Raw genomic sequence first — 57,671 nt, 5'->3', positions numbered from 1 at the left:
TGTTGATCAGTCCGACATAGTTATCGCGCTCTTCGGCAGCCGTCTGGGCAGCCCCACCGGCGAGGCAATCTCGGGCACCGTCGAGGAGATCGAACGTGCCGAACAGCAGGGCAAGCACGTCCACGTTTACTTCTCGAATGGCCCGCTGCCCAACGACGTGAACGTCGAACAACTGGGCGCCGTGCGTGAATTTAAGAATGCGCTGCTCAAGAAAGGGCTTCTTGGAGAATTCAGCACGCCCAACGAACTGAGCCATGAAGTCTGGAAGGCAATCGAGTTCGACTTGGCGCAACTTGACCTCGGGACGGTTAACACCCCGAAGCCGATCACGGGAGTGGACCTGCTTGTGCAACCTCGCGACGCCCGCGAAGCGAAAGGGCTGAGCCGGCAGGGCAAGCAGCAATACACCACCCGCCGATGGCTCGAGATCACAAACAGGGGCGGCAAAGACGCCGAGAATGTCCGGGTTGAGGTTGCCAACCCGGACGCGGGCCTGGTCCTGGCTCGGGGCGAAGACGGCCCAATAACCATCCACCGGGAGCAGATGCGCAAATTTCCAATAGCGATGATGTTCGGCTCCGGCCAGCCCATAGTCCGGCTGCTGTGGACCGAGGACGGCAGAGAACAGTCGAAGGAATTCCACGTCGGATAACGCCGGCGGGCCCGGACCGGCCTAGAGTTCTTCGGAGACTGGGTCCGGGCGGGCATATGGCCGCAGGCAATACTATCCCGTCCCACGGAACCCTCAGCAACACTCGGCATAGGCAGCACATCGTGGGCGTGCGGAAGATCTTCGCGCAGCGGCCCGGCAGGGCGGCAGCATCACCGGGTGCGTCGCGCGGGCCGGTCATTGCTGCCGCTCAGGTAAGCCTCCACTTCTGAGAGGCTCAATATCGGAAATTCAGCGTTTGAGAGCCGAGCTGACAACAGACGTTCATCAACGATGACCAGCGGGGCCACAGTCCAACTGCCCTTCTGCACCGTTATGCCCAGTTGGGTGAGGGTTGTCGGGATGTGCCGCCGGACCCAGTCCGCGCGCAACGCAAGCCGCTTGACCGCTGCTTTGTCGGACAGCAGTAAATTGTCGATTTCATTGGCGAGTTCGGCAGGAGTCCGTGCGACTTCGAAGTCTTTGGCCTCGACGACGTAGATTTTCCGGCGCCGCTCATGGACGCCGATAGCGTCAATGTCCCCCAGGTCGGCGCCGTCGATGTTCCTGAAGTCGTGCCGGCCAATCTTGCTCAACCGGCTCCTGACACCGCTGAGCCCGACTGCCCTGAGCCTGTCGGCGACCGTCAGCTCAAAAGAAGCACCTTTAGCGCTTCTGATCTTGTTTAGGGCCGCCTTCATGGGCTTGGTCTTGGCCTGAAGCCTGCCGGTCCTGTACTGTTCGAGCCAAAAAGATGCTGTCTGCCAGAGCCGCCGGCGCCCGGAAACCAACTCAGCCTCGCCAGATGAAACTCGACGCAGGAGTGGGCGCCTGAGATAGGAAAGGTCCCGGTTGAACCGCCAAGGAAACACGCGGGTACCGTTTTTCCAGTATTCCTCGGCAGTGGTGGCCGTATGACTCAAACTGGTGGCGGCCAGCAGGGACTCTACTTTCGTGTCGACCCAACCGAGTTCTGACTTCAGTATCTGGCGAACGTCAACCTCTCGCACCACCACCACGTCGTTGAAAGTACCGGCATCCCCCAGCGCGATGATCTGTCCACATGCCTGGGCAAGGTCGGTGTAACTGAATCCGAACTCACCTTCCGCTAAGACGTCTGCCTCTTCCAGCGGATCCGTGCTGTCATCGCCACCCTCCCGGAGACCGCCGACAGCAACCGTGAACGTATCATGGGCCCTGGTGTTTCCGTAATGAGTAAGGGCGCTGTGATACTGGTCCTCGTCCCTGGAAATTCCAAGCCGACCGGACTCCAGGACTCCGATTTCGGCGTCCGAGATGTTGTGCCGCAGGGCGTCCGAGAGCATGCCCTTGTTGATGATTTCGCTGCCCAGAGCCAACAGATTGTCGTAGGTCTCGCCGGTCAGTGGCAGGTTCCCGGAAGGCGTGAATGCTGTGACGTATTCAATAATGAACCGGCTTGCTAAGGATGAAGCCACCGCTGTGCTTTGGTGTTTCTGCACTTGGCCATCCTGGGGTTCGAAGCATGCCAAGCGGGCACGTAACTGCGCGGGCTCACGTGCCGTTTCGGAAGCCAGAGCTTCATCTAAGGTGATCAGTCGCTCCAGCAGACCCTCGGGGCTCAGATCGCCCACGGTTTCATGGAGGTTATCCATCAACCATCTGTTCACGGTGTCGTTGAGAAAGTGTGTGCGTTGATCAACGTCAACAGGACCGGGCACGAGCCCCAAAACGCCCGTCAAATAGTCGCCCAGATTGTCTAGCAGCCTGGCCACCGGCGCGGACTGCAGTCGGCGCGCCTCAGGTAAGCTGCCGGGGAGTTCCACCGCGTCCGCCCCCGCACCGTAGAGATGGATCATCTGCTTGGGCCCAGCAGGAGCAACTTCTTCCAGCAATTGCTCCCGCACAGCCCGATCTCCCGCCTGCACAGGCACCAGGGCTTCGAGCAACGACTTCACCATTTCCCGGTCGAGGTAGTTCGTGGGGGCACTCTCGCCGGCCCGTGGAGGTTCCCCGAAACTTAGCCTCAGAAGCCCTGAAGACTCCTCGACCACCGAAATCCACGGCTTCTCGGGGGCCGAGGCCTCACTGTCCGGTTCGCGCAAGCTCACTTCGATTTCGACGGCCCTGCCATCGACGAAGCGCGGTGCGAGCAACCCCGGGTTGGCCATGAGCAGTTGCCATACCCAGAACGCCACCGCCTGGCCGAGATCGTAGGTGGAGGCCGGTCCGTGGCGTTTGTTGGTCCGTGCAAGACGAACCCATACCTGGACTTCGCCCATATCGACGATCATGGAGGAGCGGTTGGATCCGACAACCAGATGTACTGGTGATGAACTGCGGCCATGGATTGCGTACGCCTCAGATAGGACCCTGGCTTGGGGGTCGATCACCCAGTGACGATTGATTCTGGTGTGATTGTCGATCCGGAGTTTCTGACCATAACCGGGATCGAAGCTGATCATTCCCGGTCTGGGACCATCGTCAATGTAGAAGCTGTCGCCATGTTCCCGGTAGAACGCGTACACGTCGACGGCTGAGAAGTGCAGCACCCGGACTTCCCTTTCTAGCCGATCCCACGAAACCGCGAAGTACCAGAGCGTCATCCGGTCAGTTCCTGGGCTCTGGAGAATCACTTCGAGATCATCAAATGGCAGGAACAACGTCGGTGCCGGGGTATCGGAATTCGGGATCGCGAACATCATGTCCCTGCCCACGCCTTGGTAGACCACGATGCGTAGGGTCTTTTCCGGGGCGGAGTCACCGGCCGCGAAGAGTTCGTGGATCCGCTGGGAAAGGGCAGGTGCCTTCCACGGTTGAAAAATGGTCAACCTGTCATATTCGGTGAGATCATCCACCAGGCAAATAAGGTCGAGTGTCTTATCTTGGTCGAAGATTCCGACGCTCCGGATGTAGCCTTGGCCCGACTCGGTCACTCCCAGGGGTTCGTCACACATGCCGGATAGCAGCGACCAGGCACCGTGCGCGGTAACCTCGCACAGGGCCGCGGCCAAGTCCTCCGAGCAGCCCCATTCATGGCTCTCACTGATGATGTGATGGTTCAGGCAGGCCATCAGATGCCCCGGTGAGGCAAGGACGAGGGTGCTTCCGGATCTGATCAGCGGCTTGAGAATAATGGCATCGTCAATCACTTCCCCCTGACGCCAGGCAGGCAAATCTGCTGCATCCTGAACGAGCATGTCGTCGAGGTACTCGCGCACATGGTCGGGCAGACTAGCCCACAGCCGGTTCGCTTCGAACCGAACGTTTTCCGACAGAACAGCAAGCCCGTCTGCGCTTGGAACGGTCACCCCGCGACCACGATCCAGTGTTATGGACCCACGCTCCAGGCCCACCGAAACGCAGAGGCTATGGCTGAGGTCAAGGACGCACCTGGCCAGAGCCTTGACGCGGACAAGATAGCCCTCTGGGAACACGCCTTGGACCGAACCGCTTAGCGCCGCAAGCAAGGCTGCCGAGATGCGTGCCCCTGCGCCCTCAGAGATCCCTTCGATGACCAGCCGAGGACCGCCGGTATAGGGGACCTCTGCAACGTAGATGCCCTCATATGGGTCTTCCTGGGAAAGCACGCTAGAACCGGACACGAAAGGGTCCGCCAGCAACTTTTTGATCAGTGACGACGAGAGCCGTCGAGCCCTCGGATTTTCCGGAAGGCGGGCCGCGGCCGCAGCCAGTCGTTGCAGGCGGGTCAAAAAATGGGCATTGGAGGGAATCAGCTGGAGAGTGCTGGCCGCTGCCAAGAGCGAGGGACCGTCCACGTCTGCCCAGGCCCCGCCTTGAGGTGGAGTCGTTGAGACCGGCGCCTGCACCATTTGTTGCAGCAACTCGGCAGCCTCGGCCTGTGTGAAAGCATTGTCCTGCATGATTGAACTCCCCTTCGACGAAGCTAGCTTTTCACATGGCCATACTGCTCGCCATTCAACGCGGCCAGTGCAACAACTCTCCCTATAAGCCACCTCCCAGAATCCATACGCGTTTCACGTACTGCTGGTTGTCTCTATCAGCAGCGAAGCCAGGCGAGAGCCTCGGCTGACGCTCCAAAGCTACTTTTGTTCGACCTGCTCGAGGCGAGAAGTGTAAGGCCTGGCATCGGACAAGCTGCGCGATGTCACCCAACGTTTGCATGCTCATCATGTCCTTCCGCGCATGGATGGAAATGAACTCCCGGTGCACAAGACGAGATCGGAGCGACATGGACTTGGAGTTCTTCGAACCAGCTGAAGCTGCGGCTCTCATGCGTTGCAGCGAAGGATGGCTGCGTGATGGCGCGGCGGCAGGCCGTTTCCCGCACGCTTGCTGGGGCAAAGGCAAGATAGTGTTCACCTCGGAACACATCGCAGAAATAGCCAGGCTCAGCGAGATCCTGCCTAATTCCCATCCGTCACCTTCGGCGCACACTGCCAGTACGAGCAGCACCCGCCTCATCGGCACACGAGCTCGCAACCGTCTCGTCTCCTGAGCGATCAGGGCGGCTTCAGCGCATAAACGCCGCAACCTGCCGTTCCGTCGCGTCGGCACCAACCTGCAGCGCCTCCGGCATGAGATGCCCGTAGACCTGCTCCGTAGTCTTGATGGAAGCGTGCCCCAGCCGTCGTGAAATCGTAAAAATGGGTACCCCGTCTTGGATCAACCACGACGCATGCGTATGCCGCAGGTCGTGAATGCGAGGTTCCTTCCGGAGCCCGCGAAGCTGAGCAGCCTTCACCGCAGGTACCCAGTAGTGGTGCCAATACAGCTTGTGCACGATTCGCTCCCCCTTGGGAGTGGCGAAAAGCAGGTCCTTGCTCGGACGCCCTGCCACCAAAGGAATCAGCAGGTCCACCAGCGCGGGGTTCAGGCCGATCGTTCGTTTGCCGGCACCTGTCTTCGTTGGCCCGATATAGAACTGGTTCCGCCCGTCACGTTTCCAGGCCTTGTTGATTCGCGCCGTCGCCGGTTTACCGAGAAGGTCAATATCAGCGACAGTCAACGCCGTGGCTTCCCCGAACCGTGTTCCTGTCATCACGAGGAAGTTCGTGAAATCGCGATACCGCTCCCCCATGCCCTCCATGATCAAACCGAACTCCGCATGGGTGAGGAACATCATCTCGTCCTCGGCCTTCTCCACGCTCGGCAACTGGACTCCCCTGCACGGATTCCGGTTGATGTAGCCGAGCATCTCCGCCGTGTTCATCGACGCAGAAATCAGGCCATGCACGTTCTTGATCGTCTTCGGCGAGCGTCCCTTGGCAACCATCGACTTCACCCAGTAGGCGATCATCCTGTAGTCGAGCTTGTCGACGGGGACGTGGCCGATGACGAGTTTCACATGGAGATCCAGCATGGTCTGATACGTCTTCACAGTGCCGCTGGACGGTCGAACCAGAAGGTCGATGTGCTCCTGAATGACGTCAGCCACGGTCGGGATGCGCTTCGAATTGTCGAGGAGTGCCTGCTGCGCAATTTCGAAGGATTGACCGTTCGCATCGAGCAACCGCTTCAGAGTTTCGGCCTCGTGCTCGGAGTCGACAGTGATGCCCTGTTGCTTCCGGATTTTGGGGTCACGCCAGACCACCATGAACGACGATGAGCCGTCTTTTTTGACGCGTTTCCGGATACTAGCCACACAAAAATGCTAGTTCCGTGTCAACAGATTTGGGGGTTTTGTCAACAGTCAGGGGCCATATAGGCCCCTGACCTGCGACAACATCGTGCCCGAGGTGGGACTCGAACCCACACACCTTTCGATACCGCATTTTGAGTGCGGCGCGTCTGCCAATTCCGCCACTCGGGCGCGGATTACCGGGAAGTTAATTCTCGCTGACTGCCCTCATTTCTGTGAGCAACGCGATCCGTTCCCAGCACGCGAAACTACTCTACATGCAGATAGGCTAAATCAAAGAACCGGGCGCGCGAGTGCAACAAAATCATGTGCCGCAGCGGTCCACACTAAGATGGACATGAACCCGCCGAACCTTTTCAAGGAGATCCCGTGACCGAACAGACGGAGTCCACACCCGCAGCCCAGCCGGCCCGACGCGTTGTCGTAGCCGAGGATGAGACCCTCATCCGCTTGGACATCATCGAGATCCTGAAGGGCGAAGGGTACGACGTCGTCGGCGAGGCAGATAACGGCGAGAAGGCCGTACAGCTGGCCGAAGAGCTGAAGCCGGACCTCGTCCTCATGGATGTGAAGATGCCCGTTATGGACGGCATCTCAGCGGCAGAGAAGATCGTCAAGGCCCGCATCGCCCCCGTTGTCCTGTTGACTGCTTTCAGCCAGAAGGAACTCGTGGAGCGTGCCCGCGACGCCGGTGCCATGGCCTACGTTGTGAAGCCGTTTACGCCGGCTGACCTCATCCCGGCCATTGAGATCGCTCTGTCCCGCCACGAGGAGATCAAGGCGCTCGAAAACGAGGTTTCAGACCTTCAGGAGCAGTTCGCCACGCGCAAGCTCGTAGAACGCGCCAAGAGCCTCCTGACCACCAAGATGGGCCTGACTGAGCCGGAAGCTTTCCGCTGGATCCAGAAGACGTCCATGGACCGTCGCCTGAGCATGCGTGAAGTTGCCGAAACGATCATCAACCAGGTCAACTAGCACCAAGCAATAAACGACGGCGGCCGGTCACCCAAGCGCGAAGGGTGACCGGCCGCCGTCGTGCCCGTCCAAGTGACGAAACAACCCAAAACAAAGCGGGCCCCGCCAAACGGCGGGGCCCGCTTTCAAACCGAGGAACTTAGTCCCTGGTCTTGCTCTTCTTTTCGGGCCACGGACCCACAGGTTCCTTGCGCGAAGCATCAACCTTGGACGTATCGGCGAGGTCGCCCACCTTATGGACCTTCAGCGAGTTCGTGGAACCGGCCTGTCCTGGAGGGGAACCGGCAGCGATGACAACGAGGTCGCCTTCATCGACGATCTTCATGTCCAGGAGGCTGCGGTCCACCTGTGCGGTCATTTCGTCGGTGTGGCCCACGGAGGGAACCAGCACCGGCTGGATACCCCAGGTGAGGGCCAACTGGTTCCATACGTGCTCAACGGGCGTGAACGCGAAGACCGGCTTGACCGGACGCAGGCGCGACAAACGGCGTGCCGAGTCACCGGACTGGGTGAAGGTACAGATGTACTTTGCGTCCAGCTGGTCGGCGATTTCGACGGCGGCACGGGTGATGGCGCCACCACGGGTCTTGGGCTTGGTGCCCAGCGGGGGGACGCGCTCGAGGCCGTGTTCTTCGGTGGACTCGATGATCCGGGCCATGACCTTGACGGTTTCGATGGGGTACTGGCCAACGGAGGTTTCGCCGGACAGCATGACTGCGTCGGCACCGTCGAGAACTGCGTTTGCGCAGTCAGAAGCCTCGGCACGCGTCGGACGCGGGTTGTCGATCATGGATTCCAGGACCTGCGTTGCCACGATGACCGGCTTGGCCCAGCGGCGTGCCAGTTCAATGGCGCGCTTCTGGACGATCGGCACCTCTTCGAGCGGGAGCTCAACACCGAGGTCGCCACGGGCAACCATGATGGCGTCGAACGCGTCGATGATTTCGTGAAGCTGGTCCACGGCCTGGGGCTTTTCGATCTTGGCGATCACCGGAACGCGGCGGCCTTCTTCGTCCATGATCTCGTGGACGCGCTTGATGTCCGAGGCGTCACGGACGAAGGACAAGGCAACCAGGTCCGCGCCACGCTTGAGGGCCCAACGGAGGTCATCCTCGTCCTTTTCGCTCAGAGCGGGGACGTTGACGGCGACACCGGGCAGGTTGATGCCCTTGTTGTTGGACACCTTGCCGCCGACGGTAACGGTGGCGACAACCTTGACGTCGTCTACCTCAATGGCGCGAAGTGCAACCTTGCCGTCGTCGATCAGGAGGGCGTCGCCCACGTTGACGTCTTCGGTGAGGCTCTTCAGGGTGGTGGAGCAGATGTCCTTGGTGCCGGGGACATCTTCGGTGGTGATGGTGAATGTGTCGCCGACAGCCAGCTCATGCGGGCCGTCGACAAAACGGCCAAGGCGGATCTTGGGACCCTGGAGGTCAGCCATGATGGCCACGGGCTTGTGCAGCTGCGCCGCAGCCTTGCGGACATTCTCGTAGGTGTTGTCGTGCACGGAGTAGTCGCCGTGGCTCATGTTCATGCGGGCAACGTCAACGCCGGCTTCCAACACTGCGAGAGTGTTGTCGTAGCTGGAGATTGCCGGGCCGAAAGTTGCCACAATTTTCGCGCGTCTCATATACCTACCCTAAGTAGTGTGCTGCTGATTGAGTTAAAGATCATTCCTACCGGCGCTATAAGACCGCGATTGCCCGATCGGTGGGGGCGACCGGTGCCGGAAGGATTGTGCTTCCCATAAGGAACTTGTCCACTGCCGCCGCGCACGCACGGCCTTCGGCAATGGCCCACACAATCAGGGACTGGCCACGTCCGGCGTCACCGGCAACAAACACACCCTCGGTGTTCGTCATGTAGTAGCCGTCGCGGGCTACGTTGCCCCGACCGTCGAATTCTGCACTGACCTGCTCGGTGATACCGGCCGGTTCAGCACCGGTGAAGCCCAGGCTCAGGAAGACGAGGTCGGCGGGAATGATCCGCTCGGTGCCGGCCTTCGGGAGGCGCTTGCCATCCACGAATTCCGTCTCGGCAACCTTGACTCCGGTGAGCTTGCCATTCTCGCCAACAAATTCCACGGTGGACGCCAGGTACGTGCGTTCGCCACCTTCTTCGTGGGCGCTGGCGACCTCGAAGAGTGTGGGGAACGTCGGCCAGGGCTGGTGGCCTGCGCGCTCGAGAGGCGGCTGCTTGCCGATCGCGAGCGTCGTGACCGAGGCGGCCTGGTGACGGTGCGCTGTACCGATGCAGTCTGCACCGGTATCGCCGCCACCGAGAATGACCACGTGCTTGCCCCGGGCGTCGATGTGATTTTCGGGGCTCTCCCCCGCCACGACGCGGTTGGAAGGAACGAGGTAGTCCATGGCGAAATGAACGCCTTCGAGGTCACGGCCCGGAATGGGCAGATCGCGCGGAACTGTGGCCCCGGTAGCAATCACCACGGCGTCGTAACGGCGGCGCAGCTGTTCCCAAGTAACGTCCGTACCGACTGCGACGCCGGTGCGGAAGCGGGTACCTTCGGCCTTCATCTGCTCCAGGCGGCGGTCAACCTGGTCCTTCTCCATCTTGAAGTCGGGAATGCCGTAGCGGAGCAGGCCGCCGATCTTGTCGTCGCGTTCGTACACGGCAACTGTGTGACCAACGCGCGTCAGCTGCTGGGCAACTGCGAGACCTGCAGGACCGGAGCCCACCACGGCGACCGTCTTGCCTGTGAGGCGCGTCGGCGGAAGGGGGTGGACCCAGTCGTTGTCGAAGGCTTCATCGATGATGGAAACCTCAACCTGCTTGATGGTCACAGCAGGCTGGTTGATGCCAAGCACGCAGGACGCTTCGCAGGGTGCCGGGCACAGACGGCCGGTGAACTCCGGGAAGTTGTTCGTGGCGTGGAGGCGCTCAATCGCTTCCTCGCCCTTGTCCCGCCACACGAGGTCGTTCCATTCAGGAATGAGGTTGCCCAGCGGGCAGCCCTGGTGGCAGAACGGCACGCCACAGTCCATGCAGCGGCCGGCCTGGCTCTTCAGGACGCCCTTTTCCTGGGCTTCGTACACTTCCTTCCAGTCCATGATGCGGACCGGAACGGGACGGCGTGGCTGCGTCTCGCGCTGCCGGACTTTCAGAAATCCGCGTGGATCAGCCACCGGTTACCTCCAGGATTCGAGACCATACTTCTTCGCCGTCGGGGTCAAGGCCCTCTTCGATGGCGTCGAGACGGGTTTGCAGGACTGCAGCGTAGTCGCGTGGCAGTACTTTGGTGATGCGGGCGGCGGTGTCGTCGAAGTTCTCGAGCAAACGGCCGGCCAGGACGGATTCGGTTTCTTCGGCGTGCTTGGTGAGCAGGCCATGGACGATGTCGCGGTCCTCGGCGTCCAGCTCCAGGAGCTGAAGTTCGCCGGAGTCCAGCGCATCCTTGTTGACGCGCTCATGCTGCAGGTCCAGCACGTAAGCGGTGCCTCCGGACATGCCGGCACCGAAGTTGCGTCCGGTACGGCCAATGATCAGGGTTTGGCCACCGGTCATGTACTCGCATCCGTGATCGCCGATACCTTCGACGACGGCGGTCGCACCCGAGTTACGCACCAGGAAGCGTTCACCAACCTGGCCACGGAGGAACATCTCGCCGCTCGTTGCACCGTAACCGATGACGTTACCGGCAATGACGTTGCGCTCGGCCTGGAACACATTGGTACGGTCCGGGCGGACAATGATGCGTCCGCCAGAGAGGCCCTTGCCAACGTAGTCGTTGGAGTCTCCGTACATGCGCAGCGTGATGCCGGCAGGCAGGAAGGCACCAAGTGACTGGCCGGCGGTGCCGTTGAGCGTGATGTCGATCGTGTCCGTCGCGAGCACGTCGGTGCCGAACGTCTTGGTCACCACATGGCCGAGCATCGTGCCCACGGAACGGTCCGTGTTGATGACGTCCAGCGTGATCTTGACGGGCATGCGGTCGCTGAGCGCTTCGGCGGCCATGGTGATGAGCCGCTGGTCGAAGTGCTTGTCCAGCTCGTGGTTCTGGGTGGTCATGTTGCGCAGCGGCACGTCGTCGTCAAACTCAAGGCCATGCAGGATCGGATCCAGGTCCAGGCCCTCGGCCTTCCAATGGTCGATCGCTTCGCGGGTGTCCAGTACCTCGGCGTGGCCGATCGCCTCTTCGAGGCTGCGGAACCCGAGCTCTGCCAGGATTTCACGGACTTCTTCTGCGAGGAACTCGAAGAAGTTGACCACGAACTCCGGTTTGCCGTTGAACCGCGAACGCAGTTCCGGGTTCTGGGTGGCAACACCAACGGGGCAGGTGTCCAGGTGGCAAACGCGCATCATGATGCAGCCGGAGACAACCAGCGGAGCCGTTGCGAAACCGTACTCTTCGCCACCCAGCAGGGCGGCAATGACCACGTCACGGCCGGTCTTGAGCTGGCCGTCCACCTGAACCACCACGCGGTCGCGGAGTCCGTTGAGCATGAGCGTTTGCTGGGTCTCGGCCAGGCCAAGTTCCCACGGCACGCCTGCGTGCTTCAGCGAGTTCAGCGGCGAGGCGCCGGTACCGCCGTCGTGACCTGAAACAAGCACGACGTCGGCCTTCGCCTTGGTCACGCCGGAGGCCACGGTGCCGATCCCGACTTCCGAAACCAGCTTCACATGTACCCGGGCCGAAGGGTTGGCACGCTTGGCATCGTAGATGAGCTGCGCGAGGTCTTCGATCGAGTAGATGTCATGGTGCGGGGGCGGGGAAATGAGTCCGACGCCGGGCGTGGAGTGGCGGGTCCGGGCTACCCATGGGTAGACCTTCTGGGCCATCAGCTGGCCACCCTCGCCGGGCTTGGCGCCCTGGGCCATCTTGATCTGGATGTCGTCAGCGTTGGTCAGGTAGAGGCTGGTGACACCGAAGCGGCCGGAAGCGATCTGCTTGATGGCAGAGCGGCGCTCCGGATCCAGCAGGCGGTCAACGTCTTCGCCACCTTCACCCGTATTGGACTTTGCGCCCAAACGGTTCATGGCGATGGCAAGTGTCTCGTGGGCTTCCTTGGAGATGGAGCCGTAGCTCATGGCGCCAGTGGAGAAACGCTTGACGATGCTGGAGACGGGCTCCACTTCCTCGAGCGGCACGGCCGGACGGACGTCGCTCTTGAACTTCAGCAACCCACGCAGGGTCATCAAATTCTCGGACTGGTCGTCAACGCCCTTGGTGTAGGCCTTGAAGATGTCATAGCGACGCTCACGGGTAGCGTGCTGCAGGCGGAACACAGTCTCCGGGTTGAAGAGGTGCGGTTCACCGTTACGGCGCCACTGGTATTCGCCGCCACCCAGGAGCGGGCGGTGCGGGTGCTCGATGCCGCCCTCGGGGTACGCCATCTGGTGCCGTGCCGAAACTTCCGCCGCAATAACGTCCAGGCCCACGCCACCCAGTTGGGAGTGCGTACCCGAGAAGAATTCGTCAACGAGTTCCTGCGAAAGGCCCAGTGCCTCGAAAGTCTGGGCGCCGGTGTAGGAAGCAACAGTGGAGATGCCCATCTTGGACATGATCTTCAGGACACCCTTACCGAGGCCCTTGATGAGGTTATAAACGCCGTCTTCCGGAGTCACGCCCTCAACGTCGCCGTTGGAGATCAGCTGTTCCACCGATTCCATGGCGAGGTAGGGGTTCACTGCGGATGCGCCATAGCCAATGAGCACGGCAACATGGTGAGTCTCGCGGACGTCGCCGGCCTCAACCACGAGTGCCGTCTTGGTGCGGTTGGCACTGCGGAGCAAGTGGTGGTGGACGGCGCTGACCAGCAGGAGCGACGGAATGGGTGCCCATTGCGCGTTCGAGTCACGGTCGGACAACACAACGTACTGCACGCCACGGTTGATCGCGCCGGAAACCTGCTCGCAGATCTCTGTCAGGCGGGCACGCAGTGCCGCTTCCCCACCCTCCGGGCGGTAAAGGCCGCGTACCTTCATGGCGATGCGGTCGCCGTCGGCGTTTTCGATGTTCGAGATCTTGGCGAGTTGATCGTTGTTGATCACGGGGAACGGCAGGGAGATCTGCGGCTGGCGGACCTGCTTGCCATCCAAGAGGTTGCCGTTGGGTCCGATGGCGCACTTCAGCGACGTCACCAGCTCTTCGCGGATTGCGTCCAGCGGCGGGTTGGTGACCTGGGCGAAGGACTGCACGAAGTAGTCGAACAGCAGGCGCGGACGCTTGGACAGCACCGCAACCGGGGTATCGGAACCCATGGCACCCAAGGGCTCGGCGCCCGTACGGGCCATGGGGCCGAGCAGGATCTTCAGTTCTTCGGTGGTGTAGCCGAAGGTCCGCTGGCGGATGTTCACCGATGCAGCGGTGTGGCGTACGTGCTCACGCTCGGGGAGCTCGTTGATGTCGATCAGGTTGTCCTTGAGCCATTCGGCCCACGGGTTGGCTGCTGCGACCTCGGCCTTGACCTCGGCGTCGTCGATGATGCGTCCGGCTTCGGTGTCCACCAGGAACATCTTGCCCGGGGCGACGCGACCCTTCTTGACCACGTTGGAAGGCTCCACCTCGATGACGCCCACTTCCGAGGCAAAGACGATCAGGCCGTCTTCGGTGATCCAGTAGCGTCCCGGGCGCAGGCCATTGCGGTCCAGCGTTGCGCCAACGAGGTTGCCGTCAGTGAAGGAGACGGCGGCGGGACCATCCCACGGCTCCATGAGCAGCGAGTGGTACTCGTAGAAGGCGCGGCGTGCAGGATCCATGGTGGCGTGGTTCTCCCACGCCTCAGGGATCATCATCATGATCGAGTGCGTGATCGGCCGGCCGGAGAGCCAAAGGAGCTCGGCTACTTCATCGAAGGAGGCGGAGTCCGAGGCACCCGGGGTGCAGATCGGGTACAGCTCTTCAGGGGTGTCGCCGAGCAGCGGGCTGGCCAACTGCGACTGACGTGCACGCATCCAGTTGCGGTTGCCCTTGACTGTGTTGATTTCACCGTTGTGGGCGATGGTGCGGAACGGCTGCGCCAAGGGCCACGAGGGGAACGTGTTCGTGGAAAAGCGTGAGTGGACAATGGCCAGCTTCGTCTTGAAGCGCTTGTCCGAAAGGTCCGGGTAGAACGGCTCCAACTGGGCCGTCGTCAGCATGCCCTTGTACACAATGGTGCGCGAGGAGAGCGACGGGAAGTACACGCCGTACTTGTTCTGGGCGCGCTTGCGGATTCGCCAGGCGCGGGAGTCAAGTTCATTGCGCTCAAGCTGCTCGCCGGTAGCGGATGCAAAGAAGGGCTGCGAGAAGTACGGCATGCATGCCCGTGCCATGGCACCCACGAGGTCTGCGACCACGGGCACTTCGCGCCAGCCAAGGACCGTGAGGCCCTCGTCCGCTGCCAGTGCCTCGATCCCGGCCTTGGCCGTCGCTGCTTCGCGCGATTCAGCAGGAAGGAAGGCGGTGCCCACCACGTACTGTCCCGGGGCGGGCAATTCGAATTCGGTGACGGCCCGGAAGAACTCGTCCGGAACCTGCATCAGCAAGCCCGCACCGTCGCCAGTACCTTCATCGGCGCCCACGGCGCCGCGGTGTTCGAGATTGCGGAGGGCAGTCAGAGCCGCTTCCACGATGTCGTATCCCGGTTCCCCGCGGAGCGTGGCAATAATTGCCAGGCCGCAGGCGTCCTTCTCCTTGTCCGGGTTGTAAAGACCCCGGGCCTCCGGAAGCGCAGCAAAGCGCTTGAATGGAGACATGGCACCCTGCGGTTCGATATTTTCGGACCAACCGGGGTTATGAAGATGGGTCATGGGAGACGTCCTTCCTCGTGATCGTGCGTATGGAAGGGACAACGTTGGCCCCACCTTGCATGCCCTTGTGATGGGCACAACAAAGCGCTAGTTATTGGAATTGTAGGCCAGCCAATCAAGCGCAACTAACAGTTACGCAGACCGCTGGCCCCGGCTTGACCAGTGAACATCGGTATGCTGCGATCCGGTTTCCGGGGTGCCACGACGCTGTGGACTGGGCCCTACGAGCGGTGACTCTGTTGCCCCTTTGCCGAAAGCGACTACTTGGTGTCGTCAGCTTCCAGCGAGGATCCGGGGGCCTTCCTTGCGGCAGTCGCAGCAGATTCCGATTCCGCCTTGGACGGCGTGTCCTTTGCGGAATCTCCTGCTGCATCCTGCGGCTCGTCAACGTGGCCCGGATCGCTTTGGTTATCTGGGAGATTACCACGGGAACCACTATCTGAGACAGATGGGTCCACATCATGACTGGTGACGCTCGTCACGGATGCCTCATCTTTGGCGGGCGTCGCGTCAGGTTCCCGGCCCGGCAAATAAGGGGTGTCCGGCTGTGGACGCCCTCCCCTGCCGAGAACAACGAAGATGACCAGCGCCGCAACAAAGACGAAGATGCTGGTCCATACATTCAGCCTGGTGGTGATCCCGAAGAGGCCTATTTGCTCGGCATCGTCGATCCTGAGGGCTTCGATCCACACGCGGCCAAGCGTGTAATACATCGCGTAGAGCCAGAACAGGCGCCCGCGGCGGAAGCGGAACTTCCGGTCCAGCAGAAGAAGTATGGCAACGCCCAGGATGTTCCACAGGAATTCATAAAGGAACGTCGGATGGAAGAGAGTGTCAGCGGGCATGCCCGCTGGGAAGTTGGCGTTGGCAGGGTCAATCTGGAGTCCCCACGGCAACGTGGTGGGGGCGCCGAACAGTTCCTGGTTGAACCAGTTGCCCCAACGGCCGATCGCCTGGGCAAGCAGCAGACCGGGAGCCGCGGCATCCAGGAAGGCCGTGAGCTTGACGCCTGCCCGTCGGCACCCGATCCAGGCGCCCACAGCACCCAGCAGCACGGCACCCCAAATACCTAGGCCGCCTCGCTGTATCTGGGGAATCAGGGAGAGGTCACCCGTGCCGTCGAACCCAGGGCCAAAGTACGCATCCGGGGACGAAAACACGTGGTAGAGGCGGCCCCCGATGATGCCGAAAGGAATCGCCCAAATGGCGATGTCCCACAGGCTACCCTCGGGGGCTCCACGGCGCTTCCATCGGGCAGACGTCAGCCACAGGCCGATGATGATGCCCGCCAGGATGCAGAGGGCGTAAGCGTGGATACGCAGCGTCCCCCACGGCAGTGGAATGTCGAAACCGGACCACGATGGGCTCGGGATGCTCAGTGGAACCATTGCCGCTGCGTGGAGGACGGTCTGCATTGGGCTTCGCTGTTTCCTTTTTCCTAGGCGTCTGCAGCTGCGCGGCCCAAGCCGGCGCTGAGGTTCTTGGTGAGTTGGCCGACGGCGTCAACGCCGCCGTCGCGGAGGGCCGCCACGAGAGCGGTGCCGACGATCACGCCGTCCGCATACTCAGCTATCTCGCGGACATGATCCGGATTGGAAACACCAAGGCCGACGCAAACCCGTTCAGCACCTGCAGCGTGGGCACGTGCCACGACGTCTTCGGCGGTGCTGCTGACGGACTGGCGTGTGCCGGTCACGCCCATGATGGAGACGGCATATACGAAGCCCCGGCTGGCCTTGACAGTCATATCCAGGCGTTCGGGCGTGGATGACGGGGCCACCAGGAAGACCCTGTCCAGTCCGTACTTGTCCGAAGCCTCGAACCACTCACTGGCTTCATCCGGAATGAGGTCCGGGGTAATAAGGCCTGCTCCCCCGGATTCAGCGAGGCGGCGGGAGAACTCATCCACGCCCATGCGCATGACGGGGTTCCAGTAAGTCATGACCAACACGGCGGCGTCAGTAGCGGCAGTGATCCCTGCAACGACGTCGAAGACATTGGCCACCCGGAAACCGTTGTTGATTGCTTCCGTAGTGGCAGCCTGGATGACAGGTCCGTCCATCACGGGATCGGAGTAGGGAATACCGATCTCGATGAGGTCCGCACCGTTCCGTGCCAGGGCAATGCCTGCATCGATGCTGTCCTGGACCGTGGGGTAGCCCGCCGGAAGGTATCCGACAAGGGCTGCCCGGCCCTCGGCCTTGGCACGGTCGATGGCGGCAGCGGATTTGCTGGCGAATTGTTCAGTCATCAGTTCTGGTCCTCGGTTACGTCCACGGCTGCTTCGGAGGTGCGCTCTGCAGGACCTTTGGGCTTACGGGTGGACAGCGTGGTGCCCTTGACGTGACCTTCTTCGTCCAACATGTTGAACCAGGCGGCTGCCGTTTCCACGTCCTTGTCCCCGCGACCAGACAGGTTCACGATCACGGAGATCTCCGAGGGATCCTCTTTGCCCTCGGTGAGGCGCTTGCCCACCTTGATGGCACCGGCAAGCGCGTGCGCGGACTCGATAGCGGGGATGATGCCCTCGGTCCGGCACAGGAGGCTGAAGGCGTCCATCGCTTCAGTGTCAGTGATGGGCTCGTACGTCACGCGTCCGATGTCCGCCAGGTACGAGTGCTCCGGTCCCACACTGGGGTAGTCCAGTCCCGCGGAGATCGAGTGGGATTCGATGGTCTGGCCGTCTTCATCCTGCATCAGGTAGGAACGGGCACCATGCAGCACACCGGGACGTCCCAGGGAGATTGCTGCGGCGTGACGCCCGGTCTCAACGCCGTCGCCGCCGGCTTCAAAGCCGTAGATCTTCACGGAAGCGTCGTCCAGGAAGCTGTGGAACAGGCCGATGGCATTGGATCCACCACCAATGCATGCACAGATGGCGTCGGGCAGCTTCCCGGTCTGGTCCAGGATCTGGGCGCGGGCTTCCTCGCCAATCACTTCGTGGAAGAAGCGGACCATGGCAGGGAACGGGTGTGCTCCGGCAGCCGTACCCAGCAGGTAGTGGGTGGTCTCCACGTTGGAAACCCAATCCCGGAGGGCGTCGTTGATGGCGTCCTTGAGTGTCTGCGAACCGTTGGTGACGGGAACAACAGTAGCCCCGAGCAGTTGCATGCGGGCAACGTTCAAAGCCTGGCGGCGACAGTCCTCGGCACCCATATAGACAACACAATCGAGGCCCAGAAGCGCTGCTGCGGTGGCACTGGCAACGCCGTGCTGGCCTGCGCCGGTTTCCGCAATAACCCGCGTCTTGCCCATGCGCTTGGCCAGGAGCGCTTGCCCCAGGACGTTGTTGATCTTGTGGGAACCGGTGTGGTTGAGGTCTTCACGCTTGAGGAATATCCTCGCGCCGCCAGCATGCTTGGAGAAGCGCTTGGCCTCTGTCAGCAGCGACGGACGTCCGGAGTAGTTCTTGTTGAGGTCCTTCAACTCCGCGAGGAAATCGGGATCGGCCTTGGCTTTCTCGAACGTGTCCTGGACTTCGTCGAGTGCGGCGATAAGTGACTCGGGCATCCAACGGCCACCGTAATTACCGAAGTACGGCCCGCTTGCGTTGCGCAGCGAATGGCCACCTTGCAGGAATGCGTCGGCCGCATTCTCTTCCGAGCTGGCTGTTGGCGCGTCCACCATCAGTCTCACCGTCCTGTTCCAGTTAGTTCATCGGGTAGTTCCACGTGCCACAAGGCAGCCGCAGGCAAATGCCAGGGCTGCCTCATGGCTGTCGCCTTGCTTCAGGTACTGCCTCAGTTCCTGACGGCGATGGCGGCAGCTCCAGCTGCCTTGAATTCGGTGATGCGTTCGCGCGGGGTTGAGTCGCTGACCAGCGCCTCCCCCACCAAAATGGCGTTGGCGCCGCTCGCGGCATAGTGCGTGACGTCCTCAGCCGTCCGCACGCCCGACTCCGCAACAATCACTGCCTCAGCCGGAATCAAACCGGCCAGTGAACCGAAAACTGAGCGGTCGACGTCGAGCGTCTTCAGGTTACGGACGTTGACGCCGATGATCTTGGCTTGCGCTGCAACGGCGCGCTCAATCTCCTCTTCGGTGTGCGTCTCCACCAGCACGTTCATGCCAAGCTCATGGCTGAGGGCGCTGAAGTCAGCCAGTTCCGAATCAGACAAGGCAGCAACGATCAGCAGAATGAGATCCGCACCATGGGCGCGGGCTTCCCAGATCTGGTACTCGTCCACCGTGAAGTCCTTGCGCAGCAAGGGAATATCGACGGCGGCACGTACGGCATCGAGATCTGCCAGCGATCCGCCGAAACGTCGTTTTTCGGTAAGGACGCTGATGACCGAAGCTCCGCCATCTGCGTACTGCACCGCGAGGGACGCGGGATCGTCGATTGGTGCGAGGTCGCCCTTGGAGGGGCTACGACGCTTGATTTCAGCGATGACCTTGAGATCGTCACGATTCGAGGAGGGACCACCCAAGGCGGCCCAAGCGTCGCGCGCGGGCGCTGCGCCTGCAACGCGGTCCTTCAGCTCAACGAAGGACACAAGCCGACGGCGGGCCTCCATGTCCTCCTTGACACCGACGATGATGTCGTCAAGAACGGTCACGATTAGTGGCCGTTGTTCTGCAGCTTGCTGCCACCCACTCCGTAGCCGGCCTTACGCATGGCCCAACCTACGATGAGGCCGGCCACCATGACCACAACGCCACCGATGAAGATGGGGGTGCTGGCGATGACGAAAGCAATGGAGGAAATCAGGGCGCCGACCAGCATCACAATCACGCAGGTCCAGGCAGCCGGGCTGTTACCGTGGCCGATGGCATCAGCGTGGCTGGCCATGGTGGAGGTAGCTTGGTTTGCGGACACTGTGGTTTTGCTCATGTGGAATCTCCTCAGGATGAATACTGCTTACATTCTGCCATTTATTGACGGCGGCCGGGACATCGTCCGACGTCAGGACCGGCGCCGGCGCTCATATTGCGCCAGACCGGCCCGAAAGATTGCTGGACGGCCTAGGTTGGGTCTTCACCCCGGGAAAGACTGTCCCAACTGTCGATCTCGTCCACTGGTCCGCTACCGCGTTCCTTGACGGCAGCGGCGTCGTACTTGGTCCGGGTTTTCCAATGCCGTCCCGCCAGCGGCAAGACCACCGCACAGACGGCGAGCAAGGCACCGGCCACGATTGCCAGGACTGGGAAGACCGTTGTGGCCACGCTCGCCTGACCTCCCGAGATGCCGGTTGCCGCAGCGATGGAACCCTGGGCTGCGCCGAGGGGATCGGACAGGACCGTGGCGGCTGCCAGGATTATCCCGGCAGCGGACAGGCCAAGGAGGCCCCCGATGATCCAGCGGGCGATCCGTCCTGCGATGGAAGCCGCCAACCCACCGGCAAGCGCTACAAGTGCCAGTGCAGTAACGGCCGTGGCTGCCTTGCTGCCCTGAACGTGGAGGTCGCTGTTGGAGGCAGCCGTGGGATCAAGACGTACCTCGATCCAGGTCTGGGTGGTGGTTCCAAAGACGGCGAGTGCCAGGAGCGCCGTGGCCAGAACAAGCGTTGACTTCCGTGCCCAGCGCGGCGGTGTGGTTGCTTTGGGTCCCGGTGCTTCAGCGGTCATGAGGCGGGGGTCCCGCCGTCGAGGATTCCTGCATCCGGCACCGTCTCGGCGGAAATGTTCTGCAGTGAACCGGCCGTGTGCACGGCCCGAAGCGGCGCGGCGGCTTTGTTCACGGTTTCAAGTGCTTCCGACGGCTTGTGTGAGTCAGCAACAATCCCGCCTCCGGCCTGCACGTAGGCACGGCCTTCCCGCAGCAACGCAGAACGGATGGCAATCGCCATGTCCATGTCACCGGCAAAGTCCAAGTAGCCCACGACGCCACCGTAGATACCACGGCGGTGGGGTTCGAGTTCGTCCAGGAGACGCAAGGCCCGAGGTTTCGGGGCACCGGAAAGGGTACCCGCGGGGAACGTTGCCTTCAGGACGTCGTAGGCTTTGGCATCCGGAGCCAACTCTCCCACCACGGTGGACACCAAGTGCATGATGTGGCTGAACCGCTCCACCTCCATGAACTGGGTGACGTCAACCGTTCCGGCCACGCACACCTTGGAGAGGTCGTTGCGTGAAAGGTCAACCAGCATGAGGTGCTCGGCCCGTTCCTTCTGGTCGGCCAACAGTTCCGTGGCCAGGGCTTTGTCAGCTTCAACAGTCTTGCCACGGGGACGCGATCCCGCGATGGGGTGCGTAATGACTTCCCCACCCGTTACCGTCACCAGCGCTTCCGGCGAGGAACCCACGATCGAGTACTCGCGGCCGTCCGCATCTTCGAGGCTGAAGATGTACATGTACGGGCTCGGGTTGGTGTTGCGCAGCACGCGGTAAACGTCCAGGGGGTCTGCCTTGCACTCCATTTCGAAGCGGCGCGAAATAACTACCTGGAAGACCTCGCCATCGACTATCGCCTCCTTGCCGCGATCGATGGCTTCCAGGTACTTGGCCTCATCCCAGCGTTCCTGCACGCTCGACGCAAAATCCAGTGCGGCCGGCTCCAGCACCGAGACCGGCTGGGCAACAGGTGTACTGACCTGGTCCAGCAGCGCTTTAACCCGCGCCACGGCGTCGTGCCAGGCGTCATCCACACGCTCGGAACTGTTGTCGAAGTTGATCGCGTTGGCAATCAGGAGGACAGTACCGTCCACATTGTCGTGCACTGCCATGTCGGTGACAAGGTTCAGGGCCATCTCAGGCAGTTGGAGGTCGTCTTCCGGCGGTGCCGTCAGCTTCTCCCAATGGCGCACGGCTTCCCAGCCCAGGAAACCGACGAGGCCGGAAGTAAAGGGCGGCAGCCCTTCAAAACGATCTGTTTGCAGGGCGGCGATGGTGTCACGGACTGCTTCCACCGGATTGCCAGCCACGGGCACGCCGACTGGTGGCTCACCGATCCAGTGTGTCTGGCCATCCTTGGTGGTCAGCGTGGCGCGGGACTTCGCACCAATGAAGGAATAGCGCGACCAGGCCCCGCCTACGGCTGCCGACTCAAGGAGGAACGTTCCGGGCTGGCCCTTGGCGAGCTTACGGTACAGGCCGATGGGGGTCTCGGCGTCGGCCAGGACTTTGAGTCGGACAGGGATGACACGGCTGTGGACGGCGAGTTCGCGGAACTCTTCCAGGCCCGGGCTGATGATTCCAAGGTCCTGCATGGCTATTGTTCTCCGCCTTTGGTCTTAGGTGGTGCGTCAGGGAAACTAGGGGATGCCTTAATCGCGGTGGCCCGTTACGACCGAAAGGTCGCGCCCGTCGAAGCAGGTCCGGGTACCGGTGTGGCAGGCTGCGCCGATCTGGTCCACACGGACCAGGAGGGCATCGCCGTCGCAGTCAAGGGCGACTGACTTCACGAACTGTACGTGCCCGGAAGTGTCGCCCTTACGCCAGTATTCCTGGCGGGAACGCGAGTAGAAGGTCACTCGTCCCGTGGTCATGGTGCGGCGGAGTGCCTCGTCATCCATCCAGCCCAGCATGAGGACCTCGTGGGTATCGTGCTGCTGGATGATGGCGGCTACAAGGCCTGCGGAGTCGCGTTTAAGGGCACTGGCGATCTCCTGCGGCAGGGTGTCCGCGGGGTCGCTGGAGAGCTCCACGGCGGGAGATGGACTGGGGGCGGACTGCTCTGACATCAGATCAAGTCTAGTGCCTTTGATGGGAGCCGTATTCTGCGGCGGTTCCACTGCGCAACCTTGCCCTGATCGTGCTAGTTTCACAAGTGATGCATTTCGTCGATCCTTCCCGAGAAGTACTGGCCGAAACCCTGCTGGCGGCCGGACCTGACTCCCCCACGCTCTGCCAAGGGTGGCTCACCCGGGATCTTGCGGCGCACCTTTACCTGCGCGAGCGCAAAGCGGCCGTGGGCATTGGCCTCCTGATCCCCAGCCTCGGCAAGGCTTCGGACAAAGCGACGGCCAAACTTGCCGCCAAGCTCAAGACCACTGACGACTACGCGGAACTCGTCAAAACGTTCCGCGCAGGTCCCCCAGCCCTTTCCCCTTTGAAGATCAAGGCGCTGGACGAAACGTCGAATCTCATTGAATATTTTGTCCACACCGAGGACATCCGCCGCGCAGGCGACCGTTGGGCGCCCCGGGCCCTTGACGAAGCGTACTCGGATGCATTGTGGGATGAACTGATCAAGCGGGCGGCTTTTCTTTACCGCGGCGTGGACCTCGGCATCGTTCTGGTACGGCCTTCGGGTCCCCGGCACGTGGCCAAACGCGCTCCAGTGTCGGTAGCGATTGTCGGCGAGCCCGGCGAGCTGCTGATGCATGCCCACGGGCGCACAAGCCAAGCCCTCGTCACCTTCGAAGGCCAGCCGGACGCCGTCGCGCTTCTGCAAACCGCAGACATCGGCCTTTAAACCACCCAACGCGGGGATCCTTCTATGGTTGTCAAGGGTGGCGTGGGTCCGTGTTTGTGGCGTTAAGGGTTCGGTAGGTCCGTCGGGCGAGATAGCGTTTCACGCACCGGCGGATCTCCTTTTTGGTTCGTCCTTCGGCTTGTCGTTTGTGGACGTATCCGATGGTGGCCGGGTCGAAGGTCATTCTGCTCAGGGCGACCATGTGCAGGGCTTTGTTCAGGGTTCTGTCGCCGCCGCGGTTGAGTCTGTGCCGGACGGTGTTGCCGGAGGACGCCGGAATCGGGTTGACCCCGGCTAGGGACGCGAAGGCTGCTTCTGAGCGGATCCGTCCGTGGTGGGACCAGGCGGTAAGGCAGATGGCGGCAGTGACGGGACCGAAGCCTGGTTCCTGCAGGAGCGGGGCGGCTTCGCTTATTTGGACCAGTTCTGTGATTTGGCGGTTGTTGGTTTTGATGTCCGCGTCGAGCTCGCTGATGCGTTTGGCTAGCCGGACCCCTTCGGACCGGGCGACGGTCAGTGCCAGTGGTTCCTCCCGGGAACGCCACCGGGACGCCTCGGCGATCTGTGCTCCGGTCAGGGGTTTGCGGGCATCCAGGCCGAGGTCGTTTACGCGCAGGAGGGCGGTCAAGGCGTTGACCGCCCGGGTACGGTCGGTGGTCATGGCTTCCCGTGCGCAGACCAGGACCCGCAAGGCGGCGCGGACCCCTTCGTTCAGCCGTGGCTGGCGCAGCTGCTGCTCATCCAAGGGCAGAACGGCTGCGGCGATCCGGTGCGCGTCGAGCGGATCGGATTTACCGGTTCCCTGACGTGCATCCATGCGCGCGGCTTCGGCGACCTCGTAGCCGGCGGCGCCGACCGCGCCGGCCAACAGGGCGCCGTAGGACGCGGCTCCTTCAACGACCCATAAGGCAGCCAGGTCAGCGCCGGTGTGGCGCGCGACCCAGGCGATGGCACGGTTGATGCCTGCCCCGGTGGTCGGGAAGGCCCGGGTGGCAATCAATTCACCGGTGCCTGCGGTGATGATGGCGTAGACATGGTTTTTGGCGTGCGTGTCGACGCCGACGACAAAAGGACGGGAATGCGCGACGATAGTCATGGCGGTTCTGGCGTCTTCCTCTATTCGCGGATGTGGTCAGGGCCGTAAAACGGCCGGTACCGGTCCCGGGTAGAGGTCACTTCGGAACAACACTGTGACGAGTCACGCCTGAGGGCGGACAACCTTCTGATCAAGTTACCGAGGTGGGCCGGGCGGTACCGGCCGCTCCACCCCGCGGACGGACAGATCCCACTCAAAGGCACCCTCTACAGGGCCAGTCACTTACAGAGTCACACCCGCGAGGCAGAACGACTACTACCACTCTGCCAGCCAGTCCCAGACCAGCCACCCCAATCCTCACAGTCACTTACGGCCCATCATCCGTGCGGTGATGGGCCCTAAGTGACCCCGCGTTGCTTTTGGCGGAGCTACCGGACTTCGAAGCCAGCCTCGCGAATAGCCGCTTTGACTTGGGCGATCATGTCATCCGGACCGAAGTGGAACACCGAAGCTGCCAGCACGGCATCGGCTCCGGCTTCCACGGCTGGAGGGAAATGCTCAGGCTTACCGGCACCACCGGAGGCGATGATGGGAATGTTGACGGCCCCGCGGACAAGGCGGATCAGTTCAAGGTCGAATCCGTCCTTGGTACCGTCCGCGTCGATCGAGTTCAGCAGGATTTCTCCCACACCCCGGTCCGCGGCTTCCTTGGCCCAGGCGATGGCGTCGATTCCCGTCCCGGTCCTGCCACCGTGGGTGGTGACTTCAAAACCGGACGACGTCGGGGCGTCGCCTTCGCGGGTTCGGCGTGCATCCACGGAGAGCACCAGGACCTGGGAGCCGAAGTGGCGCGTGATTTCATCGATGACCTCAGGCCGGGCCACAGCGGCGGTGTTGATCGATGCCTTGTCAGCGCCGAAGCGCAGGAGCTTATCGACCTCCGCCACGCCCCGGACGCCGCCACCCACGGTCAGAGGGATAAAGACTTCCTCGGCCGTGCGGCGAACAACATCGAACGTGGTTTCACGGTTGCCCGATGATGCTGTGACATCCAGGAACGTCAGTTCATCCGCACCGCCATTGTCGTAGCGGTGGGCAAGTTCCACTGGGTCTCCGGCGTCCCTCAGGCCCTCGAAGTTGACGCCTTTGACCACGCGGCCGGCATCGACGTCCAGGCAAGGAATGACGCGTACGGCTACAGCCATGTGCTGCTCCTTAATTCTGCTGTGCGCTGCTCAGGAATTCTGCGGTTCGCTGCTCAGGCGATCCGGTCAGATACGGCAGGCGTGGATGCTGCTGACCAGGATGGCGCGGGCGCCAAGATCGTACAGCTCATCCATGATGCGGTTGGTTTCCTTCTTGGGGACCATGGAACGCACGGCCACCCATTCCGAATCCCGCAGCGGGGAGACGGTGGGCGATTCAAGGCCGGGGGTGAGCGCAGCAGCGTCCTCCACCAGGTCCTTGCGGATGTCGTAATCCATCAGCACGTACTGCCGCGCCACAAGGACGCCCTGCAGGCGACGGATGAGGACGTCGATTTCCTTGGCCGTGCCATTCGCGGCACCACCGGGACCTGTGCGCTTGATCAGCACGGCCTCGGACTTAAGAATGGGATCGCCGAAGATTTCCATTCCGGCTGCCTTGAGGGTGTTGCCCGTCTCCACGACATCGGCGATGGCGTCCGCGACGCCGAGTCGCACTGATGACTCGACGGCGCCGTCCAGCCGGACCACCTTGGCGTTCACGCCCCGATCCGCGAGGTAATCGCGCAGGAGCCCGTCGTAGCTGGTGGCGAGGCGCTTGCCTTCGAGCTGTTCGACGCCGGTGAAGTCACCTACGGGGCCGGCGAAACGGAAGGTAGAAGGGGCAAAGCCCAAGGGAAGCAGTTCTTCGGCTTCCACCTTTGCGTCCAGCAGGAGGTCGCGTCCGGTGATTCCGACGTCCAGGGTTCCCTGGCCCACATACACCGCGATGTCGCGGGGGCGCAGGAAGAAGAACTCAATGTCATTGTCGGGATCGACCATGACCAGTTCGCGGGTGTCGCGGCGCTGGCGGTAGCCGGCCTCGGACAACATTGCAGAGGCGGCTTCTGACAGGGATCCCTTGTTGGGGACTGCTACACGGAGCATGGGGAGACTTTCTGTTTGGAATGGAGGTTTTCAGGCACTTCGGCCACGCAGCTGGCTCCGCTTATTGAAGACGGAGTGGCGTGGCTAGAGATGCTTGTAAACGTCTTCCAGGCTGAGGCCCTTGGCGAGCATGAGGACCTGCAGGTGGTACAGCAACTGGGAGATTTCCTCGGCAGCGGCGTCATCGGATTCGTACTCGGCGGCCATCCAGACTTCGGCGGCCTCTTCGACCACTTTCTTACCGATGCCATGGATTCCGGAGTCCAGTTCGGCAACCGTACGCGAGCCTGCCGGGCGGGTCGCTGCTTTCTCACTCAGTTCTGCGAACAGCGTCTCGAAATTCTTCACGCCCTACAGACTACTTGCTTAGGGGCTGGCACCGCTTGTTGGGGCGTTGCATGACGAAGGGGATGTGAGTGAAGACACACCCACATCCCCTTCAACGCCTGCTGACCCAGTGTCAGCTGTACCGCTTCAGTGTCAGCTGTACTGCTTCAGCGTCACTGCCGTGGCAAGGGCCGCGGTGACTGCCTCGTGCCCCTTGTCTTCGTTGGAACCCGGGAGGCCTGCGCGGTCCAAGCCCTGTTGCTCCGTATCGCAGGTCAGGACGCCGAACCCGACCGGAACGCCGGTGCGGACGCTGACATCGGTGAGTCCCGACGTCGCGGCCTGGCATACGTACTCGAAGTGCGGCGTTCCGCCGCGGATAACAACACCGAGGGCCACGACGGCGTCGAAGTGCGGTGCGAGCCGGGCCGCGGCAACCGGGAGTTCGAAGCTGCCAGGGACGCGCAGCAGGGTGGGCTCGGCGATGCCGGCTTCCTTGGCCGCGCGAAGTGCACCATCAACCAGTCCATCCATGATCTGGGTATGCCAGCTCGCTGCCACAATGGCGAGCTTGAGCTGCGAGGTTTCCTCGGGCTTAAGGGTGGTGAGGTCGATAGTGGGTGCGCCGTGTCCGCTCATTGTTTGCTGGGATTCCGTTCAGTCTTGTTCGTTGTCAAAGGGGCTTCGGGATGGGGTCTTTCCGTTGCCGACAGACTCGGTTTCGAGCGTCAGACGGTGATCCATCCGGTCTTTCTTGGTCTGCAGGTAGCGAAGATTCTGTTCACGCGAAGGAACCTCGGTGGGAACCATTTCCACCACTGAGACGCCGGCCTGGGCCAGGCGGTTCTGCTTGTCCGGATTGTTGCTGAGCAGCCGAACCTCATGCAGGCCCATCTCGGCCAGGATCTGACCCGCGGCGCTGTAAGAGCGCGCGTCTACCGGCAAGCCAAGCTGTTCGTTGGCCTCAACCGTGTCGAAACCGGCTTCCTGCAGCGCGTAGGCCTTGATTTTGTTGGCCAAACCAATGCCGCGCCCTTCCTGGCCCCGCAAGTACAGGAGCGTCCCACCTTCAGCGTGGATGAGCTCCAAGGCAAAGGCCAATTGCTCGCCGCAATCGCAACGATAGGATCCGAAGACGTCGCCGGTGAGGCATTCGGAATGCAGGCGAACCAGTGGTGCCTGGCCATCCTTGGGCGGGTTGGGGGAACTGACGGCAAGATGTTCCACGCCCGTGACGTGATCCGTCCAAGCCTGGGCTACAAAGTCCCCAAAGGCGGTGGGCAGCTGGACAATCGGGCCGCCGCTCACCGGGTGGGGTGTGGGCTCGGTGTCGTCGCTGCTGCGCGTTGTCGATGCGGTCATCGCTTCTCCTCGTCTGCCACTGAAACGTGTGCCGTCTGGGACTCTACCGCGTCAACGTATGCCACCAGATCCTCAATGGAGATAAGGGGGCATCCGTGTTCCGCGGCGAAATCGCGCAGGCTGTCCAAGCGCATCATTTCACCATCGTCATGTACCAACTCAGCGATCACACCCACCGGAGCAAGTCCGGCAAGCCGACACAGATCCACGGCTGCTTCCGTGTGTCCCGGGCGTTCACGCACTCCTCCCTTAACCGCCCGCAGCGGGAAAATATGCCCGGGGCGGGTGATCGAGGACGGAGTGCTCTGCGGATCGGCGAGGATCCGGGCCGTCAATGCGCGGTCCGTGGCCGAAATACCGGTGCTCACTCCGATGGCGGCATCGCAGGAAACAGTGTAGGCAGTGCCTTTGGCGTCCTCATTGACTGCCACCATGGGCGGCAGCGCCAGGGCATCCGCACGTTCCGCTTCAAGCGGAACGCATATGACGCCCGATGAATACCGGATGGTCCACCCCATAAGGGCGGGAGTGGCATGTTCGGCAGCGAAAATGATGTCGCCTTCGTTCTCGCGGTCTTCATTGTCCACAACGATGACCGCGTGGCCGGCAGCCATCGCCGCGATTGCAGCTTCCACGGGATCCAGGCCTGTACGACCCGTCGCTGTCGAGATCGTCTTGGTCGGGGTGCTCATCGCGCAGCCTCCTGGTTTCCGGACGTTTCCGCGCTGGCCGCTTCCACGTTGGCCGTTTCCTCGCTGGCGCGGTGCGCCGGGGAGCCCTGCGGAGCGAAGGACAGGAGCCTCTCGGTGTACTTGGCAAGTACATCCACTTCCAGGTTCACCCGTGCACCAACAGGCTTCGCCCCCAGGCCTGTCTCCTCAAGAGTCGTAGGGATGAGGCCTACTTCGAACCAAGGCGACGCTTCAGCTGCGGCGCTCACGGCCGTCACGGTCAGTGAAACACCGTCGACGGCGATCGACCCCTTCTCGGCGATGTACCGTGCCAGCGGCCCCGGAACGGCAAACCGCAAACGGTCCCAGTTGCCCAGCGGTTCACGTTCCAGCAGCTCACCCACGCCGTCAACGTGGCCTTGGACCACGTGGCCGTCGAGGCGCCCACCAGCAGGGACGCACCGCTCAAGGTTTACGGTATCGCCCGCGGCCAATTCGCCGATGGTGGTTCGGACCAGGGTCTCCCCCATGACGTCGACGCTGAAATCCTGGCCGTCAATCCGGGTTGCGGTGAGGCAGACTCCATTGACTGCGATGGAGCCTCCCAAGGCTAGGCCCTCGGTGCTGGTCGGGGCTTTCAGCCGCAACGTCGCGCTGGCATCGCCGTCGCGGTCAATACCCAGGACGGTGCCCTGTTCGGCAACGATTCCGGTAAACATCAGTGTCCTCCTGTGACGTATTCCGCAGCTTCACTGCGCGGAATGGAATTCTTGGTTGTGCTGGCCGCTGGTGTAGTGGCCGCTGATCTCATTGACCGCAAGTGCAGCCGAAGGTCGTTGCCGAGGTTCTGTACAGCCCCGCCACCGGCATCGTCCCAGGCCCAGTGTTGGGCATCGGCCAACGTGGTAATGCCGAGGTCGTTCAGCGCAGGCGTTCCGGATCCTAAAAGGGTCGGAGCTAGATAGACGATCAGTTCGTCCACCAATCCAGCAGCAAGGAACGTACTGAGGATGCTGGAGCCGCCCTCCACCATGACGTGCCGGACGCCTTGGTGGAACAGTTGGCTGAGCGCTTCCGCCGGATCCCTGGTTTTGAGGTGAACAAAAAGGCCGTCGGTTCCGCGTACCGCCGCATCTTCGGGAACATCCCTCAAACCCATGACGGCGCGGAGTGGCTGGCGCTCAGCCAGGCTGCCGTCGGATGCCCGGGCCGTCAGACGGGGGTCGTCGATAAGTACCGTGCCAGTGCCCACCAGGATGGCATCGATGAGGCCACGCAATCCGTGATTGTCCGCGAGGGACTCGGGACTGGAGATCCACTGGCTGGTACCGTCCACTGCGGCGATGCGGCTGTCCAGCGTCTGGGCAATGTGCAACGTGACGAACGGACGTTTGGTTGCGACGGCGTCAAACCATTCTCTGTTGAGATTAAGCGCTTGGTCGGCGGCGAGCCCGGATTCGACGTCGACTCCCGCTGCTTGCAGGGTACGGGCGCCGCCCGCTGCGGGATCGTGGGGATCATCGACGGCGTAAATCACCTTGGAGATCCCAGCCTCAATGATGGCCTGTGCGCAGGGACCGGTGCGGCCCACGTGGTTGCAGGGCTCCAGGGTGACCACCATGGTGGTTCCTGCGAGATCCACGCCCTGACGGCGTGCCTCAAGAATGGCATCTGCCTCGGCGTGGGCTGTGCCGGCTCCCCGATGGTAGCCAACGGCGAGCTGTTCTCCACCGGGACTGAGTACAACGGCGCCCACCAACGGGTTGGCTCCACGCGGCCCGCCCAAGGCCGCTGCCAGGGCCACATCCATGGCCGCAGTCTCGGCGGTATTGAAAAATTCTGGATTCAGAGTCACGGAGCGACTCCTACAACAGCAGGAGCGGTGGCGGTCGTGGCACGTTCGCGCTTCTCTGCCCGCCACCACACGAAGAAACCGGTCAGCGTAAAGAATCCATAGAAGAGATACATGACGGCACTGGCGTAGTACCCGGCGCTGAAGAGCAAGGGAACGCCGACTATGTCAACGGCTACCCAGATGAGCCAGAACTCCGTCCATCCCCGGGCCATACCGTAGGTGGCCAGCAGGGACCCTGTGAATGTCCAAGCATCAGCCCATACGGGCGGGTAGGAACCCAGCGCATCGAAGAGGGGTGTCAGGGCGGCCGTTCCAGCCACCATTGCCGCAAGGAGGGCGATGCGGACTTTGTTACTGGCCCAGCCCGGGACGATTGCGCGTCCCTGGGTGCTGCCTTGGCGGCCTTGCTGCCAGCGGTACCAGCCGTAGACGGCGACGGCTATGAACATGATCTGCCGTGCGGCCTGTCCCCATAGGGTTGCGGGGGCGGCTGCACCGAAAACGTTGCCAAGGAAGACCGTGAGCAGGAGGATATTCCCCACGATGCCGACAGGCCACGCCCAGACTTTGCGGCGCATTCCGCCGAGGGCGCTGGCGAGCCCAAAGATGTTGCCAAGCACTTCGCGTAAAACAAGCGCAGATCCTCCAACGGGAATCTGTGCTTCGAAGAGCCATCGCAGAAAGTCCATGCCGTTCCTTCCCAGTAAGCCGCGATGGCTCCGGGGGTGTACGACAGCGCACTGCGCGGCGTCCCTCAGGACGCACACAGCATGACTGTACGTGCTTCTCCCATCCAGACTTTAACTGTCGGTACCGGAATTCCACCGGTTCAACCGTTTGCCGGCGGTCTCCAATTACTTGGATCCCAAGGCGCGCGGGTCGCGGACTATAACCGCCGGTTCGGACTTACACCGACCCCGGAGCACGTATGTGTGTTGCTATTCTGCCACAACTGCGGAGATGCCTGAGCTATTCCCCGCAATCTTCGTAACATCTGATGACGGTCGTCACGGGTTCGCCGAGCCGCCCGCCATTGCGGCCTTGGACCCGGCCGCACGGAGCCGATCGATTGCCGCGGCAGGGTCTTCATCCCCGTACACAGCTGAGCCTGCCACGAAGACGTTTGCGCCCGCTTCAGCTGCGCGAAGGATGGTTTCCTCAGTAATCCCGCCATCCACCTGAATGGCCACGCCGATTCCGGATCCGTCAATGGCTGCGCGGGCGCGGCGGATCTTGGGCAAGGTGATGTCCAGGAAGGACTGGCCGCCAAAGCCCGGCTCAACGGTCATGATCAGGAGCATGTCCAGTTCGCTGAGCATGTCCAAATACGGCTCAACCGGAGTGGCGGGCCGCAATGCCATACCCGCTTTTGAGCCTCGCGCCCTCAGCTCACGGGCAAGCTTGACGGGCGCCATGGCAGCCTCGGCATGAAACGTCACCGAGGCAAGGCCAGCGTCCGCATAGGCAGGTGCCCACCTGTCAGCATCTGAAATCATCAGGTGTGCGTCCAAGGGCACCGGGCTGACGGCTTGGATCCGCTGTACCACCGGCAGGCCAAGCGTCAGGTTGGGAACGAAGTGGTTGTCCATGACATCCACGTGCACGGCATCGGCATTGCCGATGCGCCGCAGCTCCGCCTCAAGATTGACGAAATCTGCGGACAGGATGCTCGGGTTGATACAGCACTGAGACAAGGCAGCCCCTTTGGGTCAGTTGTTTTATCGATTGTGGTCAAACGAGGGTCGGCTAGGTCTTTTTGGGAGCTGGGACTTTTGCTGAGCTAGGGCTTTTTGCGGATGAGCGCCATGAACATGGCATCCGTGTGGTGCACGTGCGGCCAAAGCTGGGCCGTTAGCTCGTGCCCGGCCCCCAGGCCTCCGGTGAGGCTGACAGCGTCCAGCGCCTGACCGGCGTCGAGCATCTCAAGGTCATCACGCTTTCCCACGACGTCACCCACAACGGCCGTGGTTTCCGCCGGGTGCGGTGAGCACGTCACGTATGCCACCACCCCACCGGGCTTGACGGCATCGATGGCTGACGTCAGCAGTTCACGCTGCAGCGGACCGAGGTCCGCGATGTCCTTGGGTGCCCGGCGCCACCGCGATTCGGGACGCCTGCGCAAGGCACCAAGACCACTGCAGGGGACGTCCACCAATACACGGTCAAAGGATTCGGGCTGTTCGCCGCCAAGCTCCCGTCCATCACCGGTCCGCACCGTCCAGGATTCGCCAGGCACCGCAGACAGCGCCTGCTGGACCAGCTTGGCGCGGTGCGGGGCGGGCTCGTTGGCCACCAAGGTGGCACCATCGCGGTGAGCCAACGCGGCAAGCAACGCAGCTTTACCTCCCGGACCTGCGCACAAGTCCAGCCAGCGCTCTCCGTCCCGGGCAGGGGCACCGAGATCGACGCTTGCAACGGCGCGGGCTACGAGTTGTGAGCCAACATCCTGAACGCGGGTTGTGCCCTTCCGGACGGACTCGAGCCGGCCAAGGTCGCCACCGGCCGACAACGCGGAGTCCTCTACCAGCTCTCCGGCTGTAGCCCCATTCTCGAAAGCTTCATCAAGGTTCCCCAGCCCTGGCAGAGCCACCAGGTTAACCACAGGCGCGGCGTTGTCTGCCTCCAGCAGGGCGTCAATCTCGGTTTTGGATCTCCCATGGTTCACCAGCGACTGGCGCAGTGCGCGGACGATCCATTCCGGGTGGGCGTGACGCAGCGCAGCAATCCTGGTCTCGTCAGTCTCCTGCTCCAGCAGGATGTCCAGCCACTCAACCAGGGTGTGCGCGGTGACCTTTCGCAGGACGGCGTTGATGAGCGCCGACGGCCCGGCGCCGATGACTGCGCGGGCCAGGCCCACGGTTTGATCCAGCGCAGCATGGGCGGGAACGCGCATGGAAAGCAGCTGATGTGCGCCGATGCGTAGGGCATCCAGAATCGCCGGATCGAGTTGCTCGAGGGGCCGGTCCACGCAGCGGGCCAGTATGGCATCGTAGGTGCCCTGTCCGCGCAAGGCACCGTAGCTCAGCTCGGTTGCAAAACCGGCGTCGCGGCGGTCCAGCCGGTGTTCCCGGATTCTGGCGGGAAGGACAAGATTCGCGTACGCGTCTTCCGAAGCGACGGCACGGAGGACTTCGTAAGCTACCAAGCGCGCAGGATCAGCACGCCGCGTGCGTTGGGATGGAGCGTTATTGGAGTAGCCCCTCTGGGGGCCCCTGTTTCGTTCCCTGCCCTGGGCATTGCGCTTGCTCTCGCTGCGGCCTCCACGATTGGCGTGCCCGCCACCGTCCCGGCTCCCGCTGTTGTTGGGGCCTCGCCGGCCGGACTCGCTCATTGAAATACCACTTTCTCAGGTGCAGCCAAGCCGCGGGCCCAGTCGGCCGGCGACATCATCTTTTTGCCGGCGGGTTGAATCCGCCCCAATTCCACTGCATGGGAACCGGTGCCTACCAGCACTGATTTTCCATCCACGCGGATGGCTCCGGGAGCAATGTCCTTGACGTCGGGCCGGAGCCCCACGGGTTCAAGCTTGATCCGTTGACCCCCCAGCGTTGTCCAGGCGCCGGGCTCGGGCGTAACGCCACGCGCCCTTCGATTCAGGGCAAGGGCCGGCTGCTGCCAGTCCAGCCGTCCGTCCTCGAGCGACAGTTTGGGGGCCAGGGAAACCTCGCCGGTCTGCGGCTGCGGTGCCGCCTGACCGGCGTCAATGGCGGACAGCGTCTGGCTGAGCAGGACGGCCCCACTCAGTGAGAGACGCTCCAGAAGATCGCCAGCAGTGTCATCCGGCCGCAGGGTTTCGGTTAGCGTGCCAAAAACGGGCCCGGTATCCAGCCCTTCTTCCAGTTGGAAGGTAGCCGCCCCAGTGACGTCGTCCCCTGCGATGATGGAGCGCTGCACGGGAGCGGCGCCACGCCACGCGGGCAGAAGCGAGAAGTGGAGATTGACCCAGCCATGCCGCGGAACGCCCAGGGCAGCCCGAGGCACGATCCCTCCATAAGCAACGATGGCGGCTACATCTGGAGCAATTTCAGCAATTCGAGCCGTAGTGTCAGCATCCACCTTGGCAGCGCGAATGACCTCGATACCAAGTTCTTCTGCTCGGGCGGCAACCGGTGAGGGTGTGAGGACACGTTTGCGTCCCAACGGTGCGTCCGGGCGGGTCAGGACTGCAACGACGTCGAACCCGGCCTTCACCAAGGCGTCCAAGGATGGGACGGCGACTGCCGGAGTTCCTGCAAAGAGGACCCTCACTCGGGAGCCCCGAAACTGCCGCCACCAAAGCTGGAACCAACAGAGCTTGCCCGCTTGGATGTGGTCTGCTCAGTCACAGCGTGGTAGTTGGCGTTTCGGATGGCGCGCAGCGCGGCTTTTCGGTCTTCGCCCTCAAGCCTGTCTGTATAGAGGACGCCGTCCAGGTGATCATTCTCGTGCTGGAAGCAACGTGCCAACATACCTTCGGCCTCAACCTGGACAGGATTGCCATTGAGATCCACACCCGTGGCGCGCGTTGCGCGGCGACGGCGCACGGGGAAACCAAGGCCTGGTATGGAGAGGCAGCCCTCAACTTCGTCCGGTTGGAAGTCTTCACTGTTTTCCAGGACGGGGTTAATGATGTGTCCCTCTTCACCACCAATGCGATAGGTGAAGACGCGCTTACTGACGCCCACCTGGGGAGCGGCAAGGCCAGCTCCTTCCACGTCCTCCATGGTTTCCATCATGTCTGCTACCAGCTTGGCGAGCTCCGGACCGAATTCAGTGACGGGATCGGCTACGGTGCGCAACACCGGATCCCCAATGATTCGGATACTCAAAATTGCCATCTGCTGTCAGTCCTCACGATCGTCACACTCTGGTCCGGCTGTTGCGGAGCCTAAGCCAGTTTAGTTGAGTGCAGGCTGCTGCCGCTGTCCCTGGCCCCAGCGCCTGCCGGCACCAGCGACGCGGACTCCACTGACGGTGACACGAACGACGGCGGCGGGACGGGCATGAGTGCCTGCCCAGCCGCAGTTACATCGGCTGACATCTCCCAGACGCGCCTCAATGCACAGAACTTCCACCAATGATGCTTAAGGACGTCCGGGTTGGCTCGTTGAGGCCTAACTTCCGTTTCTCCGATGGCGACGGCAAGCAGCATGGGATTCTGACCAAACTTCCACGGCTCCCACTCCCCCGCTACCGGGTCCACGAGGCTTTCTTCTGCCTTCATCCCGGCCACGAGCTGCATCACGACTTTGTCATCGAGGGCCTTGACCGTGCCATCGCGGGTGGTGCCCTTGGTCTTGTAATCGATCAGGCAGATGCGCCCGTTAATCCGCGCAACGAGGTCCAGCGTGCCGGCATAGCCAACCGTCTTGTTCCAGACAGTGATTTCCGGAGCCAGCGGCTCCACCCTGTACAGCTCCCACCATTCGTCAAAGCGGGCTGCAAAGGCCTGCTCACCGTGGGAGGCAAGCTCATCGCGGCATTCCTGCATCCGATGCGGACGCCCCAGCGCGCGCAAGGCTACCTGCTCGCAGTAATTGTGGACGCGATCGCCTCTTGCCGCAGCCTGGTCCCTGTAGGCCTCAGCTGCTTTGGAGGCCTTGTTGACCGCCTGCCGGATCTTTGCAGGGCTGCCAAGCAAGGCTGGAAGTTCGGGATCTGCGGCCAAGCTGCTTGCTCCCATATAACTGAACCAACCGTCCAGAGAGTGCGCCTGCTGCCCTATCACCGTGGTGATGGAGGGGACAGAGAATTGCTCTGTTGTGGAGCGGGCGTACATACGTCCGTAGTCGGTAGCGTGGGCAAGAAGCGGAGCTGTCATATAAAGACTCTGACACAGAGCACCGACAGAATTCCCCTCAGCTGCCAGGCGTGCCTGTCCTGGCAGCGCCAATCCAACCTTCGGTGGGCCGTTCCCCAAAAATCATGGCCGCTTGTTCAGCCGGCAGGCGGGCGAGCTTTGCCGCAAGGATGGGTGACGTTGTGGCCAGCTCTTCGAAATCGGGTTTGACGTCTTCGGCGTCCTTTGATTCCTCCATGCTGTTGCTGTGCAAAGGAAGACAGGTTCGTGACGCCGCTCTGGGCTCTGACAGTCCCACGGCAGGGCAGCAGTTGACCATCACCCAAGCTGCGGCAGTTATGCACGGCGTGCAGGGGAATGCAAGTGGGGAAGAGCGCGTGGTTGGCGTTCTTCCCCACTTGGGGTTGCTGCGGGGGCCGCGGGTAGTGGCGCCCGTAGTGTTGTGTACCGGTTGGTGGTGTTTACCGGTGGTGGTGCTGGTTGGTGTTGGTGTTAGTTGTTGCTGGTGCGGCGGTTGCGGAGGAACATCAGGGCTGCGCCGGCGACGAGGAGGGCACCGGCTGCGTAGAGGATGCCGGTTCCGACGCCACCGGTCAGGGGCAGTTCGAAGCCGCTGTTGGAGGGGATGTTCTTTACTTCCAGGTCGATCCCGACCGTGGTGGTGGTGCTGTTGATCAGGAAGGACACCGGCTCGGCGAGCAGTTCATAGCCTGTCGGGGCGGTGGTTTCCACGAGGTAGTACGTGCGGTAGTCGGGGCTTCCGGGTGCCACGGCGGCGCCGTTGGCCCAGTCGGAGTACCGCAGTCCCGAGATCGTGAGGGTGCCGTCAGCGGCGACGGTGAAGACCGTCTGGCCGTTGAGGTCTACAGGGTTCGTTCCAGCCTGTGCGTCGGCTTCGTTGGTGTAGACGGAGAACGCGGCACCGGCCAGGGCTGCACCGTTTTCGTTGACTTTCTGCAGGGTCATTTCGCCCCACTTGGTCACGACCGGGGGCGTGACCGTCGGGCCGCCGGGCTCGCGCGGTGCGATGGTGAAGCTGGCAGCGTTCGGGTAGACGAGGGCTTCGTTTTCGATTTCACCGATGGTGTTGACCGTGGTGTTCACGATGACCTGCACGCGGGTGTCGGTGTGTGCTGCCAGTTTGGCAAGACCGGCGTCGGTGAAGATGACCGAGACGGTGTTGGTGGCGGCGTCGAAGGTCACGGTGTAGTCCGTGCCCTCGGTGAGGGGGGTGCCGTCAACGAGGGTCGCGGACGCGCCGATGTAGGTCAGTTTCTGGTCCAGGACGTCCACGATCTTGTAACCATCGATGGCGGTTTCGTTGGGGATGTCACCGGTGATGGTGAAGTCGATCTGGTCCCCGAGCTTGACGTCCGGGGCGTCCGTGACGGTCTTTTCAGCACCCGTGATGGAGTTCTTCGGGTAGACGTGGACGTCGTAGATCCAGTTGTCTTTGTTATCCGGGTCCGTCAACGGCACGGAGACCAGGAACGGGGCCGAGGGTGTCACACCGGCGGGGTAGTTCGTTTCCGTCACCAGGTACAGGCCCACCGGCAGTCCGGTGAAACCGGCGGTCCCGGCAGTATCGGTGGTCTTCGCCTGGGCGGTGCCCAGGGTGTACCCGGCGCCGATGATCGAGGCTTCGGCGTTGGCCGGGTCGAAGATGCTGGAGAGGTTGTGCGCCGCGTCCCAGCCTGCGTTGGTGGACAGGTCAATGGTGTTGACCTGCTCGATGGTGAACTCGATCCCGGCCAACGGTGTCAGGTCGGTGGTGTCCACGGACGTGCCGTTGTTCGGCAGGCCCGTGGGGGTGGCGGGGCGTTCGAACTTGTGGACCGTGATGGAACCGGTCGTGTCCCCGTCAACCAGGGGCGCGGCCGAAGCCGGGGCCACGGAGAAGGACATTGCCAACACCGCCCCGGCGATCGTGGCGGCGGCGGTCTTCCAAAGCCGCCCGGAATTGTGATGACTCACTGTGTTTTCCTCTTTCATAGTGATGGTGCTGATGCTCGGAAATGAACATGTGGTACCGCGGCCGCGCAGGATTGCTGTGACCGCGGAGATCTGGATGGACTGCCCTAGATGGACTGTTGCCTCCGGCGGCCCTGTATTGCCACGGCCAGGGCGCCCAGCAGCAGGGCTGATCCTGCGGTGGTGAACGGCCACCAGCCGATGCCGCCGGACTCCGGAAGCTTCAGGGCCGGCACGTCCCGGACCGTGAGGAGGTAGATCCCGTCACCGTCTGCATCCGTGGAGCTCACTACCCCGCCACCGGAGCCCTGCCCCGCGGAGCCCTGCCCCAGTGAGCCCTGTCCCAGGGTCACGGCGCCGTTGGTGGCGATGGTGAACTGGACCGGTTCGGCAAGGAGGCTGAAGCCAGCCGGGGCAGCGGTTTCTTCGAGCCAGTACGTTCCGGGCTGGATTCCTTCAATCTGGAACCGGCCGGTTTGTCCCGTCACGGCGGTGACGGCCGGGCTGGCCAGGACAGCTCCCGGCGCGCCGCCGCTATCGGCGTGTACCGCCCAGGCGGAGCCGGCCATCGGGACCCACGTACCGCCGGAGGACTCCCCGGTCTTCTCGATCAGTACTTTCGCGGGCGTCCGGTGGGTGGTGGTGCAATCAGGACCCGGCGCCCCGCCGGAGCTTGGTGCACAGGTCAGCGGTGGGGTCGTGGTGGAAGTGCCCGTCACCACGTTCACCAGCTGCGCGTTCCACGCACCGGCGTTGACCACCACGCTGTACGTCAACGTGGCCGTCTGCCCGGCCGGCAAGGTAAACGCCTGCGTGCTCAACAGGGTGGACGGCGCCACCGGATTCGCCACAACAACCGGTGATCCCGTTCCAATTGTCAGGGTCGCGGAACCAGGCACGAACGTCGCATCATCGAGCACGTTGCCCAGGTCATCCTTCAAAACAACTCCCGCGATGGATCCGCTGGTGCTGGTTGCGGTGACGGTGTACACGATGGTTTGGCCCGGGCTGACGGACTGGTTGGCGGGAACTGTCCCGTTGACGGTCGCCGTCTTCTTGACGGTCCAGGCAGGCGGCGCTGTTACTTGGGCATCGTCTGTTGCGGTGACCGGAGTGCCCAGTGGTGGGTTGCCCGTGACTTTTGCCGTATTTGTCAGCAGGCCGGTAGTGACGTCGGTTTGGGTGACCACATACGTGGCAGTGGCTGTCACGGACTGGCCCGGCAAAAGGATGCCCGGAAGGCCGGGCCAGCTATACGAGAGCGCCGACATCGTGCCGCTGCCGGAGAACTGCGTCTCGGTGATGACCACGCCGGACAAGGTCACGTTTCCCGTGTTCTTCGCCACGAACGTATACGTGGCCGTTTCACCGGCCACCAAGGTGGTCTTGTTCACCGTCTTGACCAAGGTGATGGCCGGAGCGGCGGCAGGAGCAACGGTGAAGATGTAGTCTTCCACTTCCCCGGAACTGGATGCACCGATCGGGACCAGGACCTGGGCGGTGGTGTAACCGATCCGGAACCGCGCATACGTCGTCCCTGCCATCACCCCGGTAGGGACAACCCAGGTCAGCGTGGCGGTCGTGGCGCCGGCGGCGAACGCGGCACAGGCCCGCTCAGCAGTGTTGTCGAACAACCCGTTCTTGTTCAGATCAATCCACCCGCAGGTGGTACCGGGCTTGCTGGCGCCACTGATGGCCACGGTCGTGGAGTAGCTGGTAGCACCCAGTGACATCGGTGCCAGGACCACGCCGTCGTCCATCTGGTCCAGCAACGCCGTGGCACCCGCGTTCGGCGATGCCGTGCCGTTGGCCACCGTCGCGTTGTCCTCGGTGACATTCGCGCCCAATGTCACATCCGAAAGATCCGCCCGCGCCGCGTTGCCCTGATCGTAGGAAGCAGGCGCGTCACCGAAATCCTGCGGGACCGTCATCGCCATGACGAAGTTGTCCGCGTTATGGTTTGGATCTTCGGGGTCGTTGATCGTGTATGGCGGAAGTGCGCTGGTGGTCTGGACGAAGATCGCGCTGATATCGAACGTCAACGAGGTCACAATGCCATTGATACGGACCGATCCACAGGCCGCAGTCGCTTGGGCATTCACGGGCTGAGGATTGTCCGTTTGGGTGGTCGTCTCGCACCGAGTGCCCGCGTTGTCGTTAGTGGCCGTAATGGCATTTCCCGACACGCTAAGGTTCCCGCCCGAGAGCTTAGTCATGGTCAAACCCGTGGTTGCGAGATTCAACACGGCGTGGAGCTGGGACTGGCGGTCGACAGGTCCTTTCTTGTTTTCGTACCAAGTCACGTTTCCACCGATGCCAGTGATGTTGAGCACAGGATTCCTCACGGGCTGGCTAAACGCGATCGTGACCGTCCCCAAGCCGCTGCAGGGACCGGTTGCCGCGCAGTTATTGACCGCGTTCGTTGCGAATTCAACAGCCGGGGCCCCGGTCCCTATGTTTTGTGAGAAATCAGAGGCCACAAATCCACGGCTGCCCATCGTTGACTGCCCCACGAGGTCAGTCAGTCCGGATTGATCGTAGGTGGCCGTAAGACCGGATCCTGGCATCGTCAAAATAGCCGCTCCGCCGGTAACGTCTGCCTGGTTGGTTGCTACTTCGTAGGCGTGAGCTGATGGACTTAGGCGGAGCACCCCCATTGAAAGTGCGCCACAAACGACCACTAATACGGCGACGAAGGCTGTTATTTTCCCAAGCAGATACTTCAAGGGATTCTCTCCAATGAACAGTGACCGACAGACCCCACAGCCGACGGCCAAACATATGTTGCGGAGACTGACCGGTTGCGTCCGGCAAGGTCGGTCTCCAGTCAAAGGAGTGCGGGAATGGAAAAGTTCATGTCGCAGAAATCGAAAAACTCTTTGCGGGAAAGCTCTCGGGGCTCCTACAGGGAAGGAGGCGGGCCGGAGCTAGGACCTTGGATTCAGCAAGGGGAAGGATCCGCTCTGGCTGACCTTCATTGGCCCCTTCGTCGCGAGTTCTCAACCGACTGGGCGTGACAACTTCATCAATTGCGCGCAGGCTGGTCCGATGGGGGAAATGGAGCATGGTCAAGCCGATGGGCAGCGGGGCGAGGCACGGTCGGCGTCGGTCGCCGTTGCGGTCCTCTATGTAGCCAGGGTCGTTACTTGTCTCATGATCATCGGCGGGCTCGGCCTGGCTATCTGGATGTACGTGTGGCTCCGGGAAGTGATCGCGACGTACCCAGCCCAGCCTGACAATGACGTAACACGCGGGTTCTTCATCGGCATGGCCGGCGGCCTTGGAATAGCGGGACTCTCCGTCCTGGCTCTTGTGGGATTGAGCCGCGGAAGGCGCTGGGGCGGCATTGTTGATGTGCTCCAGTGGGTTGTCATTTGGCTCCCCTTCTGGTTTGGCCTTCAACAGTTCTCAGCTGATGCCTTCGCAATCTCCACGGCCGTATCCGTGGTGGGTTCGCTGGTCGGCGTGCTGGCATTCGTTGTACGCGGAGACCATGGTGATTCAACCCCGGCAGAACTGGCAGCGATGCCGCGTTGCAGTCCTACGTGACTGGCGGCTCCCAGTTCGGCCCTACCTGAGATTGCGCCTGTCACCATCGTGTTCATCTAGGTAACAGGCCGGAATCCCATGTTCTCGCTGATTTTCAGGCCTGCCCACTTCAGCTCCTCAATCAGCTCGGGAAGTTCGTCGGGTTTGAACCTGAAGGACGGGCCCGAAATACTTACGGCCCCGATGACAGTTCCGTGGTGGCCTCGGACGGGAACGGCAATGCCATTAAGGCCGTCCTCGAGTTCACCATGCACCGTCGCATAGCCAGCTTTCGCCACCAGGTCAAGTTGCTTCTCCAGCTCAGGCCGAGAAGTTATTGTCTGCTTTGTCACCGCAGGCATACCCACTTCATGGAGCGTGCGGTCGCGCTCTTCCATGGACAGTGAGGCCAGAAAGACCTTCCCACTGGAAGTGGCGTGAATCGGCGTCAGTAGGCCCATCCAGTTCTTGGCGCCCAACGTGGATGGCCCGAACGCCTCGTCGATGTTAACCACATGGCTGGAGCTCAAAACCGCCAGGTTTACGGTTTCCCCGAATTTAGCGGCGAGGGCTTCCAGGATGGGCCGCGCCTCCCTGGCCAGGTCAAGCCGCATAGGGATCGAATTGGCCAGGTGCAGAATGCCAAGCCCGAGCTGGTATTTCCCCCTCCCGCTGCTCTGTGCCATTCCTTGTACTTCCAAGGCACGGAGAAGCCGGGAAATAGTTGATTTGTGGACTCCCATTTCTTCGGCGACTTCCGTGACGCCGGCGCTACCGTTGCGCGCCAGAATTTTGAGAACCGTGATCGCGCGCTCAACTGATTGAAGACTTCCCCCGTGAAGATCCCCCTGGGCATTTGTGTCTGCGTCACCGTCACGTACTGGAATTGCCATGACTTCATGGTCTCACCGCGTTCAAGATCCGCGGCGCATTAAGTGACCTTCTGGTACCTGCCTGAGGCGGCAGGAGTCGTTTTTGTTGCTGGCCGCGGACTAACCGCGAGTCTCGTGTCGCTCTAAAAGAAACACTCCCCTCACTTCCTCGAAAACCTTGACCTACGCCGTGATCGGCGCCACACTGATTTTAGAAGTTGCGGAGAGCGCAACTTCGTACATATAGCGAACAGGCGGTCGATCGACCTATCGGTCGCTGCAACCGCCGAATTGTTACCGGAGCGCCGGCCGAAGACCAAAGATGCCTACCGGCGTCGGGTCCTGCCGGAACTCCCTGTCACACCGGTCCATGATTGCCAGTTACGGCGACCTTGCGCTGTCCGAGCGAACTATGGACTGGCCACCTGCTCCGCGATGAAGCGAACGAAAGGTTGCCGCCGTCCGCCATGTTCTTGGACCTCGCGCCCTCTTTACCTGGCGAACGAGGACCGGCGATGAAAGGCCTGATCGAAAGAACGTTCCTGAACGCCCTTGCCCGTTGAGGCACAGCGATGCAAGGGGCGCCCCCAACACCAACTTTGAGGATCATTTTCATGAGTTTTGCTGCTGTTGATGATGCACCTGTCCGCAGGTTCCACCGCAAACTTACTGCTGCCTGTTCCGGCGGCCCCTTACTCGACGGTTATCTCCTGGCCATCATCGGGATAGCGCTGCCCGGAATCACCGGACACATGCGGCTGGATACGGGCGTCGAAGCAACTATTGGCGTTGCCTCCCTGATCGGCATGTTTTTCGGTGGCCTCATATGCGGCCCGCTCACCGACCGCATCGGCCGCAAACCCATGTACACCCTGGACCTGCTTGTGCTCGTCGTCGCCTCTGCCCTGTCGGTAGTCGCCAGCGAAGCCTGGCAACTGATCGCACTGCGATTCATCATCGGCGCCGCCATCGCCGCCGACTACCCCATCGCTACGGCACTTCTTTCTGAATGGCTGCCGCGGAAACGGCGCGCCGGAATGTTCAGCGCTGTGATCATCATTTGGTACATCGGCGCTTCGTTGGCCTACTTGGTGGGTTACCTGATCAACGAATCCATGGGTAGCGACGGCTGGCGCTGGATGCTGGGCAGCGGCGCGATCCTGGCCCTGATCGTTTTCCTGCTGCGCATTGGCACCCCGGAATCACCCCGCTGGCTGGTAGGCGCGGGACGTGTGGAGGAGGCACGCCGGGTCATCGAAAACTCCCTACATGTCCGCGTAACCACCGAAGAACTGACAGGCAACCTACCCCGGACCGTGGAAGCCAGGGGCAACATCGCGGACCTTTTCCGCGGAGTCTACCTGCGCCGCATGCTGTTCATCATCATCTTCTTCACCTGCGCCATCATTCCCCTGTTCGCACTGCTCACTTTCGGCCCACAACTTCTGGGTTCCCTGGGAATGGGGGCCGGGAACCTCACCAACCTCGGGACTGCGGTCATCAACCTCGTATTCGCGCTCGGGTGCTTGCCAGCGATGAAGCTCCTGGAAACCATCGGCCGGCGAAAGACCATCATCTGGTCCTTCGGGCTCATGGTGCTCCCGCTGATCGCGCTCGGCCTATGGACCGACGCACCGGGTCCCCTCATTGTTGCCTTCTTCTGCCTGTACGCTCTCTTCTCCGGTGGACCCAGCATCCTGGAATGGGCCTACCCCAACGAGCTGTTCCCCACCAGGATCCGTGCCGCCGCTGTCGGAGTCGCGGTCGCCCTGACACGATTCGGCGCGGCAGTGGGAACCTTCCTCGTCCCGGTATCACTGGTCACCCTCGGGACTTCGGCAACCATGTTCATCGGCGCCGGCATCACGTTCGTCGGTCTCCTTGCCTGCCTGGCATGGGCCGAAGAAACCCGCAGCCGCTCCCTGGAAGAGACCGGCGCCATCCAGCTTGTGCCCTCCCCACCAAGCACGGCGTCCAAGGTTGACTCCCAAATCTGACCAGCCGGCACCACCGACCAACACACACTGCAGACCTACGACAGGAGCAAAATCCCATGACTGAAATCCGCGAAATACTTCCCATTCCAGCGCAGAGACGCCAGCCAGTCACTGCAGCGATGGGTATCCACCAGCAGGAGGCAACTTTCACCCCCGTGGCCCCCCTGCGAGCGCCGGATGGCGCCCCGAACGTGGTCCTCGTCCTCATTGATGACATGGGCTTCGGCGCCTCAAGCGCCTTCGGCGGTCCCTGCGACATGCCAACAGCGGAGAAACTGTCCCATGAAGGGCTGCGCTACAACCGATTCCACGTCACAGCACTGTGCTCGCCAACCCGACAGGCCCTCATGACTGGAAGGAACCATCATTCAGTAGGAATGGGCGTGACGACCGAAATGAGCACCTCCGCTCCGGGTTACACCGGTTTCCGTCCGGCCAGTGCCGCCACCATCGCTCAGACGCTGGGCCTGAACGGCTACAGCACAGCGGCATTCGGAAAGTGGCACCAGACCCCTCCCCGTGAGGTCAGCCCTTCGGGGCCTTTCGACCGCTGGCCGGTCGGAGAAGGATTCGATAAGTTCTATGGCTTTATGGGTGCCGAAATGAACCACTGGTACCCGCAGCTCTTCGACGGAACAACCCCAGTTGAACCGGCCCGCCGTCCCGAGGATGGTTACCACCTGTCCGAAGACCTCGTTGACCAAGCCATCAACTGGGTCCAGACACACAAGACACTCACCCCTGAGAAACCGTTCTTCAGCTACATCGCCTTCGGCGCCACCCACGGGCCTTTCCATGTGGCACCCGAATGGAAGGACAAATACCGCGGCAGGTTCAACGACGGCTGGGACGCACAGCGTGAGGCAACCCTAGCCAGGCAGAAGGAACTGGGTATCGTTCCCGAGTCTGCCGAACTCAGCCCATGGGCTGAAGTCGTGCCGCATTGGGACGAATTGGGCCATACAGAGCACCAAGTGGCCGCTGCCTTCATGGAGACCTACGCCGGATTCGCCGAGCACACCGATGCCCAAGTAGGGCGCTTCGTTGACGCCTTGGAGGAGACAGGGGAACTCGACAACACCCTCTTCATCTACATCCTTGGGGATAACGGCGCTTCCGGAGAGGGTGGCATCGAGGGCACCATGCGCGAGCACCTCGTCGGTCACGGCTTCAAGGACGACACGGCGACCATGGCCCAGGAGCTGGATGCGCTCGGTGACGCGACCACCTACGCCATCTACCCCGTCGGGTGGGCCCTGGCGATGAACACCCCTTACCAGTGGACAAAGCAGGTCGCTTCCCACCTCGGCGGAACCCGTGACGGCATGATCATGCGGTGGGGTAACGGCATCAGGCAGGGCGGCGGCGTGCGGCACCAGTACCACCACGTCATCGACATCGCCCCTACCATCTTCGAAGCGGCCGGGATCCCCCACCCTGTCACTGTCAACGGTGTGACTCAGCAACCCATCGAAGGCACAAGCATGGTCTACACCTTCAACGACCCTGAAGCCGAAGACCGCAGACGCACGCAGTACTTCGAGATGTGTGGTAACCGCAGCATCTACCATGAGGGCTGGACCGCCGTCACCCGCCACGGAACACCATGGGAAATGGTTCCCGAAGGGCTCCCCTCCTTCGATGAGGATGTCTGGGAGCTCTACGACATCAGCAACGACTGGAGCCAAGCCCACAACCTTGCCGACAAGTACCCGGAAAAACTCCGGGAGCTGCAACAGCTGTTCCTGATCGAAGCCAGCCAGTACAACGTGTTTCCCCTTGATGACCGTGTCACGGAGCGGGAAAACCCTGAGGTTGCAGGACGGATTGACCTGCTCGCTGGCCGAACGACGGTGACCTACCGCGACGGCATGGGGCGCTTCACCGAAGAAACCACGCTGAACGTGAAGAACCGGTCCCACAGCGTCATCGCCCGGGTGGATGTTCCCGAGGGAGGAGCGGAAGGTGTTCTGATTGCCCAGGGCGGGCGCTTCGGCGGCTGGTCCCTCTATGTAGCGGAGGGGCGTCTGAGCTACGCCCACAACTGCTACGGCCGGAACCTTTACATCGTCCGCTCCGACGACCCCCTCGCCCCTGGCCCTCAGGAACTCACTATGGAATTCCATTACGACGGCGGCGGGATCGGCCGAGGCGCCGAAATACGTCTTGCAGCCGACGGCAAGGTCATCGGCAAGGGCCGAGTCGACCAAACCACCGCCTACTACTTCTCCTTCGACGAGACGCTGAATGTCGGCATCGACCGCGGCACCCCGGTCACCGACGACTACCTTCCAGTGGACAACGGGTTCACAGGCACTCTGCATACAGTGCGCATCGACCTCAACGAAGACGAGGACCACCACGAACACCTAACAGTGGCCGACCGTCAACGCATGGCATTGGCCCACCAGTAAAGAAAGACAGGACAAACCAGGCTATTTCCACGCGAAGAGCGGACAATGCCCGCTCTTCGCGTGGTAATGACCTTTGGACAAGGTAGGACACCATGTCTGAAACGCACCTTGGCGAACAGTCAGCCGTCCGCGGTGCACCTCCCCTATTGACCTCATATGCATGAGTTGCGCCAAAGGAGCGTCAGGGGAATATTGGCTTGTCTTCTGGAATCGCCAATCGAACCTTTTATCCCTGGGCGACTTGAAGTGCACGAACTTCAGTTGTGACCGGCGCACCATCGCAATCAAGTCCTGCGTCGATCAATATTCTGTAATGCTCAATTTTGCTGTCCAAGGCTGCCTCCGCCTGGTCGAGCTTGCGGCGCCGTTCCTCCAGCAGCTCACGGGCGTGTGCCAGGAGACTTACTCTGCGCCCGTGGCTCGCCGCACCTTCCATAACCAATTGGACGAAGTCCTTCATCATGGCTGTCGGCATTCCCGTAGCACGCAGTGATGTCAGCAGCAGTACGAGATCGCGCTCCTGCGGACTGTAGCGCCGCCGGCCGGAGGCGCCACGGCTCACTGTGGGAAGGATGCCTTCGCGTTCATACCAGCGAAGTGTGTCCGTGCTGAGCCCCGTCAATTCCGCCACCTCGGCAATACCAAGCTCTGTATCGACACTCATGATCGTGAGTGTAGCTCTTGGAGTGCACTCCAGGAGCACCCCCTCAGAGTCCAGCGTCCTGGAGCTTGCGCTGGAGTGCACTCCAACTTCTAGAGTCAGGAACTCCCCCACACTCGACACTAATAGGAGAACAATGCGTGCGCTCGTCGTCACACATCACGACCGTTTTGATGGTCTCAGCCACACCGAAGTCCCCGCGCCACGACCGGGACACGGCCAGATCAGCATAGATGTCGAATATGCCGGCATCGGCCTCATCGATGCCCTCTGGGTCACCGGAGCCATGCCCTCCGGTGTCGGGTTCGTGCCCGGCCTCGAAGTCTCCGGAACTGTGCGCGGGCTCGGTGAAGACGTCAGCACCTTCAGCGTCGGCCAACAGGTCGCTGCAATACTCCCCGCAGCGGGCGGATTCGCCGAAGTCGCGTGCACCCCGGCATCACTCGTCTCGGCTATCCCACCGGGGCTCAGTCAAGACCTCGCTTCAGTCGTGCCCATCAACACTGTCACTGCACACCTGGCTCTGACCACTGTGGCAAGATTCACTGCAGGAGAGAGCCTGCTCGTCCATGCCGGGGTCGGCGGCTTGGGATCTCAATTCGCCCAGGTTGCCCGCGCACTGGGCGCGGGCCGTATCGATGCCGTTGTTGGCACTCCGGCCAAACAAGACACCGCCCGGGAGTTCGGCTTCGACCAGACCTATGTGCGCAGAGAACTGAATTCCATACCAGCCGATACCTACGACGTAGTCATTGATCCAGTCGGTGGCGCCGCCACTGAGGATGGATTCAGGGTTTTGCGCGGCGGTGGACGCCTGCTACGCGTAGGCAATGCGTCGCAGTCCCCCGACGTGGCGCTGAGTTCCATGGCCCACTGGCTCGAGAACAAGTCCACAGTCGGCTTCAACGTCGGGGCATGGCTGGCCCAGCACCGCGAGCAAGGCGCGTCCTCACTGCAATGGGCCCTCGAAGCCGTGGCACGGGGCAAGGTTCGAGTCGATCTAACGAGAGTCGGAAATGTAGATCAGATTTCAGATCTCCTGGCCACCCTGGAACGGGGTGACACCACCGGCAAACTCGCCGTCCGCATGGGATGAGCGCACCCGCGAACTGACAGCCGCTACTATGTCACTCACTACGTGGGAATGGTGCCCCTGGTGTTGATAAGCCAGGGGCACCGTCCGCATCAGGGCTGGTTCGGTTCAGTGGGCCGCTCTACTCTGTCGATGCGAGCAATCCCTGGGGCGCGATCCCTTCAGCTTTTGAATCCCTATGATGTTTTCGATGGAATTCCGGGCAAGCGGAGGAACACGGCTTTTAGAGCTCCGCCGACGAAACAGATGGCGGCGTTGATGCCGATTGACATCTGGATGCCCTAGTCGTCCGTCGTCAGTTCAAGGAGGGGTTGGCGGGGACTTCCGGCAGGCAACTACGTTGAGCTCTATCTGGACGGGCAACATCGTCGTTATGGATGGGGATGGTCTCCTCGGTCACGTCGATTAACGGCATCGATCATTCGCGAGAAACTTTAGCGCGTTACCGTTCAACTAGACGTCTTGGTGGTCCGAACCGAAGAGGTATTCGCCGAATAACCGCGAATACTGACCAGCGAGGGAGCCTTGCGAGGCGGTCAGGGCAGCGACCAATCGACCGTCACTGGTGGGCAGCTCGGCGATCGAGTTCAACCCCTTGCGGTGTCTCGTACCTTGCCGTGAGACCCCTGGGGAGAAAGCTGAAGGAAACGCGGGCACCGTCCTCAACGTTCCATTGCGCCGTTGTGGTGTCCTTGAAGTACGCCAGCTTTGGCTCCCCCCACCTCGCTACACCCTCACGAACCATGAGCGTATGGACATCGCTGAGGAAGTCGGTGGACTCCGGAGTCACATCGCGGATTGTGTCCGACGTGTCGAAGCTCAAATCCATCATCACGTTTTTGTAGTCAATGGTCATGACATCAGCGGTGGTGAAGTTGGACACCGTGTTCATAAGGTAATGCGTGTCGTTCTCGACTTCGATGGTCCAACCGAACCGGTCCGCAGCACGTTTTTGGGCCTCATCCTGGGACATCGGCCACGGTGCAGTTATCCAGAAGTCGATGATGTCGCAGAGCTCAGCGGGAGGCATTGACTTCCATGTCACGCGTTTGGGCCTCTTTCCAGGTTTTCGCTTTTTGCTCTTTCCAACCAGTCCCTCCAAGCGGAATAGCTGAAAAGATTGATGTTGTATCCGGCCGCGACGGCAGCGCCCTCCAACGTCTCACCTGCCCGGAAAAGAGGCCGCCCATCCGCGGTCTCGATTGACTTCACGATCTCGGCGTCCGTGGCATTAAGCAAGTGAATCAGGGAGTAGGCTGCGCGGAAGGTCTCTGGGCCTCCGATGAAATGCACCCAATGACGGCGTCCCCAACGAATCTCCGTGCCGTTGGCCCCGACTGTGACATTAACGCCGGGTGCATCTTCAAACGTCGCAATCTGCTTACCCGGCCACAGCATCTCCCTCACCATTTCAAGGACGAAGGGGTGCACAGTGTCAGCCCGGGCAACTACCGTGGTGTGGTTGGGGCCGGCCATCCAATGGCGCAATTCCAGAGTGCCGTCGTCGTTCAGCGCAATGACCTTCGACATCACTCTCCGGCCCCTGACTTCAAGAACTCCGTCAGGGTGCGTGAGCAGGCCAAGCTTCACGCAAGGATTGATTGCCGCCATTGTGGGCGTGCTAAGAATTTCCTCTACCAGAGGGTGGTCGAGCGAGCTGACCCACACGCTGGGACGTGGCTCTGCAGTCGCATCGCCCTTTGACCTGACGTGATTGGACTCAAGCCCAAGCCTCGGAAATTCCAGTGAATCAGCCCCAAGATCCATACGCGCCACGCGTTCTGCGGACCACGTCTGGCCCAGTGGAATCTGCTCGGCCTCGCGCCAAGCCCGATAACCCATTTCATCAGGAAACGCTATGCCGTAGGAGTTCCGCAATGCGGCGACGCACCGCTCGGCCAGCTCGCGGTATTCCGAGGTCAGTGCTGGAAGTGGGAGTGACGAGGACCAGTTCGGCTGCGTGGCACCCGGTGCCTGCCAAGCCGCGACGCGCAGCACGGATTCGTCTGCACCACCCACTACATCCGTCCCGGGAGCCTCGGCATCAAGACGGTCGGCCTGGCCCGAAAATTGCACATATCGGGTTGGGTATAAGTGTGAGGTGATGATCAGGTTGGTCCGATCCGATACACGGCGCAGCGTCGCCGCGAGCCGGTCGCGGAAGTCGTTCCAATCGAAGTCCGCCTGGTCGCGTGGCTTCCGCTGCATCCAAGGCATTGGAAGTCGTGTCCTCACGGTGCTGAAGTGCAGATCCGGGTCGTCTTGAGGAATTGTCTTCAGCCGGTAGGGGTCCCGGGGATCAGATCCTTCGAACCCTTCTTCCCCCGCCGACGGTTCCCGCGTAGCAACCAGGAGTCCCTGGGAATTTCTGAAAAAGATTTCGACTATCAGGCCTCGATAAGTGCCGCGATGTTTGATGTCGTGGCACTCCAGTTGCTCCTCCGGGCCGATCTCCCGAATGAATTCCCGACGGCCCAGCGGCGTGAACCCAGCGGTTGGTTGATCCGTCCACAGCGCCCAACCGTCTCCCCGGGGCCGCAGCCGATACTCGACGCCACCAAGAACGGCGTAACTCCCGGGTTTGATGAAATCATCTCTCATGTGGCCTTCTTCACCTTTCCTGACGTCAGTCGTAGCTCACCTAGCAATGACCCGGGAGACGTCCATGTCCCCGTTGTAGAACACCCACACAAGCCAGGCGGACGGCTCCATCTGCCGTGTCTGGGCGATGGTGGCGGGTGTGATCCCTCTGCGTTCCAACTGCTCGAGTCGGCTACTCCAGTCTTGGAGGACCGCGTTGCTGGCAGCCGGGCCTTGGCGTGCCGAAGCAGTACCGGCAAGGCGTTCCGCCTTCGCTGGCAGGTGGCGCCTTTGCTCCGTGCGAGCACGTGGACCTAGGACCCGACTATGTCCCACCGCCCGTCGGCGAATTATATTGAGCCGCCACGCAACGAGTGCCAGAAGTGCAAGCATCACCGCGATCGCAGGCAACCATAAAGAAACCTGCCCAGACGTAAACCCACGTTCATCGCCTGCGCCCGACACCAAGCGGAAGCAAAGAGACCCGCGACCGTCAATCCGACGAGCATCGTGCACACGCTTCCATAACGTGCGGCAGGCCTTGCGGCCACCGGAAGAAGGAGCACCACGGCAATCAGAGGAACCCGATATGAGCGGCAGGTACGGCCACCGAGGCTGCATGTACCGCGGAGATGGAGGCATTCTTCCGCCCTCCCGCACCGAACATCACAGCTGCGGTCAGTGCAGCCAACAACCCTGTGCTGAGAAGGACTCCCCACACGCTCTGCCACAGAATAGTTCCACCTGTAGTGGCATGCTTGGGCCGCTCCGCACCGTTCGCACCCACCTCCGGGAGCATCAGGTCTAGCAAGGAAGCCGCGTTCGCCCCGGACAACAACTAGAGCGTGCCGGGGCAAACGCGGCATGCTACTTGACCGTAACGGTAGTCTCGGCAGTTTCCTTCTTGGCGTGATCCAGCTTCCCGTCCGCGCCCTGGGGATTCATGGTCGCCTCGATCTTCGCTTCCTTACCTGCAGCGTATGCGAAGTTCTCAGCAACGTTGAATGACTCCCCCGGCTTCAGCACAAACGGGTCCTTCTCCTTCAGCTTGATGCCGGAGCTGGTGAGGCCGTGCTTCTCGAAACCATCGCTACTGGAGTCCGAGGGCATGCCGCCCATGTACTTCCAGTCCGTGTACTTGGCGGACGGAGTGATGAGCGAGTGGCTCAACGGAATGTCCGCCGACGAAGTGTTGGTGACCACGTAGTTCAAGTAGACAATCGGGGCACCCTTCTTCAGAAGGTTTTCCTTTGTGTCCGGATCCACGAACATGCCGTCCTTGGACGCGACGTCAGTGGCTGTCTGGTAGATGTCCACGCTGAAGCTGTCGCCCTTGAAGCTGCCCAGCTTATCGCCCGTGTTGGTGACCGGCAGAGCCCAAGAGGCCACCTTGTAGGCACCTGGGGTGGTCGCTTCAGATGACGAAGAAGATGCGGATGCGGAGGACGATGTTGAGGCGGACGCCGCTGTTTCACTGGCCGAGGGTGATGACGAGTTCGAAGACTCTGCGCTTCCCCCGCATGCGGTGAGCGACACCGCTATCAAGGCCGTGGCTCCCATTCCTAGAAGTGTCTTCTTGTTCATTGATTCCCCTAAGTAAGGTCCTGTGTTCATTCGGAGAACGGGAACGCCGTTTTTTGGCTGGTTGAGGCCCCGCCTGCGATGACCATGCGCCCGTCCTAAACAAGAAGTGGCTCCCGGTCAGGTTCTATGACGCGTTTATCGACACCAAGTAGTTGTGACAGCTACGGAAGATGATGCGAAAACTGGAATCTGTCACCGCGGAAGGGGCACGTACTCCAAGACCTGCCCTGGCAGTGCCTGCCATCCAAGACCGGTGCGCAAGCGTCATATAGTGGGCCGCCCACAGTGTGGCTACTTGATGAGTGCGGCGAGTTGATCCAGCAGAGAACCCGCGGGTGCCCCGGACAGCGGCTATGGGCTGCGTGGTATCAGCCTGGTACCTAGCGCCCTGCGAAGTGACCTTTGATCTGGGCACATATGTCGTTAGGGAACTCATTCGCGAGTCCCACGCAGGTACCACGGAGCCGTCGAGAAAGCCCCAGAAACGCAAAAGACCCCCGGAGATCCGGGGGCCTTTCTTGGTGGGCGATACTGGGTTCGAACCAGTGACCTCTTCGGTGTGAACGAAGCGCGCTACCACTGCGCCAATCGCCCGTGTGCAACCCGCATCAAGTGGCCGGTGCATACAGAAGACTAGCCCACCGTGGCTGGAATGCAAAACGCAACCGGACCGCCCTCCCGCAGACGAATCACAGGCTTGGAATTACAGCCATGAAACTCCCGAAGAGCCCCGTAAATTCAAGGATCCGAGCCCCTTAAGAAGCAAAACCAACCAGCCGATTTGGAGTTTCAAGCAACCTCCTATAGAGTTTTTACTCGTCGGAAAGCGACGGAATGCCTACTGGGCAGGCCGGCGCAACGGCACTGCGGACGTAGCTCAGCTGGTAGAGCACCACCTTGCCAAGGTGGATGTCGCGAGTTCGAATCTCGTCGTCCGCTCGCAAGGCACTGTCAAGGCAAGAATTCCTCGGAATCTGCTTACACGGTGGGTTGGCCGAGAGGCGAGGCAGCGGCCTGCAAAGCCGTATACACGGGTTCGAATCCCGTACCCACCTCGGTGAAAACCATGTCTTCCAGCCACGGCTGGATGCATGGGCGATTGGCGCAGCGGTAGCGCGCTTCCCTGACACGGAAGAGGTCACTGGTTCGATCCCAGTATCGCCCACCAGAACAAGGCAACTTGTTTGTTGTTGAAGGCCAGGCTCTTGCAGGGCAGACAACATGTGCGGACGTAGCTCAGCTGGTAGAGCACCACCTTGCCAAGGTGGATGTCGCGAGTTCGAATCTCGTCGTCCGCTCTCCTTTCATAAGGACCCGGAAACGGGCGATTGGCGCAGCGGTAGCGCGCTTCCCTGACACGGAAGAGGTCACTGGTTCGATCCCAGTATCGCCCACCAGAACAAGGCAACTTGTTTGTTGTTGACGGCCAGGCATTTGCTTGGCAGACAACATGTGCGGACGTAGCTCAGCTGGTAGAGCACCACCTTGCCAAGGTGGATGTCGCGAGTTCGAATCTCGTCGTCCGCTCCAACGAAAAAGGCAGCTCCTCGGAGCTGCTTTTTTTATGCCCACGCGGAGCCAAATGCCATTCATCATTTGAAGTAACTGATACACCTAAGAAAAAGTCGCTTTATCTAATGTGATTCGTCTCGCACAATGTAATGCGAGCTCATCACCGTTCCACGCCAACTGGCAGGAGTACCCCATGAATCAACAGACGGCTTCCCAATCCGTCATGAGGCGCAAGCCCATCGACGACATCGAGGAAGAAAGCAAGCACAGTGGACTCTTCAAGAGTCTTGGCCTCTGGCAACTGACGGCCATCGGCGTCGGCGGCATCATCGGCGTCGGCATTTTCTCGCTGGCCGGCCTGGTAGCCCACGGCGACGCAAACAATCCGGGCGTGGGCCCCGCAGTGCTCGTATCGTTCCTGATCGCCGGACTCGCTTCCGGCGCCGCCGCTTTGTCCTATGCGGAATTTGCCGGCATGATCCCCCGGGCAGGTTCGGCCTACACCTATGGTTATGTAGCTTTGGGCGAGATCATTGGCTGGTTCATTGGCTGGGATCTCCTGCTTGAATACATCGCCATTGTCGCCGTGGTGGCAATCGGCATCTCCGGCTACTTCGATGCCTTCTTGTCCGGCATCGGGATACACATGCCCACCTGGATGACGTCCACAGTGGATGAAGGCAAGGGCGGCATTATCAACCTTCCGGCGATCCTGGTTTGCCTCCTGGTGACCTGGATCCTCAGCAGGGGAACCAAGGCTTTCGGCCGCTTCGAATTGGTGGCTGTTGCCATCAAGGTGGTGTTGATCCTCTTCATCATCGGGTTGGGCATTTTCTACATCAACACTGAGAACTTCAATCCGTTCATGCCCAGTGGTTTCGGCCCGGTCTTTGCCGGTGCAGCCACGGTATTCTTCGCTGTCTTTGGTTACGACGCCATGAGTACAGCCGCGGAAGAAGCCAAGGACGGCAAGAAGCACATGCCCAAGGCGATCGTCCTGTCCCTGATCATCGCCATGCTGCTCTACGTGGCAGCTACGCTCGTCCTCACCGGCATGCAGAACTACAAGGACATCGATCCCAAGGCTGGTTTCGCATCGGCCTTCACGGGGGTTGGTCTGCCTATCATCGCCACCATCATTTCGGTTTTCGCTGTCCTGTCCATCCTGACCGTGATGCTGACCTTCCTTCTGGGCGTTACCCGCGTTTGGTTCTCCATGAGCCGCGACGGCCTGCTGCCGGGATGGTTCGCCCGTACCGACCGTCACGGCACACCCCAGCGGGTCACCTGGATCGCGGGCATCGCCTCAGCGTTCCTGGCCGGCGTTTTCCCGATCAAGGAAGTTGCAGACCTCACCAACATCGGCATCCTGGCAGCATTCGTTGTGGTCTGCATTTCCGTCATCGTCTTCCGCTACAAGAAGCCCGACGCTCCCCGCACATTCCGTTTGCCGTTGATGCCGGTAGTTCCCGCCTTCGGCGTGCTGGCCTCCGCGTTCCTGATGTCCCAGCTGCATTGGGAAACCTGGCTACGTTTTGCCGTCTGGCTCATTGTTGGCTTGATCATCTACTTCTCCTACGGCCGTAAGCACTCACTCATGAATCCGGACAGCCCACGCCACTTTGAGCTCAGTAAGCCCTTGGCGTAGCGCGCCTGGAATCCTTGGCACACCCTGAATCCAGTGTTAGGGTCGGACGCGGAGGAGCGAACTGGCTCCGCGAAGGAAGGGAGGTGCCCGTGGGTTTAATTGACGACCTGAAGGGTAAGGCTCAGGGTCTCATTCAGGGCAACGAAGAAGCCATTCAGAATGGCATCGAAAAGGCCGGAGACTTCGTCGACCAGAAGACAGGCGGCAAGTTCGCAAGTCAGGTTGACGCGGTTCAGAATGCCGCTTCCGACTTCGTGGCTACAACAGACGGTGACGCCGCACAGGCTCCCGTCGCGGATGAGCCTAAGCAGCTGTAGCTGCCTGAGCCCGCCGTACCAGATACGTCAAGGGGGCACCGGTCCCGCCGAGAGGCGCCACCGGTGCCCTTGGCGTTTAACCGGTAACCGGGTTTCCGTCCGGTATTTTGGTCCTTATGCCATCAGCCTCTTCCACAGTCCAGCGCCCCTCCCGCCAGGACACGTTAGGGCCGCCCATCACCGCTGGCATCGTCACCGCCCTCGTCGGTTTCACGTCCTCCTTCGCTGTGGTCCTTGCTGGACTGCGGGCTGTGGGAGCCAACCAAGCGCAGGCCTCCAGCGGCCTCCTGGCCCTTACACTGACGTTCGGACTGGGCATCTTATGGCTTGCATGGAGATCCAAAATGCCAGTAACCCTGGCGTGGTCCACCCCGGGGGCGGCGCTCCTCGCCTCGGCAGGAATGGTCGACGGCGGCTGGCCGGCAGCGGTGGGTGCGTTCGTCGTCGTCGGGGTGCTGATCGTCCTGACGGGGTTACTGCCCAGCCTTGGCCGGCTGATGACGAAGATACCCACACCGCTTGCGCAGGCGATGCTCGCGGGCGTGCTCCTCCCCCTGTGCCTGGCACCTTTTAAATCCCTGGGAGAAGTGCCCTTGCTGGTTGGCCCGGTGGCCCTTTGCTGGTTGGTGATGATGAAGTTCGCGTCGCGCTGGGCGGTCCCGGCCTCACTGGTGGTGGCCCTCGCCGTCATCGGCATCCACATCGTGGCGAACGGAGTTCAGATTCCCGGAGATGCCCTCTTGCCGCAGCTCGAATGGACTACTCCAGCGTTCACCCTGGAGGCAGCGGTGGGGCTGGCCCTGCCCCTGTTCATTGTCACGATGGCATCGCAGAATATTCCCGGCGTCGCCGTGCTTAAATCCTTTGGCTTCACAACGCCCTGGCGGGCATCGATGGTGGTCACTGGAGCCGGAACCATTGCGGGCGCTCCGTTCGGAGGCCACGCCATTAACCTTGCTGCTTTGAGTGCAGCGTTGGCGGCCGGAGAGGAAGCAGGGAAA

General features: G+C 61.6%; 49 protein-coding genes, 8 tRNA genes and 1 riboswitch (2 of these 58 only partly in view). Of the genes, 18 read left to right on the top strand and 39 right to left on the bottom strand.

Annotated features, from left to right (window positions below):
- On the top strand, nt 1-652 hold the 3' portion of the coding sequence (locus LDN90_RS08940; RefSeq protein ID WP_223948708.1) for a DUF4062 domain-containing protein. 206 nt of this gene lie to the left of the window's left edge; 652 of the gene's 858 nt are visible here — the last part of the coding sequence; its start codon lies off the left edge, out of view; its stop codon occupies nt 650-652.
- Nucleotides 653-822: 170 nt separating this feature from the next.
- Here LDN90_RS08940 and LDN90_RS08935 read toward each other — a convergent pair whose 3' ends face one another.
- Entirely contained in the window at nt 823-4,512 is a 3,690-nt protein-coding gene (locus LDN90_RS08935) for a hypothetical protein (RefSeq protein WP_223948707.1), read from the bottom strand.
- Nucleotides 4,513-4,841: 329 nt separating this feature from the next.
- Here LDN90_RS08935 and LDN90_RS08930 point away from each other — a divergent pair, with 329 nt between their 5' ends.
- Nucleotides 4,842-5,108, top strand: coding sequence for a hypothetical protein (locus tag LDN90_RS08930; RefSeq protein WP_223948706.1), 267 nt, complete (start codon nt 4,842-4,844; stop codon nt 5,106-5,108).
- A 15-nt stretch (nt 5,109-5,123) separates the two neighbouring features.
- Here LDN90_RS08930 and LDN90_RS08925 read toward each other — a convergent pair whose 3' ends face one another.
- Nucleotides 5,124-6,254 (bottom strand): site-specific integrase, encoded by a 1,131-nt coding sequence (locus LDN90_RS08925; RefSeq protein ID WP_223948705.1) that lies wholly within the window; start codon nt 6,252-6,254, stop codon nt 5,124-5,126.
- 86 nt (nt 6,255-6,340) lie between these two features.
- Nucleotides 6,341-6,422: transfer RNA gene (locus LDN90_RS08920), tRNA-Leu, on the bottom strand.
- A gap of 198 nt (nt 6,423-6,620) precedes the next feature.
- Here LDN90_RS08920 and LDN90_RS08915 point away from each other — a divergent pair.
- The gene (locus tag LDN90_RS08915; protein ID WP_216923235.1) at nt 6,621-7,226 is read left to right on the top strand and encodes a response regulator; all 606 of its coding nucleotides are present in this window, start codon (nt 6,621-6,623) and stop codon (nt 7,224-7,226) included.
- A 139-nt stretch (nt 7,227-7,365) separates the two neighbouring features.
- Here LDN90_RS08915 and pyk read toward each other — a convergent pair whose 3' ends face one another.
- The 11 genes from pyk to hisI form a co-directional block, all read right to left on the bottom strand.
- Nucleotides 7,366-8,856 (bottom strand): pyruvate kinase, encoded by a 1,491-nt coding sequence (gene pyk / locus LDN90_RS08910; protein WP_216923233.1) that lies wholly within the window; start codon nt 8,854-8,856, stop codon nt 7,366-7,368.
- A gap of 55 nt (nt 8,857-8,911) precedes the next feature.
- Entirely contained in the window at nt 8,912-10,369 is a 1,458-nt protein-coding gene (locus LDN90_RS08905; RefSeq protein WP_216923231.1) for a glutamate synthase subunit beta, read from the bottom strand.
- Nucleotides 10,362-14,975, bottom strand: a complete 4,614-nt coding sequence (gltB, locus tag LDN90_RS08900; protein ID WP_223948704.1) for a glutamate synthase large subunit — start codon at nt 14,973-14,975, stop codon at nt 10,362-10,364. Before gltB ends, LDN90_RS08905 begins: the two co-directional genes overlap by 8 nt.
- A gap of 260 nt (nt 14,976-15,235) precedes the next feature.
- Nucleotides 15,236-16,390, bottom strand: a complete 1,155-nt coding sequence (gene lgt / locus LDN90_RS08895; protein WP_223948703.1) for a prolipoprotein diacylglyceryl transferase — start codon at nt 16,388-16,390, stop codon at nt 15,236-15,238.
- Nucleotides 16,391-16,413: 23 nt separating this feature from the next.
- Entirely contained in the window at nt 16,414-17,226 is an 813-nt protein-coding gene (gene trpA / locus LDN90_RS08890) for a tryptophan synthase subunit alpha (RefSeq protein ID WP_216923226.1), read from the bottom strand.
- On the bottom strand, nt 17,226-18,602 hold the full coding sequence (trpB, locus tag LDN90_RS08885) for a tryptophan synthase subunit beta (protein WP_223948702.1): 1,377 nt from the start codon (nt 18,600-18,602) through the stop codon (nt 17,226-17,228). Before trpB ends, trpA begins: the two co-directional genes overlap by 1 nt.
- Before the next feature lie 113 nt (nt 18,603-18,715).
- Nucleotides 18,716-19,534 carry an indole-3-glycerol phosphate synthase TrpC gene (trpC, locus tag LDN90_RS08880; protein WP_223948701.1) on the bottom strand — a complete coding sequence of 273 codons (819 nt, stop codon included), beginning with the start codon at nt 19,532-19,534 and terminating at the stop codon, nt 18,716-18,718.
- Nucleotides 19,535-19,536: 2 nt separating this feature from the next.
- Nucleotides 19,537-19,809 (bottom strand): HGxxPAAW family protein, encoded by a 273-nt coding sequence (locus LDN90_RS08875; RefSeq protein WP_216923214.1) that lies wholly within the window; start codon nt 19,807-19,809, stop codon nt 19,537-19,539.
- A gap of 131 nt (nt 19,810-19,940) precedes the next feature.
- Nucleotides 19,941-20,543 carry a Trp biosynthesis-associated membrane protein gene (locus tag LDN90_RS08870; protein WP_223948700.1) on the bottom strand — a complete coding sequence of 201 codons (603 nt, stop codon included), beginning with the start codon at nt 20,541-20,543 and terminating at the stop codon, nt 19,941-19,943.
- Entirely contained in the window at nt 20,540-22,123 is a 1,584-nt protein-coding gene (locus LDN90_RS08865) for an anthranilate synthase component I (RefSeq protein ID WP_223948699.1), read from the bottom strand. The genes LDN90_RS08870 and LDN90_RS08865 overlap by 4 nt, the downstream gene beginning before the upstream one ends.
- A gap of 57 nt (nt 22,124-22,180) precedes the next feature.
- The gene (gene hisI / locus LDN90_RS08860) at nt 22,181-22,597 is read right to left on the bottom strand and encodes a phosphoribosyl-AMP cyclohydrolase (RefSeq protein WP_216923208.1); all 417 of its coding nucleotides are present in this window, start codon (nt 22,595-22,597) and stop codon (nt 22,181-22,183) included.
- Nucleotides 22,598-22,686: 89 nt separating this feature from the next.
- Here hisI and LDN90_RS08855 point away from each other — a divergent pair, with 89 nt between their 5' ends.
- Entirely contained in the window at nt 22,687-23,331 is a 645-nt protein-coding gene (locus LDN90_RS08855) for a TIGR03085 family metal-binding protein (RefSeq protein ID WP_216923805.1), read from the top strand.
- A gap of 31 nt (nt 23,332-23,362) precedes the next feature.
- On the opposite strand, the gene LDN90_RS08850 is transcribed toward LDN90_RS08855, so the two are convergent.
- From LDN90_RS08850 to LDN90_RS08765, 18 genes are all read right to left on the bottom strand, one after another.
- Nucleotides 23,363-24,427, bottom strand: coding sequence for an IS110 family transposase (locus LDN90_RS08850; RefSeq protein ID WP_216927813.1), 1,065 nt, complete (start codon nt 24,425-24,427; stop codon nt 23,363-23,365).
- A gap of 368 nt (nt 24,428-24,795) precedes the next feature.
- Nucleotides 24,796-25,572, bottom strand: coding sequence for an imidazole glycerol phosphate synthase subunit HisF (gene hisF, locus LDN90_RS08845; RefSeq protein WP_223948698.1), 777 nt, complete (start codon nt 25,570-25,572; stop codon nt 24,796-24,798).
- Nucleotides 25,573-25,638: 66 nt separating this feature from the next.
- Nucleotides 25,639-26,499 (bottom strand): ATP phosphoribosyltransferase, encoded by an 861-nt coding sequence (gene hisG / locus LDN90_RS08840; RefSeq protein ID WP_216923204.1) that lies wholly within the window; start codon nt 26,497-26,499, stop codon nt 25,639-25,641.
- Between the two features lie 84 nt (nt 26,500-26,583).
- A complete protein-coding gene (locus LDN90_RS08835) occupies nt 26,584-26,847 on the bottom strand; it encodes a phosphoribosyl-ATP diphosphatase (protein ID WP_223948697.1) in 264 nt (87 codons plus the stop codon).
- A gap of 132 nt (nt 26,848-26,979) precedes the next feature.
- A complete protein-coding gene (gene ribH, locus LDN90_RS08830) occupies nt 26,980-27,465 on the bottom strand; it encodes a 6,7-dimethyl-8-ribityllumazine synthase (protein ID WP_223948696.1) in 486 nt (161 codons plus the stop codon).
- Between the two features lie 18 nt (nt 27,466-27,483).
- Complete coding sequence (gene ribA, locus LDN90_RS08825) at nt 27,484-28,188, bottom strand: GTP cyclohydrolase II (protein WP_223948695.1); 705 nt, start codon at nt 28,186-28,188, stop codon at nt 27,484-27,486.
- On the bottom strand, nt 28,185-28,880 hold the full coding sequence (gene ribB / locus LDN90_RS08820; RefSeq protein ID WP_223948694.1) for a 3,4-dihydroxy-2-butanone-4-phosphate synthase: 696 nt from the start codon (nt 28,878-28,880) through the stop codon (nt 28,185-28,187). The genes ribA and ribB overlap by 4 nt, the downstream gene beginning before the upstream one ends.
- Nucleotides 28,877-29,578: a riboflavin synthase gene (locus LDN90_RS08815; protein ID WP_223948693.1), complete on the bottom strand. Its 702-nt coding sequence runs from the start codon at nt 29,576-29,578 to the stop codon at nt 28,877-28,879. Before LDN90_RS08815 ends, ribB begins: the two co-directional genes overlap by 4 nt.
- Nucleotides 29,578-30,669 carry a bifunctional diaminohydroxyphosphoribosylaminopyrimidine deaminase/5-amino-6-(5-phosphoribosylamino)uracil reductase RibD gene (gene ribD / locus LDN90_RS08810; protein WP_223949269.1) on the bottom strand — a complete coding sequence of 364 codons (1,092 nt, stop codon included), beginning with the start codon at nt 30,667-30,669 and terminating at the stop codon, nt 29,578-29,580. Before ribD ends, LDN90_RS08815 begins: the two co-directional genes overlap by 1 nt.
- A gap of 41 nt (nt 30,670-30,710) precedes the next feature.
- On the bottom strand, nt 30,711-31,403 hold the full coding sequence (pnuC, locus tag LDN90_RS08805; protein ID WP_223948692.1) for a nicotinamide riboside transporter PnuC: 693 nt from the start codon (nt 31,401-31,403) through the stop codon (nt 30,711-30,713).
- Nucleotides 31,404-31,490: 87 nt separating this feature from the next.
- Nucleotides 31,491-31,644: riboswitch (FMN riboswitch) on the bottom strand.
- A 77-nt stretch (nt 31,645-31,721) separates the two neighbouring features.
- On the bottom strand, nt 31,722-32,408 hold the full coding sequence (rpe, locus tag LDN90_RS08800) for a ribulose-phosphate 3-epimerase (protein WP_223948691.1): 687 nt from the start codon (nt 32,406-32,408) through the stop codon (nt 31,722-31,724).
- A gap of 86 nt (nt 32,409-32,494) precedes the next feature.
- Nucleotides 32,495-34,045 (bottom strand): transcription antitermination factor NusB, encoded by a 1,551-nt coding sequence (locus LDN90_RS08795; RefSeq protein ID WP_223948690.1) that lies wholly within the window; start codon nt 34,043-34,045, stop codon nt 32,495-32,497.
- Nucleotides 34,042-34,962 (bottom strand): methionyl-tRNA formyltransferase, encoded by a 921-nt coding sequence (fmt, locus tag LDN90_RS08790; RefSeq protein ID WP_223948689.1) that lies wholly within the window; start codon nt 34,960-34,962, stop codon nt 34,042-34,044. The genes LDN90_RS08795 and fmt overlap by 4 nt, the downstream gene beginning before the upstream one ends.
- The gene (gene def, locus LDN90_RS08785; RefSeq protein ID WP_223948688.1) at nt 34,959-35,531 is read right to left on the bottom strand and encodes a peptide deformylase; all 573 of its coding nucleotides are present in this window, start codon (nt 35,529-35,531) and stop codon (nt 34,959-34,961) included. The genes fmt and def overlap by 4 nt, the downstream gene beginning before the upstream one ends.
- Before the next feature lie 50 nt (nt 35,532-35,581).
- Nucleotides 35,582-36,514 (bottom strand): cytochrome, encoded by a 933-nt coding sequence (locus LDN90_RS08780; RefSeq protein ID WP_223948687.1) that lies wholly within the window; start codon nt 36,512-36,514, stop codon nt 35,582-35,584.
- Between the two features lie 37 nt (nt 36,515-36,551).
- Nucleotides 36,552-36,731, bottom strand: coding sequence for a hypothetical protein (locus tag LDN90_RS08775; RefSeq protein WP_223948686.1), 180 nt, complete (start codon nt 36,729-36,731; stop codon nt 36,552-36,554).
- Nucleotides 36,732-36,985: 254 nt separating this feature from the next.
- The gene (locus tag LDN90_RS08770; RefSeq protein ID WP_223948685.1) at nt 36,986-38,467 is read right to left on the bottom strand and encodes a SpaH/EbpB family LPXTG-anchored major pilin; all 1,482 of its coding nucleotides are present in this window, start codon (nt 38,465-38,467) and stop codon (nt 36,986-36,988) included.
- Nucleotides 38,468-38,571: 104 nt separating this feature from the next.
- Entirely contained in the window at nt 38,572-40,797 is a 2,226-nt protein-coding gene (locus LDN90_RS08765; RefSeq protein ID WP_223948684.1) for a GEVED domain-containing protein, read from the bottom strand.
- Nucleotides 40,798-41,512: 715 nt separating this feature from the next.
- Here LDN90_RS08765 and LDN90_RS08760 point away from each other — a divergent pair.
- Nucleotides 41,513-42,013: a hypothetical protein gene (locus LDN90_RS08760; protein WP_223948683.1), complete on the top strand. Its 501-nt coding sequence runs from the start codon at nt 41,513-41,515 to the stop codon at nt 42,011-42,013.
- A 56-nt stretch (nt 42,014-42,069) separates the two neighbouring features.
- On the opposite strand, the gene LDN90_RS08755 is transcribed toward LDN90_RS08760, so the two are convergent.
- Nucleotides 42,070-42,885 carry an IclR family transcriptional regulator gene (locus LDN90_RS08755; RefSeq protein ID WP_223948682.1) on the bottom strand — a complete coding sequence of 272 codons (816 nt, stop codon included), beginning with the start codon at nt 42,883-42,885 and terminating at the stop codon, nt 42,070-42,072.
- A gap of 593 nt (nt 42,886-43,478) precedes the next feature.
- Between LDN90_RS08755 and LDN90_RS08750 the strand changes: the two genes are divergently transcribed.
- Together LDN90_RS08750 and LDN90_RS08745 are read left to right on the top strand one after the other, a co-directional pair.
- Nucleotides 43,479-44,861 (top strand): MFS transporter, encoded by a 1,383-nt coding sequence (locus tag LDN90_RS08750; protein ID WP_223948681.1) that lies wholly within the window; start codon nt 43,479-43,481, stop codon nt 44,859-44,861.
- 56 nt (nt 44,862-44,917) lie between these two features.
- On the top strand, nt 44,918-47,275 hold the full coding sequence (locus tag LDN90_RS08745; protein ID WP_223948680.1) for an arylsulfatase: 2,358 nt from the start codon (nt 44,918-44,920) through the stop codon (nt 47,273-47,275).
- Nucleotides 47,276-47,501: 226 nt separating this feature from the next.
- On the opposite strand, the gene LDN90_RS08740 is transcribed toward LDN90_RS08745, so the two are convergent.
- Nucleotides 47,502-47,939 (bottom strand): MerR family transcriptional regulator, encoded by a 438-nt coding sequence (locus LDN90_RS08740; RefSeq protein WP_223948679.1) that lies wholly within the window; start codon nt 47,937-47,939, stop codon nt 47,502-47,504.
- Between the two features lie 133 nt (nt 47,940-48,072).
- Here LDN90_RS08740 and LDN90_RS08735 point away from each other — a divergent pair, with 133 nt between their 5' ends.
- Nucleotides 48,073-49,032, top strand: a complete 960-nt coding sequence (locus tag LDN90_RS08735) for a zinc-binding dehydrogenase (protein WP_223948678.1) — start codon at nt 48,073-48,075, stop codon at nt 49,030-49,032.
- A 556-nt stretch (nt 49,033-49,588) separates the two neighbouring features.
- Here LDN90_RS08735 and LDN90_RS08730 read toward each other — a convergent pair.
- From LDN90_RS08730 to LDN90_RS08715, 4 genes are all read right to left on the bottom strand, one after another.
- Complete coding sequence (locus LDN90_RS08730) at nt 49,589-50,059, bottom strand: DUF6301 family protein (RefSeq protein WP_223948677.1); 471 nt, start codon at nt 50,057-50,059, stop codon at nt 49,589-49,591.
- Nucleotides 50,060-50,070: 11 nt separating this feature from the next.
- On the bottom strand, nt 50,071-51,630 hold the full coding sequence (locus LDN90_RS08725; RefSeq protein ID WP_223948676.1) for a hypothetical protein: 1,560 nt from the start codon (nt 51,628-51,630) through the stop codon (nt 50,071-50,073).
- 553 nt (nt 51,631-52,183) lie between these two features.
- Nucleotides 52,184-52,444 carry a hypothetical protein gene (locus LDN90_RS08720; RefSeq protein WP_223948675.1) on the bottom strand — a complete coding sequence of 87 codons (261 nt, stop codon included), beginning with the start codon at nt 52,442-52,444 and terminating at the stop codon, nt 52,184-52,186.
- A 32-nt stretch (nt 52,445-52,476) separates the two neighbouring features.
- Complete coding sequence (locus LDN90_RS08715) at nt 52,477-52,998, bottom strand: hypothetical protein (protein ID WP_223948674.1); 522 nt, start codon at nt 52,996-52,998, stop codon at nt 52,477-52,479.
- A 16-nt stretch (nt 52,999-53,014) separates the two neighbouring features.
- Here LDN90_RS08715 and LDN90_RS08710 point away from each other — a divergent pair, with 16 nt between their 5' ends.
- The gene (locus LDN90_RS08710) at nt 53,015-53,209 is read left to right on the top strand and encodes a hypothetical protein (protein WP_223948673.1); all 195 of its coding nucleotides are present in this window, start codon (nt 53,015-53,017) and stop codon (nt 53,207-53,209) included.
- Between the two features lie 503 nt (nt 53,210-53,712).
- Here LDN90_RS08710 and LDN90_RS08705 read toward each other — a convergent pair.
- Nucleotides 53,713-53,787, bottom strand: a tRNA-Val gene (locus LDN90_RS08705).
- Nucleotides 53,788-54,059: 272 nt separating this feature from the next.
- Here LDN90_RS08705 and LDN90_RS08700 point away from each other — a divergent pair.
- The 9 genes from LDN90_RS08700 to LDN90_RS08660 all read left to right on the top strand — a co-directional run.
- Nucleotides 54,060-54,132 (top strand) — tRNA-Gly (locus LDN90_RS08700).
- A 45-nt stretch (nt 54,133-54,177) separates the two neighbouring features.
- Nucleotides 54,178-54,248 (top strand) — tRNA-Cys (locus tag LDN90_RS08695).
- A gap of 38 nt (nt 54,249-54,286) precedes the next feature.
- A tRNA-Val gene (locus LDN90_RS08690) sits at nt 54,287-54,361 on the top strand.
- 57 nt (nt 54,362-54,418) lie between these two features.
- Nucleotides 54,419-54,491: transfer RNA gene (locus tag LDN90_RS08685), tRNA-Gly, on the top strand.
- A 24-nt stretch (nt 54,492-54,515) separates the two neighbouring features.
- A tRNA-Val gene (locus tag LDN90_RS08680) sits at nt 54,516-54,590 on the top strand.
- Between the two features lie 57 nt (nt 54,591-54,647).
- Nucleotides 54,648-54,723 (top strand) — tRNA-Gly (locus LDN90_RS08675).
- 175 nt (nt 54,724-54,898) lie between these two features.
- Entirely contained in the window at nt 54,899-56,353 is a 1,455-nt protein-coding gene (locus LDN90_RS08670) for an amino acid permease (protein ID WP_223948672.1), read from the top strand.
- A gap of 83 nt (nt 56,354-56,436) precedes the next feature.
- Nucleotides 56,437-56,670, top strand: coding sequence for an antitoxin (locus tag LDN90_RS08665; RefSeq protein ID WP_216923131.1), 234 nt, complete (start codon nt 56,437-56,439; stop codon nt 56,668-56,670).
- A gap of 116 nt (nt 56,671-56,786) precedes the next feature.
- Nucleotides 56,787-57,671, top strand: the 5' portion of a protein-coding gene (locus tag LDN90_RS08660; RefSeq protein WP_223948671.1) for a benzoate/H(+) symporter BenE family transporter. It continues 336 nt past the right edge of the window; only the first 885 of its 1,221 coding nucleotides appear in the window; its start codon is at nt 56,787-56,789; the stop codon falls past the right edge of the window.

The sequence above is a fragment of the Arthrobacter sp. NtRootA1 genome (assembly GCF_019976975.1).
Classification (GTDB): domain Bacteria; phylum Actinomycetota; class Actinomycetes; order Actinomycetales; family Micrococcaceae; genus Arthrobacter; species Arthrobacter aromaticivorans.
Note: the sequence above shows the minus strand (reverse complement) of the source record. Positions and strands in the feature narration are given on the sequence as shown.

What these genes read in the sequence shown, in the direction of transcription:
- LDN90_RS08670 (WP_223948672.1), top strand. Translation starts at nt 54,899, where the DNA reads ATGAATCAACAGACGGCTTCCCAATCCGTCATGAGGCGCAAGCCCATC.
- LDN90_RS08755 (WP_223948682.1), bottom strand. Translation starts at nt 42,885, where the DNA reads ATGGCAATTCCAGTACGTGACGGTGACGCAGACACAAATGCCCAGGGG.
- LDN90_RS08870 (WP_223948700.1), bottom strand. Translation starts at nt 20,543, where the DNA reads ATGACCGCTGAAGCACCGGGACCCAAAGCAACCACACCGCCGCGCTGG.
- LDN90_RS08730 (WP_223948677.1), bottom strand. Translation starts at nt 50,059, where the DNA reads ATGCCTCCCGCTGAGCTCTGCGACATCATCGACTTCTGGATAACTGCA.
- LDN90_RS08735 (WP_223948678.1), top strand. Translation starts at nt 48,073, where the DNA reads ATGCGTGCGCTCGTCGTCACACATCACGACCGTTTTGATGGTCTCAGC.
- LDN90_RS08725 (WP_223948676.1), bottom strand. Translation starts at nt 51,630, where the DNA reads ATGAGAGATGATTTCATCAAACCCGGGAGTTACGCCGTTCTTGGTGGC.
- trpB (WP_223948702.1), bottom strand. Translation starts at nt 18,602, where the DNA reads ATGGTGGACGCGCCAACAGCCAGCTCGGAAGAGAATGCGGCCGACGCA.
- lgt (WP_223948703.1), bottom strand. Translation starts at nt 16,390, where the DNA reads ATGCAGACCGTCCTCCACGCAGCGGCAATGGTTCCACTGAGCATCCCG.
- ribD (WP_223949269.1), bottom strand. Translation starts at nt 30,669, where the DNA reads ATGGATGTGGCCCTGGCAGCGGCCTTGGGCGGGCCGCGTGGAGCCAAC.
- pnuC (WP_223948692.1), bottom strand. Translation starts at nt 31,403, where the DNA reads ATGGACTTTCTGCGATGGCTCTTCGAAGCACAGATTCCCGTTGGAGGA.
- gltB (WP_223948704.1), bottom strand. Translation starts at nt 14,975, where the DNA reads ATGACCCATCTTCATAACCCCGGTTGGTCCGAAAATATCGAACCGCAG.
- LDN90_RS08740 (WP_223948679.1), bottom strand. Translation starts at nt 47,939, where the DNA reads ATGAGTGTCGATACAGAGCTTGGTATTGCCGAGGTGGCGGAATTGACG.
- LDN90_RS08875 (WP_216923214.1), bottom strand. Translation starts at nt 19,809, where the DNA reads ATGAGCAAAACCACAGTGTCCGCAAACCAAGCTACCTCCACCATGGCC.
- ribH (WP_223948696.1), bottom strand. Translation starts at nt 27,465, where the DNA reads ATGAGCGGACACGGCGCACCCACTATCGACCTCACCACCCTTAAGCCC.
- LDN90_RS08745 (WP_223948680.1), top strand. Translation starts at nt 44,918, where the DNA reads ATGACTGAAATCCGCGAAATACTTCCCATTCCAGCGCAGAGACGCCAG.
- LDN90_RS08775 (WP_223948686.1), bottom strand. Translation starts at nt 36,731, where the DNA reads ATGGAGGAATCAAAGGACGCCGAAGACGTCAAACCCGATTTCGAAGAG.
- pyk (WP_216923233.1), bottom strand. Translation starts at nt 8,856, where the DNA reads ATGAGACGCGCGAAAATTGTGGCAACTTTCGGCCCGGCAATCTCCAGC.
- hisG (WP_216923204.1), bottom strand. Translation starts at nt 26,499, where the DNA reads ATGCTCCGTGTAGCAGTCCCCAACAAGGGATCCCTGTCAGAAGCCGCC.
- LDN90_RS08780 (WP_223948687.1), bottom strand. Translation starts at nt 36,514, where the DNA reads ATGACAGCTCCGCTTCTTGCCCACGCTACCGACTACGGACGTATGTAC.
- LDN90_RS08935 (WP_223948707.1), bottom strand. Translation starts at nt 4,512, where the DNA reads ATGCAGGACAATGCTTTCACACAGGCCGAGGCTGCCGAGTTGCTGCAA.
- LDN90_RS08850 (WP_216927813.1), bottom strand. Translation starts at nt 24,427, where the DNA reads ATGACTATCGTCGCGCATTCCCGTCCTTTTGTCGTCGGCGTCGACACG.
- hisF (WP_223948698.1), bottom strand. Translation starts at nt 25,572, where the DNA reads ATGGCTGTAGCCGTACGCGTCATTCCTTGCCTGGACGTCGATGCCGGC.
- LDN90_RS08795 (WP_223948690.1), bottom strand. Translation starts at nt 34,045, where the DNA reads ATGAGCGAGTCCGGCCGGCGAGGCCCCAACAACAGCGGGAGCCGGGAC.
- trpA (WP_216923226.1), bottom strand. Translation starts at nt 17,226, where the DNA reads ATGACTGAACAATTCGCCAGCAAATCCGCTGCCGCCATCGACCGTGCC.
- LDN90_RS08760 (WP_223948683.1), top strand. Translation starts at nt 41,513, where the DNA reads ATGGGGGAAATGGAGCATGGTCAAGCCGATGGGCAGCGGGGCGAGGCA.
- ribA (WP_223948695.1), bottom strand. Translation starts at nt 28,188, where the DNA reads ATGACCGCATCGACAACGCGCAGCAGCGACGACACCGAGCCCACACCC.
- ribB (WP_223948694.1), bottom strand. Translation starts at nt 28,880, where the DNA reads ATGAGCACCCCGACCAAGACGATCTCGACAGCGACGGGTCGTACAGGC.
- LDN90_RS08930 (WP_223948706.1), top strand. Translation starts at nt 4,842, where the DNA reads ATGGACTTGGAGTTCTTCGAACCAGCTGAAGCTGCGGCTCTCATGCGT.
- hisI (WP_216923208.1), bottom strand. Translation starts at nt 22,597, where the DNA reads ATGTCAGAGCAGTCCGCCCCCAGTCCATCTCCCGCCGTGGAGCTCTCC.
- LDN90_RS08865 (WP_223948699.1), bottom strand. Translation starts at nt 22,123, where the DNA reads ATGCAGGACCTTGGAATCATCAGCCCGGGCCTGGAAGAGTTCCGCGAA.
- LDN90_RS08750 (WP_223948681.1), top strand. Translation starts at nt 43,479, where the DNA reads ATGAGTTTTGCTGCTGTTGATGATGCACCTGTCCGCAGGTTCCACCGC.
- def (WP_223948688.1), bottom strand. Translation starts at nt 35,531, where the DNA reads ATGGCAATTTTGAGTATCCGAATCATTGGGGATCCGGTGTTGCGCACC.
- LDN90_RS08815 (WP_223948693.1), bottom strand. Translation starts at nt 29,578, where the DNA reads ATGTTTACCGGAATCGTTGCCGAACAGGGCACCGTCCTGGGTATTGAC.
- LDN90_RS08855 (WP_216923805.1), top strand. Translation starts at nt 22,687, where the DNA reads ATGCATTTCGTCGATCCTTCCCGAGAAGTACTGGCCGAAACCCTGCTG.